At 58.4% G+C, this 56,504-nt stretch carries 55 protein-coding genes (1 of these 55 running past the window's edge); 27 read left to right on the top strand and 28 right to left on the bottom strand.

All coding sequences use genetic code 11. From position 1 onward, the window contains the following. Nucleotides 1–566 carry the 3' portion of a DMT family transporter gene (locus tag GOX66_RS18660; RefSeq protein WP_170764445.1) on the top strand. It extends 322 nt beyond the left edge of the window, so only the last 566 of its 888 coding nucleotides appear in the window; its start codon lies off the left edge, out of view; it ends in the stop codon at nt 564–566. A 9-nt stretch (nt 567–575) separates the two neighbouring features. Here GOX66_RS18660 and GOX66_RS18655 read toward each other — a convergent pair whose 3' ends face one another. From GOX66_RS18655 to GOX66_RS18645, 3 genes are all read right to left on the bottom strand, one after another. Beyond that, complete coding sequence (locus GOX66_RS18655) at nt 576–2,396, bottom strand: M3 family oligoendopeptidase (protein WP_170764443.1); 1,821 nt, start codon at nt 2,394–2,396, stop codon at nt 576–578. A gap of 65 nt (nt 2,397–2,461) precedes the next feature. Then, nucleotides 2,462–3,439 (bottom strand): alpha/beta fold hydrolase, encoded by a 978-nt coding sequence (locus tag GOX66_RS18650; RefSeq protein ID WP_170764441.1) that lies wholly within the window; start codon nt 3,437–3,439, stop codon nt 2,462–2,464. Beyond that, nucleotides 3,439–3,729, bottom strand: a complete 291-nt coding sequence (locus tag GOX66_RS18645; RefSeq protein ID WP_170764439.1) for an SCP2 sterol-binding domain-containing protein — start codon at nt 3,727–3,729, stop codon at nt 3,439–3,441. Before GOX66_RS18645 ends, GOX66_RS18650 begins: the two co-directional genes overlap by 1 nt. Before the next feature lie 70 nt (nt 3,730–3,799). On the opposite strand from GOX66_RS18645, the gene GOX66_RS18640 reads away from it, so the two are divergent. The 6 genes from GOX66_RS18640 to GOX66_RS18615 all read left to right on the top strand — a co-directional run bounded on the left by GOX66_RS18640 (nt 3,800) and on the right by GOX66_RS18615 (nt 9,657). Continuing rightward, on the top strand, nt 3,800–4,369 hold the full coding sequence (locus GOX66_RS18640; RefSeq protein ID WP_170764437.1) for a tetratricopeptide repeat protein: 570 nt from the start codon (nt 3,800–3,802) through the stop codon (nt 4,367–4,369). Nucleotides 4,370–4,390: 21 nt separating this feature from the next. Continuing rightward, nucleotides 4,391–7,198, top strand: a complete 2,808-nt coding sequence (locus tag GOX66_RS18635) for a helicase-related protein (RefSeq protein WP_170764435.1) — start codon at nt 4,391–4,393, stop codon at nt 7,196–7,198. A 6-nt stretch (nt 7,199–7,204) separates the two neighbouring features. Next, nucleotides 7,205–7,570, top strand: a complete 366-nt coding sequence (locus tag GOX66_RS18630; RefSeq protein WP_170764433.1) for an RNA-binding S4 domain-containing protein — start codon at nt 7,205–7,207, stop codon at nt 7,568–7,570. 66 nt (nt 7,571–7,636) lie between these two features. Further along, nucleotides 7,637–7,975, top strand: a complete 339-nt coding sequence (gene fdxA, locus GOX66_RS18625; RefSeq protein WP_170324594.1) for a ferredoxin FdxA — start codon at nt 7,637–7,639, stop codon at nt 7,973–7,975. A 281-nt stretch (nt 7,976–8,256) separates the two neighbouring features. Then, entirely contained in the window at nt 8,257–8,772 is a 516-nt protein-coding gene (locus tag GOX66_RS18620; protein ID WP_170348382.1) for a CarD family transcriptional regulator, read from the top strand. 114 nt (nt 8,773–8,886) lie between these two features. Continuing rightward, on the top strand, nt 8,887–9,657 hold the full coding sequence (locus GOX66_RS18615) for a potassium channel family protein (protein WP_170764430.1): 771 nt from the start codon (nt 8,887–8,889) through the stop codon (nt 9,655–9,657). Here GOX66_RS18615 and cobS read toward each other — a convergent pair. Then, the gene (cobS, locus tag GOX66_RS18610) at nt 9,654–10,418 is read right to left on the bottom strand and encodes an adenosylcobinamide-GDP ribazoletransferase (protein WP_336509502.1); all 765 of its coding nucleotides are present in this window, start codon (nt 10,416–10,418) and stop codon (nt 9,654–9,656) included. The two genes, GOX66_RS18615 and cobS, sit on opposite strands and share 4 nt — an antisense overlap. Nucleotides 10,419–10,497: 79 nt before the next feature. On the opposite strand from cobS, the gene cobT reads away from it, so the two are divergent. Beyond that, nucleotides 10,498–11,511 carry a nicotinate-nucleotide--dimethylbenzimidazole phosphoribosyltransferase gene (cobT, locus tag GOX66_RS18605; RefSeq protein WP_170764429.1) on the top strand — a complete coding sequence of 338 codons (1,014 nt, stop codon included), beginning with the start codon at nt 10,498–10,500 and terminating at the stop codon, nt 11,509–11,511. Between the two features lie 28 nt (nt 11,512–11,539). On the opposite strand, the gene GOX66_RS18600 is transcribed toward cobT, so the two are convergent. Next, complete coding sequence (locus GOX66_RS18600) at nt 11,540–13,420, bottom strand: monovalent cation:proton antiporter-2 (CPA2) family protein (RefSeq protein WP_170764427.1); 1,881 nt, start codon at nt 13,418–13,420, stop codon at nt 11,540–11,542. Nucleotides 13,421–13,439: 19 nt separating this feature from the next. Continuing rightward, a complete protein-coding gene (locus GOX66_RS18595; protein ID WP_170764424.1) occupies nt 13,440–13,895 on the bottom strand; it encodes an Lrp/AsnC family transcriptional regulator in 456 nt (151 codons plus the stop codon). Nucleotides 13,896–14,041: 146 nt separating this feature from the next. Here GOX66_RS18595 and hppD point away from each other — a divergent pair, with 146 nt between their 5' ends. Next, nucleotides 14,042–15,139 carry a 4-hydroxyphenylpyruvate dioxygenase gene (gene hppD, locus GOX66_RS18590; RefSeq protein ID WP_170764422.1) on the top strand — a complete coding sequence of 366 codons (1,098 nt, stop codon included), beginning with the start codon at nt 14,042–14,044 and terminating at the stop codon, nt 15,137–15,139. A 56-nt stretch (nt 15,140–15,195) separates the two neighbouring features. Here hppD and GOX66_RS18585 read toward each other — a convergent pair whose 3' ends face one another. Then, nucleotides 15,196–17,172, bottom strand: coding sequence for a hypothetical protein (locus tag GOX66_RS18585; protein WP_170764420.1), 1,977 nt, complete (start codon nt 17,170–17,172; stop codon nt 15,196–15,198). Nucleotides 17,173–17,336: 164 nt separating this feature from the next. Here GOX66_RS18585 and GOX66_RS18580 point away from each other — a divergent pair, with 164 nt between their 5' ends. Continuing rightward, nucleotides 17,337–18,032 (top strand): SIMPL domain-containing protein, encoded by a 696-nt coding sequence (locus tag GOX66_RS18580; protein WP_170764417.1) that lies wholly within the window; start codon nt 17,337–17,339, stop codon nt 18,030–18,032. On the opposite strand, the gene GOX66_RS18575 is transcribed toward GOX66_RS18580, so the two are convergent. From GOX66_RS18575 to GOX66_RS18565, 3 genes are all read right to left on the bottom strand, one after another. Then, nucleotides 17,988–18,746 (bottom strand): GNAT family N-acetyltransferase, encoded by a 759-nt coding sequence (locus GOX66_RS18575; protein WP_170764415.1) that lies wholly within the window; start codon nt 18,744–18,746, stop codon nt 17,988–17,990. The genes GOX66_RS18580 and GOX66_RS18575 overlap by 45 nt on opposite strands. A 3-nt stretch (nt 18,747–18,749) precedes the next feature. Continuing rightward, nucleotides 18,750–20,042, bottom strand: coding sequence for an O-acetylhomoserine aminocarboxypropyltransferase/cysteine synthase family protein (locus GOX66_RS18570; RefSeq protein WP_170764413.1), 1,293 nt, complete (start codon nt 20,040–20,042; stop codon nt 18,750–18,752). Between the two features lie 72 nt (nt 20,043–20,114). Beyond that, complete coding sequence (locus GOX66_RS18565; protein WP_170764411.1) at nt 20,115–21,110, bottom strand: hypothetical protein; 996 nt, start codon at nt 21,108–21,110, stop codon at nt 20,115–20,117. A 172-nt stretch (nt 21,111–21,282) separates the two neighbouring features. Between GOX66_RS18565 and GOX66_RS18560 the strand changes: the two genes are divergently transcribed. The 4 genes from GOX66_RS18560 to preA all read left to right on the top strand — a co-directional run bounded on the left by GOX66_RS18560 (nt 21,283) and on the right by preA (nt 25,618). Continuing rightward, the gene (locus GOX66_RS18560) at nt 21,283–21,915 is read left to right on the top strand and encodes a cupin domain-containing protein (protein ID WP_170764409.1); all 633 of its coding nucleotides are present in this window, start codon (nt 21,283–21,285) and stop codon (nt 21,913–21,915) included. 162 nt (nt 21,916–22,077) lie between these two features. Then, nucleotides 22,078–23,412: an NAD(P)-dependent oxidoreductase gene (locus GOX66_RS18555; protein ID WP_170764407.1), complete on the top strand. Its 1,335-nt coding sequence runs from the start codon at nt 22,078–22,080 to the stop codon at nt 23,410–23,412. Nucleotides 23,413–23,458: 46 nt separating this feature from the next. Beyond that, on the top strand, nt 23,459–24,295 hold the full coding sequence (locus GOX66_RS18550) for a methyltransferase domain-containing protein (protein ID WP_170764405.1): 837 nt from the start codon (nt 23,459–23,461) through the stop codon (nt 24,293–24,295). A gap of 18 nt (nt 24,296–24,313) precedes the next feature. Beyond that, complete coding sequence (gene preA / locus GOX66_RS18545; RefSeq protein WP_170764403.1) at nt 24,314–25,618, top strand: NAD-dependent dihydropyrimidine dehydrogenase subunit PreA; 1,305 nt, start codon at nt 24,314–24,316, stop codon at nt 25,616–25,618. Nucleotides 25,619–25,663: 45 nt separating this feature from the next. Here preA and GOX66_RS18540 read toward each other — a convergent pair whose 3' ends face one another. After that, nucleotides 25,664–26,272, bottom strand: a complete 609-nt coding sequence (locus GOX66_RS18540; RefSeq protein ID WP_170764401.1) for a TetR family transcriptional regulator C-terminal domain-containing protein — start codon at nt 26,270–26,272, stop codon at nt 25,664–25,666. Between the two features lie 171 nt (nt 26,273–26,443). Between GOX66_RS18540 and GOX66_RS18535 the strand changes: the two genes are divergently transcribed. The 9 genes from GOX66_RS18535 to GOX66_RS18495 all read left to right on the top strand — a co-directional run bounded on the left by GOX66_RS18535 (nt 26,444) and on the right by GOX66_RS18495 (nt 35,320). Further along, complete coding sequence (locus tag GOX66_RS18535) at nt 26,444–27,694, top strand: Zn-dependent hydrolase (protein ID WP_170764400.1); 1,251 nt, start codon at nt 26,444–26,446, stop codon at nt 27,692–27,694. Nucleotides 27,695–27,768: 74 nt separating this feature from the next. Then, complete coding sequence (hydA, locus tag GOX66_RS18530) at nt 27,769–29,223, top strand: dihydropyrimidinase (protein WP_170764397.1); 1,455 nt, start codon at nt 27,769–27,771, stop codon at nt 29,221–29,223. Nucleotides 29,224–29,278: 55 nt separating this feature from the next. After that, on the top strand, nt 29,279–30,073 hold the full coding sequence (locus tag GOX66_RS18525; RefSeq protein ID WP_170764395.1) for an ABC transporter ATP-binding protein: 795 nt from the start codon (nt 29,279–29,281) through the stop codon (nt 30,071–30,073). Continuing rightward, the gene (locus GOX66_RS18520; protein WP_174822796.1) at nt 30,066–30,998 is read left to right on the top strand and encodes an ABC transporter permease; all 933 of its coding nucleotides are present in this window, start codon (nt 30,066–30,068) and stop codon (nt 30,996–30,998) included. The genes GOX66_RS18525 and GOX66_RS18520 overlap by 8 nt, the downstream gene beginning before the upstream one ends. After that, complete coding sequence (locus tag GOX66_RS18515) at nt 30,995–31,840, top strand: ABC transporter permease (RefSeq protein WP_170764393.1); 846 nt, start codon at nt 30,995–30,997, stop codon at nt 31,838–31,840. The genes GOX66_RS18520 and GOX66_RS18515 overlap by 4 nt, the downstream gene beginning before the upstream one ends. Before the next feature lie 59 nt (nt 31,841–31,899). Continuing rightward, entirely contained in the window at nt 31,900–32,889 is a 990-nt protein-coding gene (locus tag GOX66_RS18510) for an ABC transporter substrate-binding protein (RefSeq protein WP_170764391.1), read from the top strand. A 154-nt stretch (nt 32,890–33,043) separates the two neighbouring features. Continuing rightward, on the top strand, nt 33,044–33,757 hold the full coding sequence (locus GOX66_RS18505; protein ID WP_170764389.1) for an ABC transporter permease: 714 nt from the start codon (nt 33,044–33,046) through the stop codon (nt 33,755–33,757). Beyond that, nucleotides 33,750–34,484 (top strand): ATP-binding cassette domain-containing protein, encoded by a 735-nt coding sequence (locus GOX66_RS18500; RefSeq protein WP_170764387.1) that lies wholly within the window; start codon nt 33,750–33,752, stop codon nt 34,482–34,484. Before GOX66_RS18505 ends, GOX66_RS18500 begins: the two co-directional genes overlap by 8 nt. Nucleotides 34,485–34,504: 20 nt before the next feature. Continuing rightward, nucleotides 34,505–35,320: an ABC transporter substrate-binding protein gene (locus tag GOX66_RS18495; RefSeq protein ID WP_170764378.1), complete on the top strand. Its 816-nt coding sequence runs from the start codon at nt 34,505–34,507 to the stop codon at nt 35,318–35,320. 66 nt (nt 35,321–35,386) lie between these two features. Here the strand turns inward: GOX66_RS18495 and GOX66_RS18490 are convergent, their stop codons facing one another. The 10 genes from GOX66_RS18490 to GOX66_RS18450 all read right to left on the bottom strand — a co-directional run bounded on the left by GOX66_RS18490 (nt 35,387) and on the right by GOX66_RS18450 (nt 44,528). Continuing rightward, on the bottom strand, nt 35,387–36,259 hold the full coding sequence (locus GOX66_RS18490; protein ID WP_170764376.1) for a helix-turn-helix transcriptional regulator: 873 nt from the start codon (nt 36,257–36,259) through the stop codon (nt 35,387–35,389). Next, complete coding sequence (locus GOX66_RS26070; RefSeq protein WP_272871530.1) at nt 36,260–36,385, bottom strand: hypothetical protein; 126 nt, start codon at nt 36,383–36,385, stop codon at nt 36,260–36,262. Between the two features lie 13 nt (nt 36,386–36,398). Next, nucleotides 36,399–37,661, bottom strand: coding sequence for a c-type cytochrome (locus GOX66_RS18485; protein WP_170764374.1), 1,263 nt, complete (start codon nt 37,659–37,661; stop codon nt 36,399–36,401). Further along, nucleotides 37,662–38,864, bottom strand: a complete 1,203-nt coding sequence (locus tag GOX66_RS18480) for a formate dehydrogenase subunit gamma (RefSeq protein WP_170764372.1) — start codon at nt 38,862–38,864, stop codon at nt 37,662–37,664. Between the two features lie 74 nt (nt 38,865–38,938). Beyond that, nucleotides 38,939–39,532 (bottom strand): formate dehydrogenase FDH3 subunit beta, encoded by a 594-nt coding sequence (gene fdh3B, locus GOX66_RS18475; RefSeq protein WP_170742543.1) that lies wholly within the window; start codon nt 39,530–39,532, stop codon nt 38,939–38,941. A 12-nt stretch (nt 39,533–39,544) separates the two neighbouring features. Beyond that, on the bottom strand, nt 39,545–42,439 hold the full coding sequence (locus GOX66_RS18470; RefSeq protein WP_170764370.1) for a formate dehydrogenase subunit alpha: 2,895 nt from the start codon (nt 42,437–42,439) through the stop codon (nt 39,545–39,547). Nucleotides 42,440–42,544: 105 nt separating this feature from the next. Next, nucleotides 42,545–42,733: a ubiquinol-cytochrome c reductase iron-sulfur subunit N-terminal domain-containing protein gene (locus GOX66_RS18465; protein WP_170764368.1), complete on the bottom strand. Its 189-nt coding sequence runs from the start codon at nt 42,731–42,733 to the stop codon at nt 42,545–42,547. A 61-nt stretch (nt 42,734–42,794) separates the two neighbouring features. Next, nucleotides 42,795–43,406 carry a TorD/DmsD family molecular chaperone gene (locus GOX66_RS18460; protein WP_170764366.1) on the bottom strand — a complete coding sequence of 204 codons (612 nt, stop codon included), beginning with the start codon at nt 43,404–43,406 and terminating at the stop codon, nt 42,795–42,797. Nucleotides 43,407–43,410: 4 nt separating this feature from the next. After that, on the bottom strand, nt 43,411–43,977 hold the full coding sequence (locus tag GOX66_RS18455) for a DUF3306 domain-containing protein (protein WP_170764364.1): 567 nt from the start codon (nt 43,975–43,977) through the stop codon (nt 43,411–43,413). Continuing rightward, a complete protein-coding gene (locus GOX66_RS18450; RefSeq protein ID WP_170764362.1) occupies nt 43,974–44,528 on the bottom strand; it encodes a DUF3305 domain-containing protein in 555 nt (184 codons plus the stop codon). The genes GOX66_RS18455 and GOX66_RS18450 overlap by 4 nt, the downstream gene beginning before the upstream one ends. Before the next feature lie 256 nt (nt 44,529–44,784). Between GOX66_RS18450 and GOX66_RS18445 the strand changes: the two genes are divergently transcribed. After that, complete coding sequence (locus GOX66_RS18445; protein ID WP_170764360.1) at nt 44,785–46,737, top strand: 4Fe-4S binding protein; 1,953 nt, start codon at nt 44,785–44,787, stop codon at nt 46,735–46,737. Here GOX66_RS18445 and GOX66_RS18440 read toward each other — a convergent pair. Further along, nucleotides 46,731–47,459, bottom strand: coding sequence for a c-type cytochrome (locus tag GOX66_RS18440; RefSeq protein WP_170764358.1), 729 nt, complete (start codon nt 47,457–47,459; stop codon nt 46,731–46,733). The genes GOX66_RS18445 and GOX66_RS18440 overlap by 7 nt on opposite strands. A 132-nt stretch (nt 47,460–47,591) precedes the next feature. Here GOX66_RS18440 and GOX66_RS18435 point away from each other — a divergent pair, with 132 nt between their 5' ends. From GOX66_RS18435 to GOX66_RS18425, 3 genes are read left to right on the top strand one after another with little or no spacing between them, the layout of a single operon-like run. Then, a complete protein-coding gene (locus GOX66_RS18435) occupies nt 47,592–48,653 on the top strand; it encodes an Mrp/NBP35 family ATP-binding protein (protein WP_170764356.1) in 1,062 nt (353 codons plus the stop codon). Further along, nucleotides 48,650–49,345, top strand: a complete 696-nt coding sequence (locus tag GOX66_RS18430) for a biotin/lipoate--protein ligase family protein (protein WP_170764354.1) — start codon at nt 48,650–48,652, stop codon at nt 49,343–49,345. The genes GOX66_RS18435 and GOX66_RS18430 overlap by 4 nt, the downstream gene beginning before the upstream one ends. Then, nucleotides 49,345–49,824 (top strand): DUF6505 family protein, encoded by a 480-nt coding sequence (locus GOX66_RS18425; RefSeq protein WP_170764495.1) that lies wholly within the window; start codon nt 49,345–49,347, stop codon nt 49,822–49,824. The genes GOX66_RS18430 and GOX66_RS18425 overlap by 1 nt, the downstream gene beginning before the upstream one ends. A gap of 3 nt (nt 49,825–49,827) precedes the next feature. Here the strand turns inward: GOX66_RS18425 and GOX66_RS18420 are convergent, their stop codons facing one another. From GOX66_RS18420 to GOX66_RS18395, 6 genes are all read right to left on the bottom strand, one after another. Further along, on the bottom strand, nt 49,828–50,328 hold the full coding sequence (locus GOX66_RS18420) for a flavin reductase family protein (protein WP_170764352.1): 501 nt from the start codon (nt 50,326–50,328) through the stop codon (nt 49,828–49,830). A gap of 89 nt (nt 50,329–50,417) precedes the next feature. Beyond that, complete coding sequence (locus GOX66_RS18415; RefSeq protein ID WP_170764350.1) at nt 50,418–51,830, bottom strand: 3'-5' exonuclease; 1,413 nt, start codon at nt 51,828–51,830, stop codon at nt 50,418–50,420. Between the two features lies 1 nt (nt 51,831). Continuing rightward, nucleotides 51,832–52,350: a hypothetical protein gene (locus tag GOX66_RS18410; protein WP_170764348.1), complete on the bottom strand. Its 519-nt coding sequence runs from the start codon at nt 52,348–52,350 to the stop codon at nt 51,832–51,834. 29 nt (nt 52,351–52,379) lie between these two features. Next, complete coding sequence (locus GOX66_RS18405) at nt 52,380–54,203, bottom strand: DUF294 nucleotidyltransferase-like domain-containing protein (protein ID WP_170764346.1); 1,824 nt, start codon at nt 54,201–54,203, stop codon at nt 52,380–52,382. Nucleotides 54,204–54,313: 110 nt separating this feature from the next. After that, the gene (locus tag GOX66_RS18400) at nt 54,314–56,098 is read right to left on the bottom strand and encodes a sodium:solute symporter family protein (protein WP_170764344.1); all 1,785 of its coding nucleotides are present in this window, start codon (nt 56,096–56,098) and stop codon (nt 54,314–54,316) included. A gap of 5 nt (nt 56,099–56,103) precedes the next feature. Further along, a complete protein-coding gene (locus GOX66_RS18395) occupies nt 56,104–56,388 on the bottom strand; it encodes a DUF4212 domain-containing protein (protein ID WP_170764342.1) in 285 nt (94 codons plus the stop codon). Between the last annotated feature and the right edge of the window lie 116 nt (nt 56,389–56,504).

Genomic DNA, 56,504 nt, shown 5'->3' with positions numbered 1-56,504 from the left:
CTGCGCCGTTCTTTGTTTTGGTGTTCCTGTATTTCTTTGCCGATACACCCGTCACCCGCACCGACGTGTTGGCGACGGCGCTGGCGATTCTGGGTGTATTCCTGACCGTTTACCGGGATTTTCAGGGGGGCGGGGAACCCCTGTTTGGGGACCTGCTTGAGATCGGCGCCGGTCTCAGCTGGGCGGTGTTTCTGATCTCCAGCAGCCGGGCGATGCGCAATTCGGAAACGACGGGGGAGCGGCTGAATTTCCTGTTTGGTATCTTCCTGTGCTCGGGCGTTCTGTTGGTGCCCTTGGCAGCGTTTTCACTGCAAATTCCAACAATTAACGACGTGGCGTTCCTGATCTTGCTGGGGGTGCTACCGACCGCCTTGGCCTATTATTTATGGTATGAAGCCGCCGCGCGGGTATCTACTTTGACAGCCACGTTGATGTTCGCCGCCTCCGTGGTGTTCACGTTCATCAATTCAGCGCTGTTCTTGGGGGCCGCAATCACTCCGGTCGCGGCCCTTGGCGCTTTGTTGATTGTGGTCGCCGTGTTCCTGACGACCAAAAGCCAGAAGTGACCGCCTGGGTCAGTCCTCCATCGCTTCCAACTCGTCGATAAAGCCTGAGATCATCGACAGGCCTTTATCCCAGAACTTTGGGTCGCTCGCGTCCAGCCCAAAGGGGGCCAGCAGTTCCTTATGGTGCTTCGAGCCTCCGGCGCGCAGCATCTCGAAATACTTGTCCTCGAACCCGTCCGAGCCGCCTTCGTAGACAGAGTAAAGCGCGTTTACCAGACCATCGCCGAACGCATAGGCGTAGACGTAGAATGGCGAGTGGACGAAGTGTGGGATATAGGCCCAGAAGGTCTCATACCCTTCCATGAATTCGAATGCCGGGCCAAGGCTTTCGGCCTGAACGCTCATCCACAGGGCGTTGATGTCGTCCGGGGTCAGCTCGCCTTCACGACGGGCGTCGTGAAGTTTGCATTCAAAGTCGTAGAAAGCGATCTGGCGGACCACCGTGTTGATCATGTCTTCGACCTTACCGGCCAGCAACACCTTTCGCTGTTCGGGCGTCTCGGCTTGATCCAGCATTTTGCGGAAGGTCAGCATTTCGCCAAACACCGATGCGGTTTCGGCCAGCGTCAGCGGGGTCGAAGACAGCATTTCACCCTGATCGGCCGCCAGAACCTGATGCACTCCGTGGCCAAGCTCGTGCGCAAGGGTCATCACGTCGCGTGGTTTGCCCAGATAGTTGAGCATCACGTAGGGGTGCACTTCGGTTACGGTTGGGTGTGCGAAAGCACCCGGTGCCTTACCGGGCTTCACAGCCGCGTCGATCCAGCCTTTTGAGAAGAATGGGGCCGCGATTTCACCCATGCGCGGATCGAAGGCGTTGTAAGCCTCCATCACTGTATTCTCGGCCTCTTCCCAGCCGACAATACGGCTGTCTTCCATTGGCAGAGGTGCGTTGCGGTCCCAGACCTGCATCACGTCCAGACCCAGCCATTTGCGCTTTAGCTCGTAATAGCGGTGGCTGAGCTTGGGGTAGGCGGCGACAACAGCTTCGCGCAGTGCCTCAACAACCTCGGGTTCCACGTCGTTCGACAGGTGGCGGCCGGTCTGCGCGGTCGGCATCTTGCGCCAGCGGTCGACGATTTCCTTTTCCTTGGCCTGTGTGTTGTGCACGCGAGCAAAGGTTTTGATGTTGTCCTGAAATACCGACGCCAGTTCGCGCGAAGCGGCCTCGCGTTTGGCACGGTCCTGTTCCGTCAGCAGGTTCAGAGTGCCTTCTATGTTCAATTCTTCACCGTCGACGGTAAAGGTCAGCCCGGCGATAGTTTCGTCGAACAGGCGCTCCCACGCGTCGCCGACGACGCCCAGGTCGTGCAGGAACTTCTCAAGCTCATCGGACAGTTGGTATGGCTTCATCGCACGGATGCGGCGGAAGACAGGCTCATACCGGGCCAGATCAGAATTCGCCTCGAAATGCGCTTTCAGCAGGTTGTCGTCGATCCGGTTGATCTCGAGCGTGAAGAACACCAGAGGTGTGGTGAAGATCGTGATCTTTTCCTGCATGTCCGACAGGAACTTGGCGCGTTCGGCATCGGTGGTCAGCTGGTAATAGCGCAGACCGGCAAAGGACATGACGCGGCCTGCGACAGTATTGATCTTTTCGTTGCGCTGCACGCAGGTGAGCAGACCCCCGGCGTCCAGATCAGCCAGCTTGCCCTCGTAATCGGCGGCGAATGAGGCGCACTCGCCTTCCAGCCACTTTAGATCGCGGTCCAGCTCTGGTGCGTCTTCCGAACTGTACAGATCGCTCAGATCCCATTCCGGCAAGTTGCCAAGATTGTCGGTTCCTCCGACAGCGTTTGCGTCACGGACGGGAAAGGGAAGGTCGCGCATGGATCACCTCGAAAATCTGCATTGGCAAACATCTAGGCGCGCAGGCGCGGGATCACAAGCGGGTGTTAGGTCGACAAAGCTGGTTCCGGGGTTGGGTGCGATTGCGTAGCTTTGAAGTGCGCGGCCAGTTGGTCGAAGACCGGCCCGCGCACGTCGGGCGCTTCCATCATAACTTCGTGTTCACCATTCGGGATTTCGACCAGAGTGCCGCTCGGCCAGTTGTCCACTCGGGCGCGGATGGCCTTGCGGTCCACGATCTGTTCATGGCTGCCCAGAAATGTCAGGCATGGCGTCGCGGGCGCGGTCTGCTCGGTCAGCCATGCGCATTCGTCCAATGCCTCGCGCAGCCAGATTGTCGAAGGCGCGCCAAGCGCCAGTTCAGGATACGCGATCAACTGGTCCTGCATCATCCTGTACATCTCAGGATCCCGGGTCAGCACATTGCCCTCGAACGGTTGCGACAGCACATAGCTTTCAAGAGAAGTGGTCGGAGGAGTTCTTTCCCCTAAACCGATTCTCGGGCCCCAATAAGCTGTCAGACGGCTGAGCGGTTTCATCAGGGGCGTGAAGAAAATCCCCCACATTGGCCCGGTGAAAGCACTGGCCGCAAAGCAATCCCGCTCCAGAACCGCCCGCAGGCCGATCGCGCCACCCATGGAGTGCCCGATCACGTACCAGGGCTGCGGCAGATCCAGCACGGTTGCCAGGTCCAGCGTTGCCTGTACGTCTTTCTGATAGTCCGTAAACTGGTCCACATGACCTACACGCGGGTCGTCAAGCAAACGATCCGCCAAACCCTGACCGCGCCAGTCGACAGATAAAAAGGCAAAACCCCTACCGACAAACTCGGTCGCGGCGTCACCGTATTTTTCGATGTATTCCGTGCGGCCGGGGAACATCATCACCGTACCGCACGCGTCACCTTCGGGTCGCCAATGGGCCACGCGAATGCGAACATTATCCGAGGTGTTCAGCCAATGGGCCTGACCACCGGCAGGGGCGCCGGCCACGTCTTCGAACAAGGGGGCCGGCGACAGTTCCATCAGGCCAGTGCCGACGCCAGTTGCATGGCGACACCCATATCGCCGTCCACGGTCAGCTTGCCGGACATGAACGCACCGGTCGGGTTCAGTTCACCGCTGAGGATTTGCTCGAACGTGTCGGCATCTGCGCTCATGGTGACATCTGCTTCGTCGTCGCTGACGCGCGCGCCGTCCGCATCCAGAACGATCGAGCCCAGATCGGCGATGGCAAATTTGGCCGATGCGCTAAAATCGCCGCCCGACAGTTTTTCGTTCAGCGCCGCTGCGGCTTTTTCCAGAGTATCGCTCATGGTTCTCCTCACTTTGAATTGAGCGCCAGGAATGGACTTCCCCTGACGCCACGCTACACTGAACGTTGTTATGGGCATTGCAAGCAACAATCTCAAAGGTATCGTCGCGGCAACGGTGTTGCTAGTCACGTTTTCCACCAGTTGTCTTGCGCAACAGGCGGATTCGCGGGACGAGTCACAACTATTGGAGCAACTGGCGCAATCAACCCCGGATCAAGCGATTGGCATTGATCGTCAGCTCAAGGCGCTATGGTCCCTGTCAGGTTCGGCTTCGGCAGATTTGCTTTTGGAACGTGGTCGCGACGCGCTGGATGACGGCGACGCCATGGCCGCCATTGAACATCTGACGGCTCTTACAGATCACGCGCCTGGTTTTGCGGAAGGGTGGCATCTGCGGGCCTCGGCGTTTTTCGGCATGGAACGCTTTGGCATGGCCGCCGCCGATTTGGAACATGCTTTGACGCTGAACCCCAACAATTATGAGGCCATCTACGGCCTTGGCCTGATTTTTGAGATCGTCGGTCAGCCTGACAAAGCATTTGAGGCATACCAGCGCGCGCTGGCTATACATCCTCATCATGAAGAAGTAACCAATGCCGTGAATCGACTGAAGCCTCAGGTCGAGGGTTCGGCCCTCTAAGAACCGGGGCAGGGGGCAAAGGTGAGCGGGTCATCCCGAATCGTGGCCGTTCTGGGCCCGACCAACACAGGTAAAACCCATTACGCGATCGAGCGGATGCTGGGGTATCGGACCGGTGTGATCGGTCTGCCGCTGCGTCTGCTGGCGCGCGAGGTTTATGACAAGATCGTTGCCATCCGGGGACCGTCCGTTGTGGCGCTGGTCACGGGCGAAGAACGGATCGTTCCGCCGCGTGCTCAGTACTGGGTCTGCACGGTCGAAGCGATGCCCGAGGGCATGGGTGCCGATATTGTCGCCATTGACGAAATCCAACTGTGCGCTGATCCCGAACGCGGCCATGTTTTTACCGACCGTTTGCTGCGTTCTCGTGGCACCAATGAAACGCTGTTCCTGGGCTCCGATACCATGCGCGGTTCCATCTCGGCCCTTGTCCCCGAAGCGCAGTTTGTGCGCCGCGAGAGAATGTCGCAGCTGGTCTATTCCGGCTCGAAAAAGATCAGCCGGATGCCCGCGCGCAGCGCCATCGTCGGGTTCTCGGTCGATAACGTCTATGCCATTGCCGAGTTGCTGCGCCGTCAAAAGGGTGGGGCGGCGGTGGTCATGGGCGCGCTTAGCCCGCGAACCCGGAACGCACAAGTCGACCTCTATCAGAACGGAGAGGTCGACTATCTGGTGGCCACGGATGCCATCGGGATGGGGTTGAACCTTGATGTGAACCACGTCGCATTCTCTTCCCTGACCAAATTCGACGGCCGGAGGATGCGTCCGCTTGCACCAAACGAGTTGGCCCAGATCGCCGGTCGGGCAGGGCGTGGCATGTCGGACGGCACCTTCGGCGTGACCGGAGAAGCGCCACCATTGGACGAAGGTGTCGCGCAGGCGATCATGGACAGCCGGTTCACGCCGATGAAGAAACTGAATTGGCGGAATGCCGCTTTGCGGTTCGGTTCGGTTGAAGCCCTGATCGACTCGCTGGAGGTCAGCCCTGACAGCGAACACCTGATCAAGGCGCGTCCGGCTGACGACCTGAATGTGCTTAAATCGCTCTCGCAAGTGACCGAGGTTGCCGCCCGGGCCAGCGACGGCCCTTCCATCCGTTTGCTGTGGGATGTGTGCCGAATCCCCGATTTTCGTGGTATCAGCCATGCCGAACACGCCAGTCTGCTTGAAGTGATTTATGGCCACCTCCACGAACGCAGCTCGATTCCGGACGACTTCATGGCGCGGCAAATCCGCCGCATTGATCGAACGGATGGGGATATAGATGCACTGTCTAAAAGATTGGCATATATTCGCACTTGGACATATGTTGCGCAGCGAAATGGCTGGGTGCGTGACGAATCACATTGGCGCGCCGAAACCCGCGCTGTAGAAGACAGATTGTCGGACGCGTTGCATGACCGTTTGACTCAGAGATTTGTGGACCGGCGCACATCCGTTTTGTTGCGCCGGCTCAAACAGAAGGAGGCCCTTTTGGCCGAAGTAAATGACAAGGGTGAAGTGACCGTCGAAGGCGAATTCGTCGGTCGTCTGGAAGGGTTCCGGTTTATCCCGGACAAGAGCGCACAAGGAACCGAGGCGAAAGCTTTGAAGTCGGCTTCCCTGCAGGCACTCGCACCGCAATTCCATCTGCGTGCAGACCGCTTCTACAATGCACCCGATACCGAAATTGATTTTACCGATCAGGGTGGCCTGATGTGGGGAGAATATGCCGTTGGCAAACTGGTTGCAGGGGCAGAGCCTCTCAAGCCGATGGTCGAGGTGTTTGTGGATGAGGCCGCAGGCCCGGATGTTGAGCAGAAGGTTCAGCGTCGCCTGCAGCACTTTATCGACCGCAAGGTTGCCGCGCTGTTCGAACCGCTGCTGAACCTGTCGCGGGACGAGGAACTGTCCGGTCTGGCCAAGGGCTTTGCCTTTCGAATGGTCGAGGCGCTGGGCGTGCTGCCGCGCGCCGGTGTCGCGCAGGAAGTCAAGGATCTGGATCAGGACGCCCGTGGCGCGCTGCGTAAGCACGGCATCCGTTTCGGTCAGTTCACCATCTTCATGCCATTGCTGCTCAAACCCGCTCCAACGCGGCTGCGTTTGGTGCTGTGGGCTCTGGCCGGTGGTCTTCAGGAATTCCCCGAGGCTCCGCCTCCGGGCCTGGTCACCGTGCCCATCGCCAAGGATGCGCCCGAAGGCTACGACACCATGTGCGGCTACCGCGATGCAGGCGAACGGTCGATCCGCATCGACATGCTTGAGCGTCTGGCGGATATGCTGCGCGCCGAAGACAGTCGCGGCGGTTTTGAGGCCAAGCCCGACATGTTGTCGATCACCGGCATGACGCTGGATCAGTTCGCCGACCTGATGCAGGGCCTGGGTTACAAGGCCGAGCGGGGCGAGCGCGAAAAGGTCAAACCGGCGCCTGTCGAGACCTCTGTCACCGAAGCGGCGGAGCAACCTGTCGCCGAAGAGACTGCGGCACCCGAAGTAGAACCCGCAGAGGTCGCCACACCCGCCGAGGCGCCGACCGAGGCCACAGACAGCATCGAGGCGGCAACCGAGGCTCCTGCGTCAGACGAGCCAGAGGTCGAGGTGTTCTATACCTTCACCTGGGGTCGTCAGCGTCAGGCCAACCGCGGTCCGCGCCGTGAGCAGCGACAGGGGCAGGGCAAAGGAAAACCACGCGGCAAGCCCCAGGACGGGCGCGGTAAGCCGCAGGGTAAGAAGGGTGGCAAGCCTCAGGGCTCCAAGAGCTTCTCGTCGCGGCCTCCGAAAAAGGAAAAGGCGATCGATCCGGATAACCCGTTTGCAGCAGCGCTGATGGGTTTGAAAGACGGTAACTAAACGCCGATGGCCGAGGCCAAACTGCGGATCGACAAATGGTTGTGGCAGGCGCGGTTCTTCAAGACCCGCAGCCTGGCCGCCAAACAGGTCAGCGGCGGCCATGTCCGGCTGAACGGAAACCGGGTCCTGAAACCGGCGCAAGCCGTCGGGCCCGGGGACATTCTGACTTTCCCTCAGGGGCGCATTGTACGGGTTGTCCGCATCGAAAAGCTTGGCGAACGGCGTGGACCTGCGCCCGAGGCGCAAACATTATACTCGGACCTGATTGAAAAGCAGGATACGCTGCCACGAAACCCGGGATTTGAGGGAAAAGGTCGCCCGACCAAGAAAGATCGGCGCGCGCTTGATCTTTCTCGCACCCCCAAGGGCTGATCCTCCCTTGAAGACAGGGCAATACTGGATTAGCTAGTCGCCCAAAGCGTAAACGGGAATTCCACCATGACCTATGTCGTCACCGAAAACTGCATCGCCTGCAAATACACCGACTGCGTCGAGGTGTGTCCGGTCGATTGTTTCTATGAAGGTGAGAACACGCTGGTCATTCATCCCGATGAATGCATCGACTGTGGCGTGTGCGAGCCGGAATGCCCCGCTGACGCCATCCGCCCTGACACAGAGCCGGGCATGGATCAGTGGGTCGAGTTCAACCGGAAATACTCTGAGCAGTGGCCGGTGATTGTGACCAAGAAGGATCCGCTGCCCGAGGCAGAAGAGCGCGATGGCGAAGAAGGCAAGATGGAGAAGTATTTCTCTGAGGCGCCCGGCGAAGGCGGTTAAGCGATTCGGTCTCTGAACCAGGCGGTTCAGGTGCAAAAACACATGGCATCGCCCTGAAAAACATGGAGTTTTCCAGTTCGTCAGGGGCGTTGCCTTTCGTGCACCGCATTTTTGTGGTATACTCTGTAGCTGAATGTTGAATGAGATGGGGATGTGCTCCGTAAGTATGATTGCTTTGGAGTTCTGATTTAGTGACAAACCAACCGCCTGACGGGGTCAAATGGCTCCGCCGTGGTTGTTTTGCTGTCCGCGTTTTGTTCTGTAACCAAGGATGAACCTGTATGTCTAAGTCGAAAAAGCTTGAGTTCCGCCCGAATGACTATGTTGTCTATCCCGCGCATGGTGTGGGTCAGATCATCTCGATCGAAGAGCAGGAAGTCGCGGGATATTCTCTTGAGCTGTTCGTTATCTCTTTTGAAAAAGACAAGATGACCCTGCGGGTACCGACGAACAAAGTTACCGAATCCGGTCTGCGGTCGCTCAGCTCACCTGATGTCATCAGCCAGGCGATGAAAACCCTGAAGGGTAAGGCCAAGGTAAAGCGCGCCATGTGGTCGCGCCGGGCGCAGGAATACGAACAGAAGATCAACTCTGGCGATCTGATCTCGATTGCCGAAGTGGTTCGCGATCTGCACCGCACCGATGACCAGCGCGAGCAGAGCTATTCCGAGCGTCAGCTGTACGAAGCCGCGCTTGAGCGTCTGACCCGCGAAGTGGCCGCTGTTTCCGGCGCTGGTGAGGTCTCGGCTGCCAAGCAAGTTGATGAGGTTCTGACCTCGCGCGCTGCCGCAGCCTGATCGTCGGCACACTCAATTTTAAGGCCGCTCCTGCACGGGGCGGCTTTTTTCGTGTCTGGCCGCTTGGTGAAACTCGCATTTGCCGTTAATTTTTCAACAGGCAGAGGCGGATACATGGCCAACATAAAGCAAACAGTTAAGTTTCTGTATATCGCACATGAGCCGATCTCGGTCTGGTTTCGGTACGGCTTGATCTTGTTCGATGCTGTTTCGATTGTATTTTTCGTCTCCACCGCGAACATGCCGCAAAGTCCGGGAATAATTATCGCCAGCCTGTGCATTGGGCTTCTGATCCTGTTGGATTTTCTGGCACGGCTATGGATTGCGAAAGACCGCTGGAAGCTGTTGCGCAAGATTTACACGCTGGCGGACATCGTCGTAATTGCCTCGTTGTTGCTGGAGCCTTTTTTGCCCGGAAATCTGGCGTTCGTGCGTATTTTGCGGGCTCTGCGCCTGATTCACTCCTATCATTTACTAAGAGACCTGCGCCGGGACAGCCATTTTTTCCGTACGCATGAAGATGCCGTGATCGCCGCGATCAACCTCATGGTTTTTGTGTTCGCAACGTCCACTGCCGTTCTGGTCTTCTTCGTTCCAGGCGACAGTGAGAACGCCTATATTGATGCGCTTTATTTCACCATGGCGACGCTGACCACGACCGGATTCGGCGATATCACTCTGGCGACCCCGGGCGGCAAGTTGTTTTCAGTGTTTATCATGGTGGTAGGCGTGGCTTTGTTTGTACGTTTGGCGCAGGCGATATTCATGCCACAAAAAGTGCGTCACAAATGCCCCAGCTGCGGATTGTACCGCCATGACCCGGACGCAGTCCATTGCAAGCACTGCGGCGAGACCCTGAGAATCGAGACTGGTGGTACGGCTTAAAGCGCTGCCACTGCTGCCGTCAGAAAAGCGAGCTCGGACACTTGTTGGGTAGCGCCCAGAATGTCACCGGTCTGGCCGTTGATCTTGGCTTTGGCCAGGCCGGCCAGTGCGGCCACGATCAGCGCGGCGATCGAAACGGGGACGACTACCCCCGCGTGCAACAAAAGCGCTGAACAAGCGATAGCCAGCCCCAATCCCATAAAGGTGGTTCTGGCAGTTGGCCCTCCAACCGAATGGCTCAGGCCACTGTTTCGGGCATTTGGAAGGGCGGACATCACAACGGGCATGAACGCGCGCGAAACGATGCAGGCGGCGAGTATGGCCCAGAAGTTTCCGGCGGAAAGCAAGGCCGCGACAAGTGCGACACGCAGCAATTGCGTGAAGATCAGGGCGAGAACGCCATAGGCCCCGATATGGCTGTCCTTCATGATCTCCAGCCGGCGTTCGGGGGTAAAACCGCCCCAAAAACCATCGACGGTGTCAGCCAGCCCGTCCTCATGCATGGCACCGGTTGTTGTGATCAAAGCCGCGACCAACAAAACGGCGCTTGCTGTGGCGGGAAGGCCAAGGGCCATCGCTGCCCAACCAACAGCGCAAGCCAACAAGCCAACAACAACCCCGACCACGGGAAACGCCCAGACTGCACCGGCTTGCCGTGCGAACACGTTTTTCGGCAACCGCGGCAACGGCAGGCGCGTCAGCAGAACAAGCGCCAGCGGAATATCCCACATGGAAAAGAGGTTGGTGTCGTTTTTGTGCACTCCCGCGCCTTTCGGGGTCTTGTTGGATCGGACGCTTCGGTTAAACACACAGGACCACTCTGATGCAACGAGGCTTTAGATGCTGCCCGAACTTAATGACCTGAAAACCTTCCGCGATGCCCTGAACCAGGCACCGGGTCCAGACGATGCCGCGCTACTCGGGGCGGCCGACCGCAATGGGCAGTTGACCAAACCACCCGGAGCCCTTGGACGGCTTGAGGATCTGGCGATCTGGTACGCTGGCTGGCGGGGGGATGCCCGCCCGCAGATCACTGCTCCGCAGGTAATCGTTTTCGCCGGAAACCACGGCGTGACGGCGCAGGGCGTATCGGCGTTTCCACCAGAAGTGACCGTCCAGATGGTCATGAATTTTGAACATGGCGGCGCGGCGATCAACCAGTTGGCTAAGGCCGCTGGCGCGACGATGAATGTGCACGCTCTGGATCTGGATCGACCCACGGCGGATTTCACCAGCGGTCCGGCGATGTCCGAGGATGAACTGCTTGAGGCTCTGCGCGTCGGTTGGACTGCAGTGGACCCTACGGCGGACCTTTTGGTGGTCGGAGAGATGGGTATCGGCAACACCACTCCGGCTGCGGCAATCGCCTGCGTATTGTTCGGCGGCGAGGCGTCGGACTGGACGGGGCGCGGAACCGGTGTCGACGACGCCGGGCTGGCCAACAAGACCCGTGTCGTGGCCGAAGGCGTGGCCCTGCATGCAGGGTCAGGCGATGGGGTTGAGGTGTTGCGCCGTCTTGGCGGGCGAGAGATTGCGGCCATGGCCGGAGCCATCGCCGCCGCCCGTGTCCTGCGCATACCGGTTATTCTGGACGGCTTTATTTGCTCGGCCGCAGCGGCCTGTCTGGCGGATGTCTCTGCAGAGGCGCTTGATCATGCCATAGCAGGACATCAAAGCGCCGAAGGCGCGCATGCCGCAGTGCTGGCCAAACTCGGAAAGGAACCTCTGCTGAACCTCGGGCTGCGATTGGGCGAAGGCTCGGGCGGAGCTTTGGCCATAAATATCCTCAAAAGCGCTGTTGCCTGCCATTCTGGCATGGCGACTTTTGCCGAGGCAGGCGTTTCAGACGGCTGACCCAATTTGCCTGATCCGCGTGTGCGGGTCAGGCCGACTTTTTGGCGTGCTTTTCGGCTAATTCCAGAAGCTCGGTTTCCAGCTCTTTTTCAAGCTGCCGCGCGCGGTCGATATATCTCTTGTTATCCGCAGTAGGCATTCCGGGAATCCACAGTTCGGCCAGCTCCCGAACCGAGGACCGATCGTGGTGATAAAAGGTCTGTTCGGCCTGGGCGGCCTCGTATTCGCTGAGGCCTATATTCTCGAGGACATACCGTCCGGCACGAAGTGAGCCGTCAAACATCTCGCGCACGATGTCGTCCGCACCGGCCTGATACAGCTGGTATACATGGGTCCGGTCATGGGCGCGGGCCACGATGTGCAGATCAGGGCGTTGCCGCCGCGCAAAGCTTACCAACCGTGTCACCTGCTTAGGGTCATCCATTGCAGCGACGAGAACGGCGGCTTTTTCAAGCCCGGCTGCGCGCAGCAACTCCGGACGGGTTGGGTCACCCAGAAACCCTTTGACGCCAAACCGGCGCATCAATTGAACGGTTTCGATGTCATGATCCAGAACGACGGTTTTGAACCCGCTGGCACGTACCAGCCGGTTCACGATCTGCCCAAAGCGCCCGATACCCGCGATGATCACAGGTCCTTTCTCATCAATTTCGTCCGGTTCGGGCAGCGGTGCGCCTTCGCCGATATGCCGGGACAGCAGGTCGTAGATGATGAACAGTAAGGGCGTGATCAGCATGGTCAGCGCGATAATCATCAGCAGTTTCTGAGACAGATCAGGTGGAATGACGTTTTGCTGAGTTGAAAAGGCCAGCAGGACAAAACCGAACTCACCTGCCTGCGCCAGACCCAAGGTGAACAGCCAATGATCGCGTCCGCGCAGTTTAAAGGCGCGCCCGACCAGGTACAGGATGATCCCCTTGGTCAGAATAACAAGAAGGGCCAGCCCGAACAGTTCCAGAGGATCATTGAAGAAATAGGCGACATCAATTCCGGCACCGACCGTGATGAAGAAAAGGCCCAGGAACAAACCTTTGAACGGTTCAAGGTCGCTCTCCATTTCATGCCGGAATTCTGAACTGGCCAGAACAACTCCGGCGAGAAACGCGCCCAGGGCAGGGGACAAGCCAACGAGTGTCATCAGGAACGAAATTCCGACAACGATCATCAGCGCCAGCGCCGTGTACATCTCGCGCAGGCGGGTGGCGTGGATGAAGCGGAACAGGGGGCGCGTCAGGTAGACGCCGGCAAGGATGACAAACGCAATTGCGCCGATGGTGACAAGCGTGACCGCCCAGCCCGGCAGACCTTCGACCAAGGACAGGCTGTGATGGCCTGCGTCGTGCAGGTCTGTCGCGCCGCGGTCAATCGATCCGTCGCTTTCGATATGCGGCATTGCGGGCAACGCCAGCAGTGGCAGCAGCGCCAGGATCGGAATAACCGCGATATCCTGCGTAAGAAGCACCGAAAACGTAGAGCGACCTCCATTGGTCTGCATCAACCCTTTTTCCGAAAGCGTTTGCAGCACAATCGCAGTAGAAGACAGCGACAGGGTCAAACCGACAGCCAGAGCAACCGACCAGGGATGGTTCGCATACATGGCAACGCAGGCAATGGCGATGGTCGACAGGCCGACCTGAAGACCCCCCAGACCCAAAAGCCTGTCCCGCATGTCCCACAACGCGCGCGGTTCAAGCTCGAGCCCGATCAGGAACAGCATCATGACCACACCGAATTCGGCAACATGCTGCAGACTTTCGGTTTCGGCCCCAACAAGGCCGAAGACGGGGCCGATGATTATGCCGGCGGCCAGATAACCCAAAACAGACCCCAACCCCAGACGTGCCGACAACGGCACGGCGATCACGGCAGCTGCCAGATAGATCGAAGCCTGGTAGAGGAAATCGTCCATGTTTGTCCTTTCGGTCGGGCTACGTGGGTAAAGGCGCGTCGCGCTTAAGCTGGTCCATAACGATCTGGCTTTGAACCCGTGCCACGGCAGGATGCGGCAGTATCACCTGGTGAAGCAAGCGGTTGAGCGCGGATAGATCGTCGCAATAGACATGCAGCAGGTAATCCGCCTCTCCGGTCATTGTCCATGCGCTGGTGATCTCTGGGCGGGTATCCACCATCTGGGCAAAACTCCTGGATTGCTCGGGGCCGTGGGTGCCCAGATGAACCTGGATGAACCCTTGAACTTGCAACCCGAGTTTCAGCGGGTCCAGCCGGGCGGCATAGCCTGTGATATAACCTTCTGCCTCAAGCCTCTGCCGTCGTCGTCCGGCCTGACTGGGCGAAAGGTTGAGCATTTCCCCCAACTGGTGCGCGGTCAGGTGGGCATCCTTCTGCAATGCGGATAACAGGCGCGTGTCGGTGGAATCCAGCATATGCGGAAATTCTCCAAATTTTATCAATTAGGTGCGGGATTTACGCGCCCTTACTTAGTTTACACAAAAACAATGCGCAGAAACAGCGCTTGATAAAGCGTATTTTGGAATCAGCAAAGAAATTCCTGTTTTTGAGGAGACGCGCCATGGGTCCTTTCCCCCACAACGCCCCGAAATCTGTCATCAGCAAAGAAAATCCCGCCGGAACCGACGGGTTTGAGTTCGTCGAATTTGCGCATCCAGAACCGCAGGAGTTGCGTGATCTGTTTGCCAGGATGGGCTTTGAACTGGTCGGTCATCACAAAGACAAGCCTGCTGTCGAGCTTTGGCAGCAGGGTGACGTGACCTACATTCTTAATTCGGACCCCAAGAGCTTTGCCGCCCGGTTCGTCGAAGAGCACGGCCCCTGTGCCCCGGCAATGGGCTGGCGTGTCGTTGACGCCCAGAAGGCCTATGAGCATGCTGTCGCCAAAGGGGCTGAACCCTATGACGCGGCGGACAAGACGATGGACGTCCCGGCCATCAAGGGCATCGGCGGGTCGCTGATCTATTTCATCGACCAGTATCATGACACCTCGCCTTATAATGAGGAATTCAACTGGACCAAGCAGTCCAAACCGCGCGGGGACGGGTTCTATTACCTCGATCACCTGACGCACAATGTCTACAAGGGCAACATGGACAAGTGGTTCAAGTTCTACGAAGACCTGTTCAACTTCCGTGAAATCCGGTTTTTCGACATTCAGGGCAAATTCACAGGGCTTTTCAGCCGTGCCCTGACATCGCCTTGCGGACGTATCCGCATCCCGATCAACGAAGACCGCGGTGAAACCGGGCAGATCGTGTCGTACCTCAACAAGTACAAAGGTGAGGGGATTCAGCATATCGCGGTGGGCAGCGATGATATCTATGACTCGACCGATGCGATTGCCGCGAAGGGTCTGAAGTTCATGCCGGGTCCAAACAAGGCCTATTACGATATGTCCACGGATCGGGTTGCCGACCACGAAGAGCCGCTGGACCGGATGATGAAGCACGGCATCCTGATCGACGGCGAAGGCGTTCTGGACGGTGGCGAGACCAGAATTCTGCTGCAAATTTTCTCGAAAACCGTGATCGGCCCAATCTTTTTCGAGTTCATCCAGCGCAAAGGCGATGATGGGTTCGGTGAGGGTAATTTTCAGGCTCTGTTCGAATCGATTGAACGCGAACAGATCGAAAGCGGAGAAATTTCAGCCGCTTAATAGCGTGACCTAATGTGTGGGCGGGGTATCTGTTTCAACTTCGCCCTCACACATTATTAGCCACGTGGCATTTTCAATGTCAGGTTCTTACCACGTTTTTGATAGCGCAATTCGCTGTCGCTGATTGCTATGACGTTGCCGCCGTCCAGCCTATCCCCGACTTTCAGTTTTTTATACCGACCGCTGGGCAATCTAACCAATGCACGGCGATTGGCTGGCGTACCGTAAACCCCGATCAGGTTCAGTTTTCGAAGGTTCAGCGCGTTGTCGATAGTTGCCTGCCGCGCCACCGAGGCAGATGAAGGTATCTTGGGTGCGACAGCTTTCGGCTGGAAAGACCCGGCCTCGGCGCTTGCCTGACCAATCGCTGCCGTCGAGCCCAGATTTGCGGTCTGGGTACCGGAAGGCCGGGAAAGTCCGGCAGGGCGGGGTTTCGGGCGCGGCACGCGCACGACTGCCAAGGCGGTTGGGGTTTCGTCAACCTGCGGCTGCTGTTGCAGTGACTCCGGACGCAGCTTGGGGCGCAGCACCGCCAGTTCCTCACGTGTGCGACCGCCGAGTTGCTGGCGTTCGAACCGTTCAATCAGATCGCCGGGGCGGGGTTTTGGACGCAGACCAGCCAGCCGGTCACTCGTCTCTTCCTGAATCGGTTCCTGTTCGAACCGAACAGGCGCCTCTGGCGGTACTTTGGACGGTTGCCCCAGATATACGACAATCCCGTCCGGATTCAGAGTTCCTTCGGCGGTGGGTGTGACCAGCCCACGCTCGTCGAGTTCAAACGGGGTTTCGGCAGTGTTTGGCAATACGACCTGTTCGAAGGGCGCGTCAGTGTCAAAGCTTTGCACCGGAGGCAAAGCAACGGCGTCATTCGAAAGATTGGAATTGTCGACAGAGGCCAGATACGTCTCTTCGGCCAGTACAGGCATCGGAGCTTCCAACGGTTCAGGCACATTGATTTCAATGCCAGGCTGCGTTGGTATCTGCTGAGTTTCCGGAGCTCGCGCAACCTCCTCAACCACAGTCGGCGCGACGTTCAGGGCCTCCAGGATCGCGTTGTCTGTGGCAGACAGATCCTGCTGGGGGTTGCCGGATGAATCAGGTTGGCTTTCCTCTGACGCTATGACCTCAGGCTCGGGTGCGATCTCTTCTGGTTCGGGTTCAGCCTCGGCTGTTTGGGGTGCTGGTTCCTCAGTTGCGCTCGGAACATTCTGCGGGCTGGCTTCGACCATCGGTTTGGGCGCGGGAGACGTCTCTTCGGCCAAAGCCGTTTCAGCATCCGGCATGTCGCGGTTTTCAGACCCGATCAATGCCCAGGTTCCAAAAGCCACCCCGGCAATCAGGACTGCAGCTGCCGCCGGAACGGTATAGCGCTTTACAATCGCCTCAGGGGCGGCTTCGGGCGTTTTATCCGATCCGGTGACAGGTGCAGACCGGAACGTATCCGGAGCTGTCGTGTCGGCTATGGCGTGAACGGTTGGCGCGTCTTGTGCGGAAGGATCCGCATTTTCTAACGCATTCTGATCGTCTTCAACAGTCGCGGTCGCGGTAGCAGATGCGTCCGGAGCCGACGCGTCAAACAGCGGGTCCGTCGGGAAATCCTGCCCATCTTTAACCGTGCCGAACTGAACTGGAATAAATCCGTGTTCGACCGCAAAATCGCGCGCTTCGTCCAGTGTTTGCCGCGTGACGGCAGCAACAAAAGTCATGTTGCCGACGATTGCGGTGTCGAATGCCAGTTCTTCAGCGGCATATGGTGTGGCATCGGCCAATGTGGCCATGGCTTTCCGTGCGCTGTCTTCGGTATCCATGCCATCGGTCGCGGTTGACATAAACCGAACTTGATCCTGCGGAATAATAACCCTGCAGCTCAGATCGTTTTCTAAGGCAAAACCTTTGTCCCGCAAGGCGCGTATCTGGGTCTTCAGGTCAGGCGCGTCCAATGCGATTTCGCCAACACAGAACCAGTCTTCATCCGAGTGGTGGTGCAGAGAAATTCCGGTAGCAGAAAAAGACAGCGCAAAGGCAGGTTTCATAATCCGGAAGAACCATAGTTGTCAGCATCAATGCAAACGACATTTCGTCCGCAGCGCGACATTAAAGCAGGATCCCGCCGAGGGAAAGAAAAAGCCGGAGGTTCCCCTTGTCCGACGGGCCTTGGCCACCCCATGTAGGAGCGAACGAATTTGGAGGGAAGACCTTGAAGAAAATAGCTTTTCTGGCCACGATTTTGGCCATCACCGCTGCGGGGATGACCCATGCGGAAGAACGTCGCATTACGGTGGATGCAGCCGGTGTTGTGCAGGCCGCGCCCGATATGGCGACCATTACTTTGGGCGTGACCAACGAGGATACGCAGGCGTCAAAGGCGATGCAGGCGACATCGGAAGCGGTGGTGCAGATTCTGAAGCGTCTGGATGAAATGGGGATCGAAACCCGCGATGTACAAACCCGTGATCTGTCGCTGTCGCCGGTCTGGTCTGGCCGGAACAACCTCAATAACGACCGGCCCGAGATTTCCGGGTTTGTCGCGTCCAACAGGGTTCTGGTCCGTGTTCGCGATCTGACGCAGCTTGGAACCATCATGGATGCGGTCATTCAGGACGGCGCCAATGATTTCGGCGGGCTCAGCTTTGGTGTTCAGGACCCGGCGCCGCTTCAGGCACAGGCCCGCGCCAAGGCCGTTGCCGAAGCCACCGCAAAGGCTGAACAGCTGGCGCAGGCGGCCAATGTGACGCTTGGGCCGGTGCAACAAATCAGCGAGCAGGTCGGTGGTGTTCGCCCTGTGGCGCAGATGCGCGCCATGGACCTGTCGGAGGCCGGTAGCGTGCCGGTCGCAGGGGGTGAAATCTCAGTCTCGGTCAATGTGATGATGGAATTCGGGATTACCGACTGACCCTGTGGTTTGGCGGCGGGTCAACAGCGGTTGTCGTTGTTGGCCCGTCTGGTCAAAATTGTCGGGCGACAACCAAGCCTCGAACGCAGAACGGATGCGCGGCCATTCGGTGTCGAGAATGGAATACCACGCCGTGTCCCGGTTGCGGCCCTTGTAATGGGTCGCTTGCCGGAAAATACCTTCAAAGGTAAAGCCCAGCCGCTCAGCTGCGCGGCACGACGGAGCGTTCAGTGCGTCGCATTTCCATTCGTAGCGGCGATACCCCAGCTCATCGAAAACACGGCGCATCATCAGGAACATGGTCTCGGTCGATTGCGGTTTACGCTGCAGCAGGGGTGAGAAATGGATATGCCCCACCTCGATCACACCCGCAGCGGGTTCGATTCTCAGGAAAGAGGCCATACCCACGGGAGTCTCATTGCTATCGAGCACTGTGTGGAACATCGGGTCGGCGTCCATGCAAGTGGAACGCGCCCACTCGACGAAGCCCTGCTCGCTCTCGAACGGTCCATAGGGCAGGTAAGTCCAGTTGTGACCGTCCGTATCGTTGGCAAACGCCCGGTACAGTCCGGGCGCGTGCCTGTTCACATCCAAAGGCACGACGGAACAATATCGCCCCTCCATCGGCGTGTAGGGCGGGGCCGGGCGCGGAAACTCGCCCGATACCGGCAGGCCGATGGGTTGCCCCAGTTCGTTTGTGTCGTGCTTGCTCATCGGTCAGGCGCTCGCTTTGGCCAATGCCTGATCCAGATCGGCGATCAGGTCCTCGGCGTCCTCGATGCCAATGGACAGACGCACCACATTCGGGCTTGCGCCCGCCGCTTCCTGCTGCTCGGGCGTCAGCTGACGGTGGGTGGTCGAAGCCGAGTGGATAATCAGCGATCGCGCGTCGCCCAGGTTGGCGACGTGGCTGAAGATTTCCAGCGCATTGACCAGTTTGATACAGGAATCGTAACCGCCCTTGACGGCAAAGGTGAACAGAGCCCCGGCGCCTTTGGGATACTGCGCCTTGACCCGCTCATGATAGGGCGAGGACGGCAGGCCGGCATAGGTGACGTATTCCACACGGTCGTCTGCCTCGAGCCAGGCGGCGATCTTCTGGGCGTTCTCGACATGGCGCTCCATCCGAAGGGACAGGGTTTCGATACCCAGCAGCGTATAATGCGCCGCCTGCGGATTCATCGTCATGCCCAGATCCCGCAGGCCGATGGCAATGCCATGGAAGGTAAAGGCCAGAGGGCCGAAGGTCTCGTGGAATTTCAGCCCGTGATAGGCCTGTTCCGGTTCGCTGAGCGAGGGGAACTTGTCATTCGCCGACCAGTCGAACTTGCCCGAATCCACGATGCAGCCGCCGGTGACGGTGCCGTTGCCGGTCAGGTACTTGGTGGTCGAATGAACCACCAGCGTTGCGCCCTGTTCGATAGGACGGCACAGATACGGCGTGGCAGAGGTGTTGTCGACGATCAGCGGAATGCCCGCTGCGTCCGACAGGTCCGCCAGCGCGCGAATGTCGGTGACATAGCCGCCTGGGTTGGCGATGGATTCACAGAAAACCGCGCGGGTGTTTTCGTCGATGGCGTCCTTCACGGCGTCCAGATCATCAGTGTCGACAAACTTGGCCGACCAGCCGAAACGCTTAATGGTCTGACTGAATTGCGTGACCGTACCGCCATACAGACGGGTCGATGCCACCACGTTGCAGCCCGGCCCCATCAGCGGGAACAGCGCCATGATCTGCGCCGCGTGTCCCGAGGAACAACAAACCGCACCGACGCCGCCTTCCAGTGTTGCGATACGTTCCTGTAGCACGGCCACGGTGGGATTGGTCAGGCGGGAATAAATGAACCCGACTTCTTGCAGATTGAACAGCGCCGCCGCGTGATCGGCGTCGCGGAACACGTAAGCTGTTGTTTGATAAATAGGTGTCTGACGTGCACCTGTAGCGGGATCGGGCCGTGCGCCCGCGTGAATTTGCAATGTGTCGAAACCGTAAGTCGGGCCGTCAGACATCGTCGAAATCTCCTGTTGGAATGTGCGTTGCAGAATCTCTAGGCGATCCGGCGCGCGCACACAACAATCCTGTCAGCGCATCCAAAGGCCGTTGTTGCGGATCGTGTTGCGAATAGCCTGCTCACGCTGTGGCAGGTTATCCCGGTCGAACAAATCCCGGATTTTGTGACCCTTGCCCTGAATCACCAGCTTTTTGATAGGGTCGTAGCCTTTAAGGACTTTCTTGACGCGGTTCGGCGTCGCCACAGTCTCCAATACTTCGATCACGTGGTCGCTTTCGCGCGCATAGAGGAGTGGAAACAGGCGATAGTGGCAGGTAACAGCCCCGTCCAGCAGGCCGGAGGGCAGGGCGTCCCTGCCTCCACCGAACGAGTGAATGACCAGTGGCAGCGCAACCTGATCAAGCCACGGGTCCAGATTCTGACCTGCCAGTTCCGGGATGTCTTCGTCCCGGATTGTGTGCGCATAATCCAGAAACCGTTCCCCGAACTTACGCGGGCAGGAATAGAAGAAATACCCGGCGTTAAAATACAGATAGCGTCGCCAGTAATCCTTTGGATGGCTGGTATCCAGCGAGCTTTCGAAATCCAGCCCGAACCGGCGATACAGGGCGCTCCAGATGCCATCGAAACCCGGACCGTAGAGTGTCGGCTTGGGCCATGTCCCCTCGACCTTCAGCGAGGCACCGGGGCGGTCGAAATCGAACGGCACGCTGTTCAGGTCGCCGGTGATCAGAGTGTCAGTGTCGAAGAACACAAACGGTTCGCCCTCGGGCAGAGCCTGCAGCGCCTCGATCTTGTTGCCATAGGGATAGCTGCTGCCGAAGTCGTGATTGTCGAAGGGCAGGATTTCAGCGTCCAGTTGCCGCAGGGCTTTCAGCACGGGTTCGTTCTGGATGCTGGGGTCCTGATGCCATTTCGGTCCGGGCTGAGGCACTGCTACAAAAAGTCGGCCAGCGAAATTCGGTGAGCTGTGGCGCAGAGAGGCCGCGAACAATAGCGCCTCGTATTGAAGCCGGTTGTTTTGCCCGATGACGACGATGTTGAATTTCGGTGGGCTGACCTGCATCAGATGACTTTCGGGTATTTGGCCGTTGTCCGGCGCTGCTCGGATTCTGTCCGGGCTACAGTACGCAGCAGATGCCGCTAAAACCAGATGTGAACAGGGGTAGTACGGCATAATTTGAAAACGCCGATTTCGCGCCCATGTAATGCTGAGGTGGCGAAACAGGAGAATCCTCATGAGGGTCAACGCAGATTTCACCAAACGCGTCGCGGTTCATTTCGATCAGAACGAGTGGGTCGCTTCACCATCAGCCGGGGTCGAGCGCAAGATGCTGGACCGTATCGGAGAGGAAGTGGCCCGGGCAACAACCATCGTCCGCTTTGCGCCGGGCAGCGCCTTTGCCGCGCATACCCATGACGGGGGAGAAGAGTATCTGGTGCTGGACGGCGTGTTTCAGGATGAAACCGGCGATTTCCCTATCGGCAGCTACGTACGCAACCCGCCGACCTCATCCCATACGCCATCCGCCAAAGAGGGGGCGACGATCCTGGTCAAGCTGCACCAGTTCGACCCCGAAGACCGGACTCAGTTGCGTCGGTCGATCATCGGCAAGGGCAATACTCAGCTTTTCAAAGACACGCATGAAGAGGTGCGCGTGCTGAGTTTAGCCTCGGGCGAGACGCTTGATCTGGATGCGACACAGGGGTTGGAGCTGTTCGTGATCGACGGATCGCTTCGGGAATCTGATGAGGAATTCGCGACCTGGGACTGGCTGCGATTGCCGCCCGGAACGCAGTCCAGTGCCACCGCAGGGGCGTCTGGTGCGCATTTTTGGATGAAAACCGGACATTTGGCTCAGATGGTCTGAAACTGTCATCTGTAAGAAAAAACAGGCAGATTTTACGAAAAAACCGGGTCCATGAGCCCGGTTTTTGCTTTTTCTGATCATTTTGTAAATTTTACCATTTGATAAAAAATCAGATTGTGGCAAGCTGAAGTCATAACGAACATATCTACAGGGAGTAGAGTGATGGCACAGGGCCAGATCGCCCCCGGCATTGTCTCCGGGCGGCTTTCCAGCGATGAGCTGACCTCGAATTTCACGGATCTGCATCCGCCACTGGCCCCGCATGAGGCCGCCGTGGCAGCGGATCGGTGTTATTTTTGTTACGACGCGCCGTGCGTGACGGCTTGTCCAACTGACATCGACATTCCGTTGTTCATGCGGCAGATTCAGGCTGGTCAGCCCGAAGCGGCGGGCGAGACCATTCTGGCGCAGAACATTCTGGGTGGCATGTGCGCCCGCGTCTGTCCCACCGAGACATTGTGTGAAGAAGCCTGTGTGCGTGAGACTGCCGAAGGCTCTCCGGTCGAGATCGGGCGTTTGCAGCGCTACGCAACAGACAGTGTCATGGTTGCCGGGGATCATCCGTTTGAACGCGCTGCGCCGTCCGGAAAGTCGGTCGCCGTAATCGGGGCAGGGCCAGCTGGTCTGGCCTGCGCGCATCGGCTGGCGATGCTGGGCCACGACGTGGTGATCCATGAAAGCCGCCCAAAACCCGGCGGGCTGAACGAATATGGGATCGCCGCTTATAAATCGACCAACGATTTCGCTCAGGCCGAAGTTGACTGGCTGTTGCAAATCGGCGGGATCACTATCGAGACCGGCTCGGTTCTGGGTGAGAGCATCTCGCTGGACGGTTTGGTCGAGAATTACGATGCGGTTTTCCTGTCCATTGGTCTGGCCGGGGTGAACGCATTGCGCGCCCAAGGGGCTGATCTGGACGGTGTTCGCCACGCTGTTGATTTCATCTCGGATGTCCGTCAGGCCTCGGATCTGGTGGACCTGCCGGTAGGTCGCAATGTGGTTGTTATCGGTGGCGGCATGACTGCGGTGGACGCGGCTGTGAAGTCGAAACTTCTGGGGGCCGAGCATGTCACCATCGCCTATCGGCGCGGCCGCGACGCAATGGGCGCCAGCCGGTATGAACAGGATCTTGCGGCCTCGCACGGCGTCAAGATCATGACCAACGTCCAACCCGTGGCCGTCCATGGAAACGGGGCAGCGGCAGAGATCGAACTGGAATATACCTCCAGCCACGACGGCACGCTTTCCGGAACCGGAGAGTTGATCCGTGTGCCCGCCGATCAGGTCCTCAAGGCGATTGGTCAGACGCTGGAAGGCGCACCCGAGGGATTAACTCTGGACGGCAACAAGATCGCCGTGAATGAGGTCGGGCGCACGTCCGTGGCCGGTGTCTGGGCCGGGGGCGACTGCGCGTCAGGTGGCGAAGACCTGACCGTGACTGCCGTCGCCGAGGGTCGGGATGCGGCGATGGACATCCACGCAACGCTCGTTTCGTGATAGGATGGGGCATTCACCCCATCCCATTCGCTGCTGAGGTATTCTCATGTCCCAGATCGAACAAGCTGTAGCGCAACACTATACAACCGGTGCTCTTACGGAACGCATGCGTGAGGCGCTCAAGGCCAGTGGCATAGATCCTAATGCGGCAACGGTCGCCGACCTCAAGGCAGGCGATGAGTTCCACACCGGCGGTGTTCTTGCAACGGACAACCTGTTTGCCCAGCTTTCGCCAACTCACGCGACCCGTGTGCTGGATGTCGGTTGCGGTATCGGCGGGACGTCGCGGTACATCGTGGATCGCTATGACTCGACAGTGACTGGGGTCGACCTGACGCCAGAATTTGTCGAAACGGCCACTGCTTTGAGTGAACTCGTCGGGCATTCCGAAAAGGCGAGTTTTCTGGTGGGCAGTGCGCTGGATATGCCTGTGCCGGACGCGGGTTTCGATCTTGCCGTCATGATGCATGTCGGGATGAACATCGAAGACAAGACCGGCCTATTCGCGGAAGTCTCGCGTGCGCTTGCCTGGCATGGAACCTTTGCCCTGTTTGATGTGATGGGTGGGGAAGTGGATGAGGCGCTAGCCTTTCCTCTGCCGTGGTCAACTGTCGCCGAGACGTCCTTTGTCGATGCGCCGGAGGTCTATAAGAAAGCCGCTACCGCGGCGGGCCTCGAACTGGTCGCAGAGGCGGATCGGACCGAGTTCGCGCTTGCCTTTTTCGAGGAAGTATTCGCGCGCATCGCCGAAAGCGGTCCACCCCCCTTGGGCATCCACCTGATGATGGGCGAGACGGCGCCTGAAAAGTTTCAAAACTACGTCGCAAACCTCAAGGCCGGGCGCATTCGCCCGACCGAAATGATATTCAAGAAATCCGGCTGAGCCGGGAAGGGAGAAGCCATGGCCGATCTGACAACAAACTTTTTGGGTATTGCCAGCCCGAACCCTTACTGGCTGGCCTCAGCGCCGCCGACGGACAAGGAATACAACGTCCGCCGCGCGTTTGAGGCCGGTTGGGGCGGCGTCGTTTGGAAAACGCTGGGTGCCGAGGGGCCTCCGGTCGTGAACGTCAACGGTCCGCGCTATGGTGCGATCTACGGTGCAGATCGTCGTCTGTTGGGCTTGAACAATATCGAACTGATCACCGACCGTCCGCTTGAGGTGAATCTTGAAGAGATGGCACGGGTCAAGGCCGACTACCCGGACCGGGCACTGATCGCCTCGATCATGGTGCCCTGCGAGGAAGAGGCGTGGAAAGCTATTCTGCCCCGAGTTGCCGAAACCGGCGCTGACGGAATCGAACTGAACTTCGGCTGCCCGCATGGGATGAGCGAGCGTGGTATGGGTTCCGCCGTTGGGCAGGTCCCAGAATATATCGAGATGGTCACCCGCTGGTGCAAGAAATACTATGACCGCCCGGTCATCGTGAAGCTGACACCGAACATCACAGATGTACGTAAACCGGCCGAGGCGGCGAAGAATGGTGGTGCGGATGCGGTGTCTCTGATCAACACGATCAACTCGATCACCAGCGTCAATCTGGATACGTTCAGCCCCGAGCCTTCGATTGACGGCAAAGGCAGCCATGGCGGTTATTGCGGTCCGGCGGTTAAGCCAATCGCGCTGTCCATGGTGTCCGAGATATCGCGCGCTCAAGCCACGCATGGCCTGCCGATATCGGGTATCGGTGGCGTGACTACGTGGCGCGACGCGGCGGAGTTCATGGCGCTAGGTTGCGGCAACGTACAGGTCTGCACCGCGGCGATGACCTACGGGTTCAAGATCATTGATGAACTGACCGCTGGTCTGTCCAAATGGATGGACGAGAAGGGGTATAAGGATGTTTCGGAAATCGTCGGTCTTGCCGTTCCGAACGTAACCGATTGGCAGTATCTGAACCTGAACTACGTGGCCAAGGCCAAGATCGATCAGGACGAGTGCATAAAATGCGGCCGCTGCTATGCCGCGTGTGAAGACACCAGCCACCAGGCGATTTCAATGTCAGAGGACCGCGTGTTCGAAGTCATGGATGACGAATGCGTCGCCTGTAACCTTTGTGTCGATGTCTGCCCGGTCGAAGGCTGTATCTCGATGGTACCCATGGCAGCTGGAGAGGTCGATCCGCGAACCGGTCTCGAGGTTCAGCCCGACTATGCGAACTGGACGACCCATCCAAACAATCCAATGGCAAAAGCCGCCGAGTAAATCGGCCGGTGGAAACTGGAAGGGGCCGGTAAACGGCCCCTTTTTTTACGGCGTCAGCAATTTTCGGTAGAGCGTGTCGATAAAGGGTTCCGCCCCTTCGAACGGATCCTCTTCCCCCAAAATCGCCCGGACCTGAACGTCGAAATCTGCGTAATGCTGCGTCAGCGCCCAGATCGAAAAGATCAGATGATACGGGTGCAGACGTGCGATTTTCCCCTGATCCATCCAATTCGTCAGGACCGCTGTCTTTTCATCCACCAACGCCTTGAGGTCATTCGAAAGTGCGTCGTGAATGCGGGGCGCACCCTGGACCAATTCGTTGGCAAACAGGCGGCTTTCGCGCGGCAGTTCCTGACTCATGTGAAGCTTGCGCCGGATATAGGCCAGAATCTCTTCCATCGGGTCACCGGCCTCGTCGAGATCATGCAGAGGAGCCAGCCATGTCTCCAGCAAGCCGGACAACAGTGCAGTGTGTATCGCCTCTTTCGACGGGAAATAATACAAAAGGTTCGGCTTGCTCAGCCCGGCTTCGATCGCGATCTGATCTACGGTTGCGCCCCGAAACCCATGAGCGGAAAACACGTTCAGAGCAGCCTCGAGGATCGCGGCACGGTTCTTTTTCTGAATTCTTGTTGGTTCGCGATCTTTGGGCATGTTTTCAGGCTGTCTCTTTTTGCGGCAAGCGGACGCCGAATAGGTCAAAAATACCGACGACGTCTCGCAATTTCTTGACTGATCTCGAACCCGTGATAGCGTGAGTTTGACCAGATGGTCAAATCAAGACACCAAAAGCGAGCCAAATCGCAAGCAACAGGGAAAAACAAGATGGCAGCTCCGGCGCAAAACCTCAGGATCAATGGCGACAGACTTTGGGACAGCCTGATGGAGATGGCCAAGATTGGCCCCGGAGTTGCGGGCGGAAACAACCGTCAGACACTGACGGATGAGGATGCCCAAGGCCGCGCGCTGTTCCAGAAGTGGTGTGAAGATGCGGGTTGCACCATGGGGCTGGATCAGATGGGCAACATGTTTGCCCGCCGTGAAGGCACCGATCCCGAGGCGCTGCCGGTCTATGTCGGATCGCATCTGGATACGCAGCCCACAGGTGGCAAGTATGACGGAGTTCTGGGTGTTCTGGGTGGGTTGGAGATCATTCGGACGCTCAACGATCTGGACATCAAGACCAAACACCCGATTGTTGCGACCAATTGGACAAACGAAGAGGGCACGCGTTATGCCCCGGCGATGCTGTCTTCCGGCGTATTCGCAGGGATGCACACGCAGGATTGGGCCTACGATCGCGAAGATGCTGAAGGCAAGAAGTTTGGCGATGAGCTTGAGCGTATAGGTTGGCGGGGCGACGAAGAAGTCGGCGCGCGCAAGATGCACGCGTTCTTTGAGTTACATATCGAACAGGGGCCGATCCTTGAGGCTGAGGACAAGGATATCGGCGTGGTCACCCATGGGCAGGGGCTGAGTTGGACACAAATCACCGTGACCGGCAAGGACGCCCATACTGGGTCGACCCCGATGCCGATGCGTAAGAACGCCGGTTTGGCAATGGCGCGTATTCTTGAAAAAGTGGATGAAATCGCATGGTCCCACGCGCCTCACGCCGTTGGCGCGGCGGGGCATATCGATGTGTATCCGAACTCGCGCAATGTGATCCCCGGCAAGGTGGTGTTCACGGTTGATTTCCGCTCACCCGAATTGTCCGTCATCACCGATATGGAAAACCGTCTGCGTGTCGCAGCCGAGGATATCGTCAATGAGATGGGTTTGCAGATCGAATTCGAAAAGGTTGGCGGGTTTGACCCGGTGAAGTTCGATGACGGATGCGTTGCGGCGGTCCGGGATGCGGCCGAGCGACTGGGGTACTCGCATACGGATATCATCTCGGGTGCGGGGCATGATGCATGCTGGATCAACCGCGTGGCGCCCACCGCAATGGTCATGTGTCCGTGCGTGGACGGGCTGAGCCACAACGAGGCCGAGGAAATCAGCAAGGAATGGGCAGCCGCCGGGGCGGATGTTCTGTTCCACGCCGTCGTCGAGACAGCAGAAATCGTTGAATAAATTGGGTTCGGGATAACTGCCTGAAACCTAGATGAAAACAACATGAGGCGCAAAGCGCCCGCAGGGAGAAAAACATGTCAACTGTGATCAAGAACGGAACCGTCGTAACTGCCGATTTGTCCTATAAGGCGGATGTTAAAGTCGAGGGCGGCGTCATCACCGAGATCGGGTTGGGTCTGAAAGGGGACAAAGCGCTGGACGCGACCGGCTGTTACGTCATGCCGGGTGGGATCGATCCACACACACACCTCGAGATGCCATTCATGGGCACCTATTCCAGCGACGACTTCGAAAGCGGGACGCGGGCGGCCTTGGCTGGTGGCACCACCATGGTGGTGGACTTCGCATTGCCGAACCCCGGAGAGAGCTTGCTGGATGCGTTGAAGCGCTGGGACAACAAATCGACCCGCGCAAACTGCGATTATTCCTTCCACATGGCCGTAACCTGGTGGGGCGAGCAGGTATTCGACGACATCAAAACTGTCATTGAGACACGCGGGATCAATACGTTCAAGCACTTCATGGCCTACAAGGGCGCGCTGATGGTCAATGACGATGAATTGTACGCCTCATTCAAGCGCTTGGCAGAGTTGGGCGGTATCGCGATGGTGCATGCCGAGAATGGCGATGTTGTCGCCGAGCTGCAGGCCAAACTGATGGCCGAGGGCAATACTGGACCCGAGGCGCATGCTTATTCCCGCCCGCCGCAGGTGGAAGGCGAGGCAACCAACCGCGCGATCATGATTGCGGACATGGCGGGCGTGCCGCTTTATGTGGTGCATACCTCGTGTGAAGAGGCGCATGAGGCCATTCGTCGGGCCAAGATGCAGGGCAAGCGGGTGTGGGGCGAGCCTCTGATCCAGCACCTGACTCTGGATGAAAGTGAATACTTCCACCAGGATTGGGACCACGCCGCGCGCCGGGTCATGAGCCCTCCGTTCCGGAACAAACAGCATCAGGACAGCCTGTGGAACGGGCTGCATTCCGGCACGCTGAGTGTTGTCGCCACGGACCATTGCGCCTTTACCACCGAGCAGAAACGCTCTGGCGTTGGTGACTTTACCAAGATCCCGAACGGGACCGGCGGGTTGGAAGACCGGATGCCGATGCTGTGGACGCATGGCGTGAACACAGGGCGCCTGACACCGCAGGAGTTTGTGGCGGTCACATCAACAAACATTGCCAAGATATTGAATTGCTATCCGAAAAAGGGTGCAATCCTTGTTGGGGCGGATGCGGATATCGTTGTTTGGGACCCTGAGAAAACCAAGACGATCAGCGCCGATACGCAACAATCGTCTATCGATTACAATGTGTTTGAGGGCAAAGAGGTCAAAGGCCTGCCGCGCTTTACACTGACACGCGGTCACGTGGCCGTGCATGACGGGGAAATCCGGACTAAGGAAGGTCATGGCGAGTTTGTCGCGCGCGAGCCGAATGGTCACGTCAACAAAGCCCTGAGCACCTGGAAAGAGCTGACCGCGCCGCGGCCGGTTGATCGGACGGGCATCCCAGCGACGGGTGTTTGACGTGCAAGGGTCGCATTTTCAACGGCCAAAAGCCGAACCTTTTCAAGGCAATGGAATGAATATTGACAGCACTACCCAGCCCGTAATCGAGGCAAGGCAGCTGGACCTGACCTTCCAGACCAATGATGGGCCGATTCATGCGTTAAAAGATGTGAGCTTGACCGTCAACAAAGGCGATTTCGTTAGTTTCATCGGGCCTTCGGGTTGTGGAAAAACCACCTTTCTTCGCTGTATAGCGGCGCTTGAAACCCCGACCGGGGGAACTCTGACGGTCAATGGCATGACACCGGATGAGGCGCGGCGGAACCGAGCCTATGGGTACGTGTTTCAAGCGGCGGGTTTGTATCCCTGGCGCACCATCGCCAAGAACATCAAGCTGCCGCTTGAGATCATGGGGTACTCGAGTAAAGAGCAAGAAGATCGGGTCAGGAATGTTCTCGAACTTGTTGATCTGGAAGGGTTTGGAGGAAAGTTTCCGTGGCAATTGTCCGGGGGAATGCAGCAGCGGGCGAGTATCGCCCGAGCGCTGGCATTTGACGCGGATATCCTGTTGATGGATGAGCCTTTCGGGGCGCTGGACGAGATCGTGCGCGATCACCTGAACGAGCAGCTTCTGGCTCTGTGGGCGCGCACGGAAAAAACCATAGGCTTCGTGACGCATTCAATCCCCGAGGCGGTTTATCTCAGTACCAAGATCGTGGTGATGAGCCCGCGGCCCGGGCGGATTACGGATGTGATCGACAGCCCTTTGCCGAAGGAACGGCCATTGGATATCCGGGATACCCCGGAGTTCATTGAAGTTGCCCATCGCGTACGCGAGGGCCTCAGGGCGGGGCATACGGATGACTAGTGCACGGATCAGAGCAGTCTGGGCAGTCCTGACTGTTGTGGGGGTCATTGTTCTGTTTTGGTACGCCGCCAGTGTGCCAATGAACATCAAGGGCGTTCTGACCGAGTTTGAACGGGCAGGCGAACAGGTCGATCCTCCCAAGGCGGTCGACCGGCGCAACATGAGCGAGTTTGAGCTGATAGTCGACAACCCCTACGCCATTGACGAAACCTGGGAACAGGATCGGCCACGTCTCCCGGCTCCGCATCAGGTGGCCGAAGAGTTGTGGGATACTACGGTCGAGAAGAAGATCACCTCGAAAAGGTCATTGATCTATCATTCCTGGGTGACACTCAGCGCCACTTTGCTGGGGTTTGCGATTGGCACCGGACTGGGTATTTTGCTGGCCGTGGGGATTGTTCATAGCCGCGTGATGGACCTTTCGGTCATGCCATGGGCCATCGTCAGCCAGACCATTCCGATCATCGCACTGGCACCCATGATCATCGTGGTGCTGTATTCAGTTGGCATTCAGGGGATCATCCCCAAAGCCATCATCTCGGCTTATCTGAGTTTCTTCCCCGTCGTTGTCGGCATGGTTAAAGGGCTGCGCAGCCCCGATGCAATGCAACTGGACTTGCTGCGCACCTACAATGCCAGCCGCTCGCAGGGGTTCTGGAAACTGCGGCTACCGGCGTCGATGCCGTACCTGTTTACCTCGCTGAAAATCGGTATTGCAGCATCGCTGGTGGGCGCCATTGTTGGTGAATTGCCGACAGGGGCGGTTGCTGGTCTCGGTGCGCGTCTGCTGGCCGGCAGCTATTACGGGCAGACGGTGCAAATCTGGTCGGCCCTGTTTGCCGCGGCCATTCTGGCGGCCTGTCTCGTCGGGCTGCTGGGGCTGATTGAACGGTCGGTCCTGAAACGGATGGGGATAGCGCAATGATACCTGTTCTTGGCGCAATCGGTGTCTGGCTGTTGGGCTGGTGGTTGAACGGCCGTCTGGCCAGCGGGCCCTATTCCGACACACGAATGGTCCGGTTTCTGGCACCGCTGATCTTTGGATTGACGGTTATTTGCATCTGGGAACTGGTTGTACGCGGCCTCGAGGTGCCTCTGGTCATCCTGCCAGCTCCGTCTGTCATCTGGGACCGCTTCTGGGACAGCCTGCCAACGCTCTGGTTGGATTTTGTACAGACGATTATCAAGGGCGCTCTGAGCGGCTATGTCATCGGTTGCGGTTCGGCTTTCCTGATGGCTATTGCCGTAGATCGATGGGATTTCCTGCGCCTCGGGTTGCTGCCAGTTGGGAATTTCGTGGCGGCTCTGCCCATTGTGGGGACCGCACCCATTCTGGTGATGTGGTTCGGGTTCGACTGGCACTCCAAGGCGGCCGTAGTCGTGGTGATGGTGTTCTTTCCGATGCTGGTGAACACCGTGGCTGGTCTGCGCGAGGCGACGGCCATGCAACGTGACCTGATGGAAACCTATGCGGCAACCTATTGGCAGAGCTTCCTGAAGCTGCGCCTGCCTGCCGCGATGCCCTTCATTTTCAACGGGCTAAAGATTTCTACCACTCTGGCGCTGATCGGCGCTATCGTGGCCGAGTTCTTTGGCTCACCAACCCTGGGCATGGGCTTTCGAATCTCGACCAGTGTCGGACAATTGTCGCTGGATATGGTCTGGGCCGAGATCGTCGTGGCCGCTCTGGCCGGAACGGCGTTTTACGGGCTGGTGGCCATGATCGAAAAAGCGGTGACCTTCTGGCACCCGTCGCAACGCGGATAAGTAATGAATTCAACAGACCCCGAAAAAAGGGGCACTAACAGCAACTAGGAGACATGAAGATGAATAAGCTACTCAGCGGGGCGGTCGCCGCCTTTGGCCTGGCAGCCAGCGCGGCCCTTGCGGCGGATGAAGTGACATTGCAGTTGAAGTGGGTCACGCAGGCGCAGTTTGCGGGCTATTATGTTGCCAAGGAAAAAGGGTTCTATGAAGAAGAAGGGCTGGATGTCACCATTCTGCCCGGCGGCCCTGATATTGCCCCGACGCAGGTGATCGCGGGCGGTGGTGCTGACGTGACGGTGGAATGGATGCCGGCGGCGCTGGCTGCGCGGGAAAAGGGGCTGCCGCTGGTCAATATTGCGCAGCCGTTCAAAAGCTCAGGCATGATGCTGACCTGCTGGAAGGACGCGGGAATTACTTCGCCCGAGGACCTCAAGAACCGCACTCTGGGCGTCTGGTTCTTCGGTAACGAATTCCCGTTCATGAGTTGGATGAGCCAGTTGGGCATCGACACCGGAGGCAAAAGTGACAACGGAGTCGAAGTGTTGAAGCAAGGCTTTAACGTTGATCCGCTGCTGCAACGTCAGGCTGATTGCATCAGCACCATGACCTACAATGAGTATTGGCAGGTTATCGATGCAGGCGTCAGCCCGGATGAGCTGGTGACGTTCAAATACGAAGATCAGGGCGTCGCCACGCTGGAAGACGGCCTGTACGTACTGGAAGAAAACCTCAGCGATGCAGCGTTCACCGACAAGATGGAGCGGTTCGTCCGCGCTTCGATGAAAGGCTGGAAATACGCCGAAGAACACCCGGATGAGGCGGCCGATATCGTGCTTGAGAACGATGCGACCGGTGCCCAGACCGAAGAGCACCAAAAGCGCATGATGGGCGAGATCGCCAAGCTCACGGCCGGTTCGAACGGCGCGCTGGACCCGGCGGATTTCGATCGCACTGTGGGCACTCTGCTGGCAGGTGGTTCTGATCCGGTAATCACCAAACAGCCCGAGGGCGCCTGGACCCATCAAATCACCGATGCGGCCCTGAATTAAACCGTTTCAATCGATGCGAAGCTGCGCGGTCCCAACCGGGGCCGCGTTTCTCATTTCATATGTCGGAAACGTGTCTGTACTTGACGGTGGAATGGGCTAGTATTCCTTTGAAAATGAGCGCATTTCCTACGAATTATTGGGTGTTTGGAAGAATATGCAGGGATTTGCAGCAGAATTCCACTCCGCAATTTCTTTGATCCTGAACGGGGATGCAGAGCTGTGGGCGATTGTGCTGTTGTCACTGAAGGTTTCTGTTTTTGCGGTGATGATTGCTGCACTTATTGGCATGCCTGTCGGAGCCGCCCTGGCGGTTGCACGTTTTCCCGGACGGCGGGTGATGATCGTTCTGATGAACGCATTGATGGGGCTTCCTCCGGTTGTCGTTGGTCTTCTGGTCTATCTGATGCTGTCACGGTCTGGGCCTTTGGGCGTTCTTGAGCTGCTCTATACGCCAACCGCGATGATCATTGCGCAGGTGGTGCTGGTAACTCCGATTGTGTCGGCTTTGACCCGGCAAGTGGTCGAGATGCTGGCCGAGGAGTATTCGGAACAGCTCCGGTCGTTGGGAGTTTCCCGGCTGGCCTCGGTCCCGGTGCTATTGTGGGATGCGCGGCTGGCGCTGGTGACCGCGCTTCTGGCCGGGTTTGGCCGTGCCATTGCCGAGGTCGGGGCGGTCATCATCGTCGGTGGCAATATCAACCATGTGACGCGGGTGATGACGACAACTATCGCTTTGGAAACGTCCAAGGGCAATCTGGCGATGGCTCTGGCGCTGGGGGCGATCTTGATCGGGATCGCGGTGGCCGTGAACGCCATGGTCAGTACGCTCAGCCTGCGGGCCGAGCGGGAAGGGCTGCGTCATGCGTGATCTGGTTCCAGACATGGCGAGTTGTCTGTCGGTTGACGGAATTCAGATTTCGCGCAACGGCAAGTTGCTGTTGGATGTATCGCATCTGTGTTTGGACGGGCCGGGCCCGACCCTGATCCTGGGACCAAATGGTTCGGGCAAGAGCATGCTTCTGCGCTGTCTGCACGGCCTGATCGTGCCAGACAGGGGTCTGGTCAGGCAGGGCAGCGCGATCCTGAATGCCGACCACAAGGCGCGGCAGGCGATGGTGTTTCAGCAGCCCGTATTGCTGCGCCGGTCGGTTGCGGCCAATCTGGACTTTGTACTCAAACGGCAAGGCGTTCACCGAAGTGCTCGCCGGACACGGATCGAGGAACTTCTGTCCGAAGGCGGTCTGGAAGGCAAAGCCCGGCAATCGGCACGGTCTCTATCAGGTGGTGAGGCGCAGCGGCTGGCCATTCTTCGCGCTTTGGCGCTGAACCCGGAGACATTGTTTCTGGACGAACCGACCAGCGCATTGGACCCCAGTGCAACGCAGATTATCGAGCGAATGATCCTACGTGCTTCAACCCGGGGCGTGCGGATTGTCATGGTGACACATGACATCGGTCAGGCCCGGCGGTTGGCCGCCGATATCGTCATGATGCAGGGTGGCCAGGTGGTGGAACATGGGGCCGCTATGCAGGTACTGGAAGCCCCCGAAAACGAAGCTTCGCGCCGCTATCTGGCGGGTGGACTGGTAACATAATAATAAGAATGGAGATCTGAATGATCCGGAATTTCATTCGGGCAGCATTGGTTTCACTTGGCTTTTTTGCGGGTCCTTTATCTGCTGAATCACCTTTTATCGTTGTGCAATCCACGACGTCGACTCAGAATTCGGGCCTGTTGGATTACATACTTCCGGGATTTGAAGCCGAAACCGGGATCGACGTACGTGTGGTTGCTGTGGGCACCGGGCAGGCGATCCGGAACGCGATCAATGGCGATGGTGATGTGCTGCTGGTTCACGCCAAACCCGCCGAGGAACAGTTCGTCGCCGATGGTTGGGGCGTCGAGCGGTTGGACGTTATGTACAACGATTTCATCCTTGTCGGGCCGAAATCGGATCCGGCCAATGTGAAAGGCGAAATGGACATCGTGGCCGCCCTGACGGCTGTGTCCGAGGCCGAAGCCCCTTTTGCTTCGCGCGGGGATGACAGCGGAACGCACAAGGCCGAGATGCGGCACTGGGATGCATCGGGTGTTGATCCAACCGATGCGTCGGGCAAGTGGTATCGTGAAACCGGCTCGGGCATGGGGGCGACGCTGAATGTAGCCAGTGGGATGGAGGCTTATGCACTGACGGATCGGGGGACGTGGCAGTCCTTTGGCAACAAGGGAAACCTTGAGGTTCTGGTTGAGGGAGATCCGCGCTTGTACAATCAGTATGGGGTGATCCTTGTGAACCCGGCTAAACATCCACGCGTGCGGGCGGCTGCTGGCCAGCGATTCATCGAATGGCTGACCGGACCGGACGGACAGGCCGCAATTGCGTCCTACAAACTGGATGGCGAGCAGCTTTTTTTTCCGAACGCGGATTGAATTGGCCTGCGGCCAATGCCTTCGGCGAGAGTATTTTTGAAAAGATGAAGGGGTTTCGGGCCAAAGTTAGCCGCTGGCACCGTTATAGTGGATGGTACCAAGACCGGACAGATCATAGCCGCCAAACTCAGCGGCGCGGGTGGTAAAGCGCCCGGATTGCAGGAAACCGAGCAGTTTGAGCATCGGATCATCGAAATAGGCACGCCGCCATATGGCCAGATCCAGCCGCTCGGAATGGGTCGGGGCAAAACCCAAATTGTAAAGCCCGGCCAGAGCGCCCAGTCCGAACCCTGCTTCGGCTTTGCTGTCATGCAGAGAGATGGCCAGCTCTTCTTCGGTACGGGCACAGGCGGGCAGGGCGTCCAGATCGTTGCGCGTCAGACCATGGGCCTCGAGTTGAGTGTCGAATAGCCGTTGGCTGGCGGCACTGTCCTGGCGCAGGATAACCCGCCGCCCTTTCAGGTCTGCAAAGCCGGTAATTCCGGAGGTCCCGGGTGCCAACAAAAGTCCACGCTGCCTTTGCGCGATTTCATAGAGAACAACTGGGGCTTCGCCTAAAGTGTCGCGAAGGGTCTGGACGTTAAAACCCTTGTCTTCGTGGATATGCAGCGCGGCGGCCTGCGCACTGCGATCTTTGAACCGCTTCAGCCCGTCAAACGAGCCATCGTAATAAGTCGCCAGACCCGACCCGCTTTCACGTAGCGCCCAGTCCAGCAGCGGATCGTGGCTGCCCGCCACGATCGGGGGCAGAGGCGGTTCGGCGACATGTGGGCCAGAGCGAGAATCATTGAGCCAGGCGATGACCTCGGCCCGCGGAAACAGCAGTTTGCCCATGGCACGCACGCAGGGCACCTCGCCCGAGGAGGCCAGGTCATAGGCCTTCCGCTCGCCAATGCGCAGCAGGTCGGCCAGCTCTTTGGTGGTCAGGAATTCGGACATTCAGTCGAGACGCACAGCCGAACCGGCGCCTGCCTCGGCGGCGCTGAAACCGATCTGCTCCAACGTATACGGCGCGGCGACCGTGATCACGACCATTGCGGCAACAGCGGCAAGAAAAGCTTTCATATTCTCCTCCGGCTCAGTTTTCCGGTATCGTGGCGCGGCGCAGGAAGGTGATCAGGTCGTCACGGTCCCGGGCCTGCGTGATCCGCTGCATTGGCATCTTTGTCCCCGGAATGTAGTGGTCCGGGCCTTCGTCGAAAAGAGCATTTATCGTCTCATCATTCCAAATGATATCAGAGTCTTGCAGCGTGTCCGAGTAGAAATATCCAGGCAATGTTCCTGCTTTGCGCCCAAACACTCCGTACAGGGTTGGACCTGCGCGCCGTTTCCCGTCAGGTGTAAGGCTGTGACAGATCGAGCATTTGCGGGCGAATTGGCGCTCTCCGTTGCTCATTTCTTCTGGGTTTTTCAGGAAGCTAGGCTCCGCTGCGGCCATCTGTTCGGGGTCATGCAAGGCAGATATGGGCCAGCTGTACATGGCCTCGTCGATACCCCCAGCGTGGATGTTCTGGCCATCTGTGGAAAATGCTAGCGCCCAGACCGGGCCACGCAAGGTCGCACGGAAGTCATGCGCGACGTGCCAATTCTGCGTATCGATCACCATGATGTAGCCTTCACCATCGCCGACTGCCAGCATGCTGCGATCCGGGCTGAGCGCCAGCGCAAGGATCGGTCGACGGTCGAGGGTAAAATCGTGTTCTTCCCCCGTGGAGAGGTCGCGAATGCGGGTGACACCGTCAACTGTGCCGTAGGCGATCCAGTTGTCCTGCGCGTTCAGAACCAACTCGTTGATGCCAAACCCGTGTTCGATCAGGCGCAATTTCTCCTGACCTCTGGCCACGTCCCAGAGGCGCAGCACGCCATCGATCCCGGCGGAATAGAGTTCCTTTCCGTCTAGTGAGAACACCACCGCGTTCACACCGCTGCCCGTGGGGCCAAGCACCTTGGGTTCTGAACCGTCTTCCGGCCAGAGTCCAATCGTGCCGTCCCAACTGGCCGTGGCGACATGAGTCTTGGAAGCCGCGATATCGACGATCTTGCCCTTGTGCCGTCCAACGATTTCACCACCCGGCCAACGGCGCAAGGTGAAATCATCACCGGCGGAATAGATCGCTGTGCCATTGAACGCGACGCTGTTGACGGCGGCCTCATGCCCTTCAAGCCATTGCGGTTTCTGGTCGGACCACAGGCCGACGGAATTGTCGAAGCTGGCTGTGGCGATCCGCCCGTCCGGCGCCGTGGCGATCCCCATGATCGGCCCGCCGTGGCCTTTGAGCGTAAAGAACTCGGCCAGGGCGGGGAGGGGGATCAGGACCAGAGCAAAAGCCAGCCCGCGCATCTATTCAGCAGGTGAGGCTGTTGCTTTTTCGGCCTCTTTTCCCTGTACTTCTTCAAGCCACAGCGAGTGATGCTCGCGCGCCCACTGCTCTTCGACTTCACCGCTTCCCATGGCGTCAAAGGCGCCTTCCATGCCGACAGAGCCCAGATAAATATGGGCCAGGATGATTGCGATAAACACATAAGCGACCATCACGTGCCAGACCTGCGCGTATTGCATTTCTTCCTGCGGGGACATTTGCACCGGCAGGTTCAGGCCAAGCATTTGCGGAATGCCGGTCGAATTCGCGATTGAGAACGTCTTGGCGAACAGTGGCATTTCAAACGGGAACAGCAGCGACAGACCGGACAGGCTGATCGAAACGCCCAACAAAATGCAGAGCCAGAAGATGATCTTTTGGCCCGCGTTGAATTTTTTGGCTGGCGGGTGGCTGTTTTTGGTGAACAGCCCGCCCCCGGCAACGAGCCATTTCAGATCGGTTCGGTTGGGGATGTTATGGGTGATCCAGTTCACGGTAACGATGATCAGGCCCAGCATGAAAGCCCAGGCCAGATTGTTGTGCAGCCATTTGCAACCTTGGGCGATGGTCGCAAACCCCTCCTTTCCGAAGATTGGAATCAGGAAGTCGCGGCCATAGAGCGTCAGCAGACCTGTCAGTCCGAGAATCAGAAAGGATCCGGCGAACAGCCAGTGGCCGAAGCGTTCGAAGCCGTTGAAGCGGGTGACCGTGCGACCTGTCTTTTCGCCGTCAATCCTGGTCTTTCCGCGGATCAGGAAGAACAGCAGCAGGACAACAAGCATCCCGCCCAGAATATACGTGCCGTACTCGCGCAAGGGACCTGTGCGGAAGTTCAGCCACCACATGCCGCTGTCTTGAATGAGGACGCTTGCAGCAGGCCCCTTGGACGAAACGGTCACATCTGCCGACCCGTATCGCAACGCGCGATAAACGTCGCTGTCAGACGCCACACCGCGTGTTCCCAATTGGCCCAGCAGCCCTTCGGCGTTGCTTTGGCCGGTGTTTTCCGAGCGATAGCTGTTATCAACCTTCTCTCCCCTCTGTCGGGCGAGAATGTCTTCGAGAGTCGTCGCGCCGCCGGTCTCAGCGCGTTCCGGCGCGGCAGAGCCGTTATCCGTTGTTTGTGCGATGGCGACTTGCGCGACACCAATTGCGAACAGAAATGCGATGAATAAACGGAACATCTGAACCTCGGTCAAATCCCTGTTCAGACGACCCGCGAAAGCGGGTCGTCTGTTTGGTTCATGAAGACGGTTTGCTAGCCGTCTTTCTGGTCGTAGGCCGTGCCCCAACCCCAGGCGCCTGAGCCAAACCCGCGTGCCACGACGCGTTCACGGTAGATGGCCGAGACCACATCGCCGTCACCGGCGAGCAGGGCCTTGGTGGAACACATTTCGGCGCAGATGGGCAGTTTGCCTTCGGCGATCCGGTTGCGACCGTATTTGGCGAACTCTGCGGTCGAGTGGTTCTCTTCGGGGCCGCCGGCGCAGAAGGTGCATTTGTCCATCTTGCCGCGCGATCCGAAGTTGCCTGCCTGCGGGTATTGCGGCGCACCGAAGGGGCACGCGTAGAAGCAATAGCCGCAGCCAATGCACAGGTCCTTGGAGTGCAGGACGACGCCTTCTTCGTTTTGATAGAAGCAGTCGACCGGGCATACCGCCATACAGGGCGCGTCTGAGCAGTGCATGCAGGCCACCGAGATCGAGCGTTCGCCCGGGTTGCCGTCATTGATCGTCACCACCCTGCGGCGGTTGATGCCCCAAGGGACCTCGTGCTCGTTCTTGCACGCGGTGACGCAGGCGTTGCACTCAATGCAGCGTTCAGCGTCGCAGAGAAACTTTGCTCTAGCCATTAATCGTCCTCCTTACGCTGCCGAGATTTTGCAGAGAGTACACTTGGTCTCCTGCATCTGGGTCACTGAGTCATAGCCATAGGTCTGAGCGGTGTTGGAACTTTCGCCCAACACATATGGATCGGCGCCTGCGGGGTATTTATGCCGAAGGTCTTCACCCTGGAAATGGCCGCCAAAGTGGAATGGCATGAAGGCCACGCCAGCACCAACCCTGTTGGTCAGCATCGCCATCACCTTGACCTTTCCGCCCTCGGGCCCTTCGACCCAAACCTGAGATCCGTCGCGAATACCAAGGTTGTTGGCATCGCGCGGATTGATCTCGACGAACATGTCCTGCTGAAGCTCGGCGAGCCACGGGTTCGACCTGCTTTCTTCGCCGCCGCCTTCATATTCGACCAATCGACCTGACGTGAGGATTATCGGGTAATCCTTTGAAAAGTCGTTTTTTTGGATCGAAGCGTATAGGGTGGGCAGACGATAGGCCTGACGATCCTCGTAGGTCGGATAGTCCGCCACCAGATCGCGGCGCGGGGTATAAAGCGGCTCGCGGTGCAGTGGGATCGGATCCGGGAATGTCCAGACAACCGCGCGGGCTTTGGCGTTCCCGAAGGGCGCACAGCCATGCTCGATCGCGACCCGCTGGATACCGCCCGAAAGGTCGGTTTTCCAGTTGGTCTCTGGTCCCGCGACGGCGTCGATAGCCGCGCGTTCCTCAGCCGTGAGGTCGCCATCCCAGCCAAGGTCCATCAGCATCTGCATCGTAAATTCGGGATAGCCATCCTGAATTTCCGACCCAACGCTATATACCCCTTCGGCCAGCAGGTTGTCACCATCGCGTTCCACACCAAAACGGGCGCGGAAGGTCAGGCCGCCTTCGGCCACCGGCTTGGACATGTCATAGAGGTTCGGTGTCCCCGTATGACCCATCTCTGCCGTTCCCCAGCAAGGCCAGGGCAGGCCGTAGTATTCGCCGTCGTTTGGTCCGCCAATGGCTTGCAGCGTGGTTCTGTCGAACGTGTGCTGGTTGGCCATATGATTTTTGAGACGTTCCGGCGACTGACCGGTATAGCCGATGGTCCAGAGGCCACTGTTGAACTCACGCGTGATGCTTTCAACATTCGGGGTTTCCGGGTCTTCCATCTCGATATTGCGGAAAAGCCTGTCCGCCCAGCCGAACTTGTTGGCGAACTTGGCCATGATGACCTCGTCCGGCAGGCTTTCGAACAGCGGATCAACCACCTTGTCACGCCACTGCAGCGAGCGGTTCGAGGCCGTGACTGAGCCACGGGTTTCGAACTGCGTACATGCCGGTAACAGATAGACGCCATCGGTGCGGTCATGCAGAACGGCAGAAACGGTGGGATACGGGTCGACTACGACCAGCATGTCCAGCTTTTCCATCGCCGTCTTCATTTCCGGCCCGCGTGTTTGCGAGTTCGGCGCGTGACCCCACAGAACCATGGCGCGGACATTGTTGTCCTGATCCATGTTGGCCGGGTCTTCCAGAACGCCGTCGATCCAGCGGGAAACAGGGATGCCGCGTTCATTCATCAGCGGCTTGTCTTTGCCTTCCTTGTCCTTGATCGTGGCGAACTGACCTTTCAACCAATCGACATCTTCACCCCAGACGCGGCTCCAATGCGCCCAAGCTCCATTGGACAGCCCATAATAGCCGGGCAGGGTGTGGGACAGAACGCCGAGGTCCGTCGCGCCCTGCACGTTGTCATGGCCGCGGAAGATGTTGGTGCCACCACCCGAGGTGCCCATGTTGCCAAGTGCAAGCTGAAGCACGCAGTAGGCGCGGGTGTTGTTGTTGCCATTGGTGTGCTGTGTGCCGCCCATGCACCAGATCACCGTGCCGGGACGGTTGTTGGCCATGGTGCGCGCCACGCGGCGCAGTTGGCTGCTGGGGGTGCCGGTCACCCGTTCGACCTCATTGGGGTTCCACTTGCGAACCTCGTCACGGATCTGGTCCATGCCCCAGACACGGGTGCGGATGAACTCTTTGTCCTCCCAGCCGTTGTCGAAGATGTGCCACAGGATACCCCAGATCAGTGCCACGTCCGTACCGGGACGGAAGCGGACATATTCATCGGCATGGGCTGCGGTGCGCGTAAAGCGCGGATCGCAAACGATCAGCGGGGCGTTGTTCTGCTCTTTCGCGCGCAGAACGTGCAGCAGCGAGACGGGGTGCGCCTCGGCCGGGTTGCCGCCGATGATGAAGATGGCCCGCGAGTTGTGGATGTCGTTGTACGAATTGGTCATGGCGCCGTAGCCCCAAGTATTCGCAACACCCGCAACCGTGGTCGAGTGACAGATACGGGCCTGATGGTCCACGTTGTTCGTGCCCCAGTAGGCGGCGAACTTGCGGAACAGGTAGGCCTGTTCGTTGTTATGTTTGGCCGAGCCCAGCCAGTACACGCTGTCCGGCCCTGATTCCTCGCGGATGCTCATCATGCCGTCGCCGATCTCGTTGATCGCCTCTTCCCAGCTGATGCGCTTCCACTCGCCACCTTCCTTTTTCATCGGATACTTGAGGCGGCGTTCACCATGGGCGTGCTCGCGGACCGAGGCACCCTTGGCACAGTGTGCACCCAGGTTGAACGGGCTATCCCAGCCGGGTTCCTGCCCGATCCAGACGCCGTTCTGAACTTCGGCAACGACAGTACAGCCGACCGAACAATGGGTGCATACGGATTTGATGTTTTCAACGGCGGCGTTCGCCGCTGTCTGGGCGCTGGCGGGCGTCACGGTTCCACCTGTGGCGCTGATCGCGGCCAATCCGCCGATCGTCAGGCCCGAGCCACGCAGGAATGCGCGGCGATCGACGGTTTTCTCGCCAATCCGGGACAGGATACTTGTCCGCTGGGGGCGTCTCGCAACCCCGTTGGTCTTTTTCCTAAGCATTTCTTTCCTCCCTTGCGCGCCGTGTCAGCCACGGCTGGCTTGGTACTGCTGGTGCCGACGTCAGGGCCAATCGCAACCGTCAGTCGGAGGCGACGTCGTCCGGTTTCAGAACCGGGCGCTGTCGAGATATGCGCGGGTATGCGCTGTATCCTGAATGCGGGTTTCGTCCGCGGGCAGTTCGGCTGCCTCAGCTTTTCCGCTCAGGGTGGCTGCGGCGACGGCAGCGGGCGCTGCGGTTCCGGCCAGTTTCAGGAAATCGCGGCGCGTGGCGCCGTCTTCCTTGGTCTTGCTCATGGGCTCCTCCTTTCCCATTTGCGAGGTAGCGCCGATCAGGGCGCTGGCGAGTGGCAGCGGATCACACTGCCGTCATTCGGAACGCCTCCCGCTCGATCTCCATGAAAATCCGACCGGCGGTGCCGATCGAGGCATAGAGAACCGAGTTTTCTGCAGCTTCCAAATCCGAATAAAAATGTGTGGCCCAGGGGCCGATATGTTTGTTCCAGAACGCCTTTTGGTCCTCCAGCTCCGCGGGGGTGCCAAAGCGGCCTACGATCATGCCCGCCATCATCTCCATCAGCGATGCAATGTTGTCTTCGGGTTCGAACACATTCTGTGCCCGGGTGATCCCGCGCACGGCCATGTCGTTACGCAACTGTGCCAAAGGTTTTTCGTTAAGGAACCCGGTCAGATAATAGCTGGCATAGGGTAGTAATTCACCACGCCCCAGCCCGATAAACAGCGCGTTGAATTCCCGTTCCGCTGCTGCGGGTTTGGTGACTTTGGCTACGCGTGCCATGGTCTGCATTGCCTGACCCAGATCTGTATCGTCACCCGTCAGACCTGCGACCTGATCCAGCAGCATCTGATTCGGTGGGGCCGCCAACAGCAGTCCGAGAAAATTGTAGAAATCCGCGCGCAGACGATCCTCGGCCGAGACATCAAGATATTGCGCATTGCGTGCGGTCATTGGGTCATCCTTCAAACTCGAATTTCATGCGTCGTGGGGTAGGGGGGCTGTCTTCTTCTTCCGGCTCTTCAACCTCAGCAATCTGTACCGGCGCCGGTTCTTCCCTCACCTCCGGTTCCACTTCAGGTTCCGGAGTTTCGGGTTCCGAATTTTTTTCAGGTTCTTCTTGGTCAGCGGCCAATGCTTCGACATGGGCCAGCATTCCTTTGCCTACCTGATACGCGGTCGGGATGTTTTCGATAACACAATTCGCGTCGGTATAGTCCTCGCCGTAGTCGACCAGCCCATCCACATTGGCCAAAACCGGGTTCAGTCGCCATAAGCGCCGCAAGGCACGGCGGCGCAGCCGGTCGGGCACTGCCTTGGCCATGAAACCAGAGACATCGTCACCAGCTCGCAACTGATCGGGATCGGGCAGGTTGAACTCGGCCAGAATCTCGGCATCCGACTTTTCTTCCAACTCGGCACGCTGTTCGGCAACGGCCTGTTCCTCGACAGCGATTACCTCGGCCTCAGCTTCGGCCTGAACGGCGGCCTTGCGGCGGGACCAGAAGTCGCGGAATTCGGTCACTGCACGATCCTCCGCGGCGCGCGGTAAACATCCGAAGCCTGACGGATACGTGCATCCCCTTTGCCGTCTTCGACAAGATCCGTCCGCTTTTTGTCGCGGCGGCGTTTTACAAAGACCTCTTCACGGTGATGCTCCAGTGCAAAGTCCCGAACCCAGGCAATCAGCCCTTCGGTCATTGGAATCTTTTCGACAATCTCTTCGCCGGTATCCGCATAGTCCTGCCCTTCGAACGGCGATGCCGTCACCAGAACTGCATCCATTGGCCGCGCGCCATCCAGCTCATTCCGCAACACAAGGTAGATCGAGGGCTGCCCGTCGGACAGGTTGACCATGTAAGCTTCGCTCTCATCTGACCAAAGCGTCAGGGGCAGGGTGGCGGCGTGGTACTCAACGGCCTCACCCTCTCGGCGCATTTCCTGCCAGTCCGCCGGACCGGCGCCCGGCAGCACCGCGACGGCGCGCCAGTTCCATTTCGCCCAGCGGGTGACACCGGGTGTTTTGCGCACGACAACGCCGATTGACATTTCAATCTGATTGGCGGCCTTGGCCACGTAGTCCTCCCCGAAAGGCTCTCCCCTGCCTTCCTTGAAGTCTACTATGGTACACAATTTGGCCATGTGCCAAGCGTCTATTGACGCTCTCAGGTGGGATTCACCAATTGTTGATTGGTTGAGAATTTGGTTCAGTTTCGTAAAACCAACCGAATTCCACGCTGAATTGGAAGGGAAGCGGCTACGAGGGCATTGCCACTTATTTCGCGCACCCTAGTCTGAAGGTTGTGACCGGGAAGAAGTTTGTGAGGAGGCTATGGGCACAAAACTCTTACTCTGCAACTGCGCGGGGACACAGGAACTGGATGCCGAAATAATCGCGTCCGCTTGCGGAACCGCGTGTTCCAGAGTTCACACCGCACTTTGCACGGGTGAGTTGGAAGCTGCTGCATCCTTGATGCAGGAAGGCGACACCGTGATCGCCTGTGGGCAGGAGAGGAACGTTTTTCAGGCTCTCGCGGACGAGTTGAGTATCGACACTCCGGGTTTCGTGGACCTTCGCGACCGCGCCGGTTGGTCCGAACAGAGCAACGATGCCGCGCCCAAGATGGCTGCTTTAGTTGCCGAAGCGTTGTTGCCACGGCCTATCACACCCAGTGTTGATGTCTTCAGCGAAGGCACGTGCTTCATAATAGGACCAGGAAATGTCACCTTTGATGTGGCTGACCGTTTGGCGAACACGCTGGCAGTGACGGTTCTGGTGACCGACGATACCGAGCCCAACTCTCGCGCCTTTGACGTGGTGCGCGGACGGATTCGTTCGCTGAATGGAGCATTGGGAGGATTCTCGTTAAGGCTGGATGCCTTGCAGCAGCTTGAACCCGGTGGCCGGGGAACGTTCGGGTGGACTGAGCCGCGAGATGGGGCAAAGTCGTCTTGTGACATCGTTCTCGACCTGACAGGCGGTACGCCCTTTGTGCAGGCCCCCGCCAAGCGCGAAGGGTACTTGCGCGCCGACCCTAAGGATATTGTGGCTGTAGAACGTCTGGCGTTCGAAGCGGTGCAGTTGGTTGGAACCTTCGAAAAACCCCTCTACGTTCGGATGGAAGAAACGCTCTGCGCCCATTCCCGCGCGGAACAAGTCGCCTGCACAAATTGTCTGGATATCTGCCCGACAGGCGCGATCACTTCGGCAGGGGAACACGTGTCCATTGATCCGATGATCTGCGCCGGGTGCGGAGAATGCGCAGCCGTGTGCCCGTCGACCGCGATTACCTATGAAGACCCACCTGTGTCGGCGCTGCTGTCGCGGATGCATATTCTGGCGCGTACCTACAGGCGGGCGGGAGGCTCAGCGCCAAGGTTGTTGGTCCACGATGCCCATGGGGATGAGATGATCCGGCTTTCCGCACGGTTTGGACGTGGCCTGCCCGCCGATGTCATCCCGATGGAACTGGGCGTGATTTCTGGATTTGGACATGCCGAGATGCTGGCGGCGCTGGCGCATGGGTTTGCACGGGTTGATATCCTCCTGGCACCAACGACAGAACGCGACGCACTGGAACGAGAGCTGGTCCTCGCGCAGGCGATTGCGGGCTCCGATGGGCTGGGTCTGATAGATGAGGCCGACCCGGATGCCATGTCCGACCTTCTTTACGCGCAAGAGATACCCGCACCTTTGGCCGACCCGGTCCTGCCACTAGGCAACCGGAGGCAAATCGCGCGCTTGTCAGCACAGGCACTGAATCCGGAAGCTGAGGCTCCGCTGCCGTTGCCTGAGAACGCACCTTATGGGGCGGTTGAGGTGAATACGGAGGCCTGCACGTTGTGTCTAAGCTGTGTGTCGCTATGTCCGTCCGGGGCATTGGTTGATAATCCCGACAAGCCACAGTTGAACTTTCAGCAAGACGCATGCCTGCAATGTGGATTGTGCAAAGGAATCTGTCCAGAGGATGCCATCGCCCTTGTGCCGCAGCTTGATCTCAGTGCCGTGGCCTTGTCGCAGCAGGTGCTGAATGAGGAAGAACCCTTTGCCTGCGTCGAATGCGGTGCCTTGTTTGGTGTGAAGTCCACAGTCGAACGGATCATGGAAAAGCTGTCAGGTACGCACCCGATGTTTGCCACGTCGGAAAAGGCCCGGATGATCCAGATGTGTGACAATTGCCGGGTGAACGCGCAGTTCCAGCAGCAGGACAACCCGTTCCAGTCGAACCCGAAACCCAAGGTCATCACGACCGAGGACTATTTTTCAAAAAGAAAGGATCACTGAAGTTGCAGCGGCGCGCCTAGATCGGCGGCGCTGATCGCAGAGACAAAAGCCAGAATTGCCTCAAGCTCCTCCTGCGTCATTTCGACAGGATAAATGGGGGACGGGCGCTGCGGGTCGAATGGAGGGGTTATACCCTCAATCTGTGTGAACGCGGGATGGGGGTTGAGAGCAAAGAAAGCCTCGAACCGTTCGGACCAGTCAGGCATGGCGCGCAGCACGGCGAAAGAGGGCGTCGAACCCAGTCCGTTCATACGGTTCTGCGGGCCGATCACGTGACACCTTCCACAATGAGTCATCGACAGTTCCTCGCCACGGGCTGTGTCACCGTCGATCACTGTTTCCTCTAGAGTGGCGGTGACTTCGAAACTGGCCGAAAAGGGCTCGCCCTGATCGGGGGCATAGCTTTCGACGGTGCGCTTGCCGATATCCGACAGCAGCCAGTCGCGGAACCGTTCATGCCTTGCATTATCCTCAATCCGCAGGTGATAGATCACACCATCGCGGACAAACACCGGATCACCCGGCGGCTCGACTTCAAGGACCAGAACGCCTCCTTTGTCTGCAATAACGCGTATCCCGGTCTTGAGAGAGAAGCGTGGAAGAATATGTTGCAGCAGACCAGAGTCTGTAACCTCTGCCGGAGCGGCGAGGCCAATTGCCTCCTGCGACCAAGAGGGACTGGCAGAGAGCGTCAGGCTCAGGCACAAAAGGGCAAAGCGCATGCCGCAGCCTAATGGGCCGGCACCAAATGCGTCAATTAAACTGAATGAGACGGAGACACATGCAATGAGCGGCGACCAGAGATTGTCGATACGCGCGGCCCTGACGGCAGGGCGCATCAAGGAGAATAAGGCATGAGTGTTCGTGATGCGGTACTTGCGAACCTGAAAAAGATCACCGACCCCGTATCCGGCCAGGATATTGTCAGTGCAGGTGTCGTCCGCGCACTAAACGTCGAGGGCGATACGGTCCGATTTGTGCTTGAGATTGACCCGAAACAGGCCCAGCGCATGGAACCGGTGCGCGCCGCAGCTGAGCAGGCAGCCCAGTTGGTTGACGGAGTCGCAAAGGTTTCGGCCATGTTGACTGCGCATTCCGACAAGGCTCCGCCGGATCTGAAGCCCAAACCGAAACCCTCGCAAACCGGCCCGCAAGCAGTGCCGGGCGTAGATCGGATTATAGCGGTCGCTTCCGGTAAAGGCGGCGTTGGCAAATCCACCGTTTCCGCCAACCTCGCCTGTGCGCTGGCAGCCGAAGGCCGTCGCGTGGGCCTGCTGGACGCTGACGTCTATGGCCCATCGCAGCCCCGGATGCTGGGAGTGTCGGGTCGCCCGGCCAGCCCTGACGGCAAGACGATCCTGCCGCTGCGCAATCACGGCGTCACCATGATGTCGATGGGTCTGATGACCAACGAAGGGCAGGCGGTTGTCTGGCGCGGCCCGATGCTGATGGGCGCGCTGCAACAGATGATGAGTCAGGTGCAATGGGGCGTACTGGACGTACTGATCGTCGACCTGCCGCCCGGCACCGGCGACGTGCAACTGACGCTGAGCCAGAAGTTCAAGGTGGACGGGGCAATTGTTGTTTCGACCCCACAGGACGTGGCTTTGATCGACGCCCGCAAAGGGATCGATATGTTTAATCAGCTCAAAACGCCGATCGTCGGAATGATCGAGAACATGTCCACCCATATCTGTTCCAACTGCGGGCATGAGGAGCATGTCTTTGGTCATGGTGGTGTTACGTCCGAGGCCGAGGCGCTGGGCGTTCCGCTGTTGGGTGAAATCCCGTTGCATCTGGACATTCGTGTGGCGGCGGACGGTGGCGCGCCCATCGTGGTCAGCAAACCCGACAGTGCGCAAGCCGAGGCATTCCGCAAGATTGCCCGCGACATGATCGCCAAGGGCTACGCATGAGCCAGCCGGTCTTCCCCCCCTTGCTGACTGGCCAGCCGGTTCAGGGTGGGGAAGACCCGTTCGAGCGCGCTCAGGCTATGGCCGCTCTGGGCTGTGATTCCGGGTCGGTGGTCTACAACAATCAGGCGGATCGCCTGCGAGTGGCCATCGTCTTCGCGCCCGAAGTGCCGCTACAGGACGCAATGGCCATGCTGCCGCTTTGCGCCGTTGGGTTCCAGAACGCGCTGGGCGCGCTGGCTCCACCCGAGGTTGCCGTGCATCTGGGCTGGGATGGGCTGATCTGTGTGAACGGTGCGAAATGCGGGATGTTTCGCGTCGCGGCTTCCACTGCATCTCCGGATGAAGAACCTGACTGGCTGGTCGTCGGTTGGGAACTGGCGCTGCTTCAAACAAGCGACGCACCGGGTGAAAATCCCGAAATCACAGCGCTTTACGACGAAGGCTGTGCCGAGGTCTCACCGGTTCAACTTGTCGAAAGCTGGTCACGGCACATGCTGACCTGGCTTAATCGATGGCAGGAGGACGGCAACGCTCCTTTGCATAGCGAATGGATGGGGCTGCTGCGCGGCGTGGGTGAGGCATACGAGGAAACGGGTGTGTTTCTGGGCACGGATGAGAGGTTTGGAATGCTGATCCGGGACGGCTCGAATACTAGGCTGCGCCCGTTGACGGAACTGTTGGAGAACGGATGATGAAACTGGCCCGCGCGATCCATTTTGACGAAAGCGACATGAACGTCTTTCATGTGCCAGCCCGGACGGGGGAATGGTGCATCTCGGGTGGGTTTGAATTCTCGAACTGGGGCGAAGGCGATCTGGAAGGCAAAGCGCGGCAGGCTTTTTCAAATGGCTGGTTGGGAGTTGAAACCTTTGGACGCGTGACATTTGTCGCGGTCACACAGGTTGAGCAGGCCGAGATTGATGAGATCGCCAGGAACCTGGCAGAACACTTCGTGCAAGTTTACGGAGCGCCATCGGTCGAGGCCGCGCTGGGGGTCGCACAGGCCGAAATCGCGCATATGACTGAATTATGCGAAGAACACGCGCCCAACACCTTGTTGACGGTTGCCCGTGAATTGTCCGAGACAGGTGTGCACGAGGTGTTTCGCATCATCACACCGCAAGAGACGCAGTTGGAAGCACTGGCTGTTCACGGCTCGCTGGACGACTGAGGGTTACAGCAGGTCTGCAAAACCACCGAACTGACCGCGTTTGAAGATCAGACCTTTCCCGGTGCGGTACATTACCTTTTCGACTTCTCCCACAAGAATGAGATGATCCCCGGCTTCGTGTTTGGCATGAAGCTGGCAGTCGAACCGTGCCAGACAGTTGGCCAGCTGCGGGCGTCCTTTGTGATCCGTGCCCCATTCCGCATGATCGAAATCCAACCCGTCGCGCGCGAATCGCAGCGCCTGATCCTGTTGTTCCTCTGCCATCACGTGAATCGAGTAGTGTTCGCACGCGTTAAAGGATGCGAACCGGAAGGAATCTTTGGCAAGACACCACAAAACCAGAGGTGGATCCAGGGACACCGAGGAAAACGAGTTAACGGTTATCGCACGCGGCCCACGGGCCGTGTTAGTGGTAATGACAGTGACGCCGGTCCCAAAACACCCCAGCGCTTCGCGGAATGCGATGCTTTGATCCGGGGTAGGGGTAAAGGTCTTTTCCGTCATTACGCGCTCGTTCGTTGGCCGCGCATCAGGTGCCACGGCCCGCCGGGATTGTCCATGAAAAGCTGAGTCTGCCCCAAATATTTCGCAGTTCAGTTCAGATCTTCCAACAACCGTCCGTGCTGCCGGGTCGCCTCAATGACCTGACCAAAGGTGTTCATGCCGCGTGACCGCAGCATCGGCAGCATCTTAACCAACGCCTGAGCGGTCGCAACGGCATCACCAAGTGCTGTGTGTCGCAACTCTTCCGGAATGGTGACCTCTAACCTGTCACAAAGGGCGTCCAGAGTGTGCGTTTCACTTGCCCCGAACAGAACGGCGGACAACAGTACGGTGTCCAGAATCGGATGATCCCATGCGACATTCATGCGCTTGGCGTGCCGCCGCAGAAACGCCATGTCGAATGGCGCGTTGTGAGCAACAATTACCGCGTTATGAGCGAACTGATGAAAGACGCGACCAGCCTGTCCGATGTCCGGTGCCCCCCGAACCATTCGGTCACTGATCTTATGAACCTTGGTCGAGGCGACAGGGATCGGAATTCCGGGGTCTACCAGCATATCCAGCTGTTCGCCCTGAACAATCCGTCCATTCACCACCCGCACCGCGCCAATCTGAACGACTTCGTCCTTGTGCGGCAGCAATCCGGTGGTTTCGGTGTCGAACACGACAAAGCACAGCCCCTGCAAAGCACGAGATTCGAACTCCTCTTCGGTCGCGCTGTGTAGCAGGTCGAAATCATAGACCAGCGGGCGGGCGGCTTCTGGCGGGATATTTGCGGCGGCGTCATCGAAAATGAGCAAGTAGCCGGGGGCGTCACCCAGCGGTTTCATCCTCGCAGTATAGGTTTGCGCACCGTCGATGCTGTGCAGGGTGCATTCGATCTCAAGTCCGGACTTCGTCAGTTTGGCATGGGCTTGCTCCAGCGGGCCGGGCAATAAATATTCGAACAGCGAGGCGTTCAGGCGGGGATGTGAGATTTGCGCCAGCACATTTGCGGCCTGACCATCATAAAGAACGATTTTATGTGTCGGGCTGGCCAATACCATTGCCACAGGTATTTCTGTCAGCAACGCGGTTAGCCGCTGCTTTTCGGCGGCAAGATGTGCCGTTTCGACCGCCACGGCTTCGGCGACATCCATTGTTTTCCCTGAAAGCTGATCTGCCAATCCGGCTGCTGCGGGGGCAAGGTCACCCAGATAGCGCGCGGCTTGCATGTCGACATCCGTGCTGACCCCGGCATGAGCGCGCGCACGCAATTGGGCCGACAACCGCTCGATCGGCTTGGCGACATTGTCGTCAAAAAGCAGCCAGACTGCGATGATCATGGAGATGAAACCAAAACCCATGAGAATTTCGGCCAGGATGAAGGCATTCGCCAGTGCAGGATCAGCGACACGCAGGTAGCTAACCCACAGCGCGATGGAGCTTACGGCCAGTCCCCCCAATGCCAGCAGGCAGAAAAACAGGAAAATACGCAGGCGCAAGCTCAACCGGGTCAGCATGTTACACTCCGCAAGTAGCCTCGACGATCGGATCATTGGCGCTGACTTTGAGCCAGTCAGCGTTCAGTACACGGCCGTCATCGCCGAACTCGGCACCATCAGCCAGATTGGCACGGCTGTATTCCTCGCAGTTGACGGCCACCGGAAGTTTCGAAACCGGTGCCCAGCGGCCAAATAAATACAGATCCACGAGGCGCTGCTCGGGAACCTGTTCGTTGGTGCGCACGGATACGGTGTCGATGGCGGCAAAGCGATCCACGAAGGGTACGGCATAGGTCCAGGGGCGGTAGAAGGCGCGGCTTTCGACCTCCTGAATAATCGTCAGTCCCTCGGGCAGTGTTTCGCGTGTGCGATCATACCAGGAATATTCGCTGGTGATCGTCATTCCGATCATCCCCAGACCTGCCGCAACCGGAGCCGCCCAGCGGGGCAGGCGACCGCCCGTCAGTTTATTCACCACCATCACCACGCCCGCAAAAGCGATGCCTGCAAAGATGGTGCCGATCAGTTCCAGAAACATATTGTCTCTCCGAATTGAGGTCGCCGGGATTAGCCGAGCATACCTTTGCCATGACCCACTGCCGATTGCATTGTTTTTACAACAACAAACGCGTCCCGCAGATGACTTCGCTCAAAGTCCGACAAAGCTGACGGTGGAAGATAGTTGTCCGGCGTTTCGCCCGATTTGACCAGCCTGACCTGATGCTCCAACCGAGTTTCCGCGATCAGGTCATAAGCGTCCAACAAGTCCCGCGCTCCTGAGGCGCTGAGCACTCCGGTTGCTGCCGCGGCTTGGAGACGGGCGCGGGTGTTGGCCTCGGTCAGCTTTCCCTGCAAACTGTAAATTCGTGCAAGATCCACCACTGGGACGACGCCATTGTGTTTTAAATCCAGCGTGTTGCGATGTTCACCTGATCTGATGGTCGCAAAGCCGCGCAGCAATCCCAGCGGGGGCGTGTGCTTGAGCGAATTTGAGATCATATGGGCGACAAAAATTGAATTCGCGTTGGCTGCTGCCAGCGTGTCGGATTGCAAATCGTCGAACAGGTGAAACGCGCCGCCGATCGGACGCAGATCGAACATGACCGAGGCCAGCATCTGCGCCTCGGGGTTGGGTTTGGCGATCCAGCCCTTGAAATAGTCACGCCAGACGCGCACCGGCTGACACCAGCGAGGGTTGGTCGCCATCATGTCGCCGGGGCAATAGAAATACCCGCAAGTATCCAGCCCATCCGAGACATATTTCGCAAGGTCCGCGAAGTAGGTCATGTCGTCTTCGGATACGCTGTCGTCCAGCATCAGGCAGTTGTCCTGATCCGAGACACCGGTCTGTTCCTGTCGACCTTGCGAACCACAAGCCAGCCACAGATAGGGCACGGGCGGTGGTCCCAATTTATCTTCCGCCAGCGCCAGCAACCGGCGCGTGGCGGTATCGGCAATATCAGTGATCAGGCGCGTGACGATTTCGTGCCGGTTGCCGCCGGCAACCAGTTGCACCAGCAGTTGCGGAATTTCCACCGTGACATGCGCCATGTCTTCAGCGGATTGGGCTTTTGCGATCCGGCGGACCAGTTCGGCGGAATTGACGGCCTGATAATGGGTCAGATCTGTTTGTGTGACGACGCCTACCAGTTTGCCGCCTTCGGAAATGGGAATATGACCGATCCCACGTTCCATCATCACGTGAAGGACATCCGAGCCAATATCTGTCGGCGACAAGGTGATCGGATCAGCGGTCATGATCTCGGAAACCGTTGTGGCCTTCAGCATGCTGTCGGCCACGAACTTTCCCGATATGTCTCTCAGGGTCGCGATCCCCAGCAGTTTGTCACCTTCGGTCACGCAAAGCGATGATATGTGCCGGTCCCGCATCATCTGCGCGGCTTGCTGAACCGGTGTGCTTGGGGGGCAGGTGGCCGGGTTTTTAGCCATCAGTACGTCGATGGAACTGGTCGCCAAACTTTGCGGACCAGTCCGGTCGCCGCGTGAGCGGTTGAAGAACTTGGACACAACATCGTGCCCGTCGATCAGCGAGCGCACCAGATCGGGCGGTAGCACAATCAATACCGACGGTGTATGCGCGCGTGCCTTGGTGGCAGCTTTGCCATCCCGCAAAAGGCCGCGCTCACCGAAAGAGTTGCGCAGACCGAGATGAGACACAACGGCGTCGTTCTCATCAGTAATTTCCACCTGTCCTTCATAGATCACAAAGACACCGGGCAGAGTCGTGCCTAGCTCATAGACTGACGCGTCTTCCTCGACCTCCCATACTTCGATCTGCTGGACCAGGTTGTCCAACACGTCCGCGGGCAGGGCGTCATAGGGGTGCACGGATTTCAGAAACCGGGTGATCTCATCATGGGACAGTGGCATGGAATAATCCTGGGCTTCTGGTTGAAAAATCCCGCCCGGTGGAGTGCCGGGCGGGAACAGTCAGTCGAAAGACGCGGCCATTTGCAAGTTGACCAACAGCCGCATCATGCTCATTTATTCTGAGCTGCACCCGCGCCACGGGGAACGCGCACGCTTTCGACCAGTTCCTTGATTTCCTGCGGCGTCTCCTTTGTCATACCAGCGACAACGTAGGCGACGGCAAAGTTGATCATCGCACCGATGGCGCCGAACGAGGTCGACTTGATCGGACCCAGAAGCGGGTCAGCATCGGTGAACGAGTTGGTGCCCGGAATGAACAGCCAGCCCTTGTGCAGGAAGATGTAGACCAGGGTCACAGTCAGACCGGCCAACATACCCGCGACCGCGCCGGTGTTGTTGATGCGGGTCGAGAAGATCCCCATCATCAGCGCCGGGAAGATCGAAGCTGCCGCCAGTCCGAACGCCAGAGCAACCGTTTGTGCTGCGAAGCCCGGTGGGTTCAGACCCAGATAGGTTGCGACGACGATGGCCACGGCCATTGCGATCCGTGCAGCCAACAGTTCACCCTTTTCCGAGATCTGCGGGTTGATCGCACCTTTGACAAGGTCGTGGGACACAGCTGACGAGATCGCCAGCAACAGGCCCGCAGCGGTCGACAGGGCAGCCGCAAGACCGCCGGCAGCGACCAGACCGATCACCCAACCCGGCAGGTTGGCGATTTCGGGGTTGGCCAGAACCAGGATGTCGCGGTTGAACTTGGTCAGCTCGTTACCGACCCAGCCTTTTTCTTCCGCAAGAGCCTGCATGTCTGCATTCTTGTCGTTGTAGTACTGGATCTTGCCGTCGCCGTTCTTGTCTTCCCAGTCCAGCAGTCCGGTTTTCTTCCAGGTCGCCATCCAGTCATAGCGCGGGTCGTTGTCGATCTCTTCGACCGAAACAGCGCCACCTTCGATGCCCCCATTGGGCCACATCATGTCGGTGATGTTCAGGCGGGCCATTGCGCCAACCGCAGGGGCGGTCAGGTACAGCAGCGCGATGAACACCAGCGCCCAGCCGGCGGACCAGCGTGCGTCAGCCACTTTCGGCACGGTGAAGAAGCGCATGATCACGTGCGGCAGACCGGCGGTACCGATCATCAGCGACAGTGTGAACAGCACCATGTTCAGCGTGTTCGAGTGGTGGGCCGTATAGTCGTTGAACCCCAGTTCGGTCACGATCGCATCCAGCTTGGTCAGCAGGGGTTCACCGCTGGCGGTGTCACCAAACAGACCCAGTGCCGGGACAGGTGTGCCGGTCAGCTGAAGCGAGATGAAGATGGCCGGGATGGTGTAGGCAGTGATCAGCACGCAGTACTGAGCAACCTGTGTATAGGTCACGCCCTTCATCCCGCCGAACACCGCATAGGCAAACACCACGGCTGCACCGATCAGCAGACCGGATGTATTCGACACTTCGAGAAAGCGGCCAAAGGCCACGCCCACGCCGGTCATCTGACCGATCACGTAAGTCACCGATGCCACGATCAGACAGATCACCGCAACGATACGTGCAGTTTGACTGTAGAAGCGGTCGCCGATGAACTCCGACACGGTGTACTTGCCGAACTTGCGCAGATAAGGCGCCAGCAGCAGCGCCAGAAGCACGTACCCGCCGGTCCAGCCCATCAGGAACGAGCTGTTGTCATAACCGGTAAAGGCGATCAGGCCCGCCATCGAAATGAACGAGGCCGCGGACATCCAGTCCGCCGCTGTCGCCATGCCGTTGGTGACCGGGTGAATGCCGCGACCCGCGGCGTAGAATTCAGATGTGGACCCCGCTCGGGCCCAGATCGCGATGCCGATGTAAAGCGCAAAGGACGCGCCTACAAACAGCAGGTTGATGGTAAACTGGTCCATGGGGTTTACTCCTCATCCACGCCGTATTCGGCGTCCAGCTTGTTCATGCGCCAGGCGTAGTTGAAGATCAGCACCAGAAAGACCAGGATCGATCCCTGCTGAGCAAACCAAAAGCCCAGATCAGTGCCGCCAACGGCGATACCTGACAGCATCGGACGCAGCAGAATGCCGAATCCAAAAGACACCAGCGCCCAGATCGCGAGGCTGATGTAGATGAGACGCAGGTTGGCCTGCCAATAGCCTTTGTCGGCTTTGGCAGCCTGCGCGGAGTTTGTTGATTGATCCGCCATTGCGGGTTCCTCCTTCGCTTCCTCCATTGACGGCCCTTTGTACAAATCCTCCAGCGCGCGGGACCGCTTTTCGTTTGTGCCTGTTGCTGTTGTGGCATCAGGCAAGGCTTCTCTGG

Origin of the sequence: Ruegeria lacuscaerulensis, assembly GCF_013031245.1 — a bacterium.
GTDB classification, from domain to species: Bacteria; Pseudomonadota; Alphaproteobacteria; order Rhodobacterales; family Rhodobacteraceae; genus Ruegeria; species Ruegeria lacuscaerulensis_C.
This window is presented reverse-complemented; position numbering and strand designations above follow the sequence as displayed.

Coding starts and splice junctions, on each gene's coding strand:
- GOX66_RS18645 (WP_170764439.1), bottom strand. CDS start 3,729: ATGAGCGATACTCTGGAAAAAGCCGCAGCGGCGCTGAACGAAAAACTG.
- GOX66_RS18640 (WP_170764437.1), top strand. CDS start 3,800: ATGGGCATTGCAAGCAACAATCTCAAAGGTATCGTCGCGGCAACGGTG.
- GOX66_RS18490 (WP_170764376.1), bottom strand. CDS start 36,259: ATGTCCGAATTCCTGACCACCAAAGAGCTGGCCGACCTGCTGCGCATT.
- fdh3B (WP_170742543.1), bottom strand. CDS start 39,532: ATGGCTAGAGCAAAGTTTCTCTGCGACGCTGAACGCTGCATTGAGTGC.
- GOX66_RS18480 (WP_170764372.1), bottom strand. CDS start 38,864: ATGTTCCGTTTATTCATCGCATTTCTGTTCGCAATTGGTGTCGCGCAA.
- GOX66_RS18405 (WP_170764346.1), bottom strand. CDS start 54,203: ATGCCACTGTCCCATGATGAGATCACCCGGTTTCTGAAATCCGTGCAC.
- GOX66_RS18395 (WP_170764342.1), bottom strand. CDS start 56,388: ATGGCGGATCAATCAACAAACTCCGCGCAGGCTGCCAAAGCCGACAAA.
- GOX66_RS18410 (WP_170764348.1), bottom strand. CDS start 52,350: ATGTTTCTGGAACTGATCGGCACCATCTTTGCAGGCATCGCTTTTGCG.
- fdxA (WP_170324594.1), top strand. CDS start 7,637: ATGACCTATGTCGTCACCGAAAACTGCATCGCCTGCAAATACACCGAC.
- GOX66_RS18510 (WP_170764391.1), top strand. CDS start 31,900: ATGAATAAGCTACTCAGCGGGGCGGTCGCCGCCTTTGGCCTGGCAGCC.
- preA (WP_170764403.1), top strand. CDS start 24,314: ATGGCCGATCTGACAACAAACTTTTTGGGTATTGCCAGCCCGAACCCT.
- hppD (WP_170764422.1), top strand. CDS start 14,042: ATGGGTCCTTTCCCCCACAACGCCCCGAAATCTGTCATCAGCAAAGAA.
- GOX66_RS18505 (WP_170764389.1), top strand. CDS start 33,044: ATGCAGGGATTTGCAGCAGAATTCCACTCCGCAATTTCTTTGATCCTG.
- GOX66_RS18485 (WP_170764374.1), bottom strand. CDS start 37,661: ATGCGCGGGCTGGCTTTTGCTCTGGTCCTGATCCCCCTCCCCGCCCTG.
- GOX66_RS18655 (WP_170764443.1), bottom strand. CDS start 2,396: ATGCGCGACCTTCCCTTTCCCGTCCGTGACGCAAACGCTGTCGGAGGA.
- GOX66_RS18535 (WP_170764400.1), top strand. CDS start 26,444: ATGGCAGCTCCGGCGCAAAACCTCAGGATCAATGGCGACAGACTTTGG.
- GOX66_RS18495 (WP_170764378.1), top strand. CDS start 34,505: ATGATCCGGAATTTCATTCGGGCAGCATTGGTTTCACTTGGCTTTTTT.
- GOX66_RS18420 (WP_170764352.1), bottom strand. CDS start 50,328: ATGACGGAAAAGACCTTTACCCCTACCCCGGATCAAAGCATCGCATTC.
- GOX66_RS18400 (WP_170764344.1), bottom strand. CDS start 56,098: ATGGACCAGTTTACCATCAACCTGCTGTTTGTAGGCGCGTCCTTTGCG.
- GOX66_RS18430 (WP_170764354.1), top strand. CDS start 48,650: ATGAGCCAGCCGGTCTTCCCCCCCTTGCTGACTGGCCAGCCGGTTCAG.
- GOX66_RS26070 (WP_272871530.1), bottom strand. CDS start 36,385: ATGAAAGCTTTTCTTGCCGCTGTTGCCGCAATGGTCGTGATCACGGTC.
- GOX66_RS18600 (WP_170764427.1), bottom strand. CDS start 13,420: ATGGACGATTTCCTCTACCAGGCTTCGATCTATCTGGCAGCTGCCGTG.
- GOX66_RS18575 (WP_170764415.1), bottom strand. CDS start 18,746: ATGAGCAAGCACGACACAAACGAACTGGGGCAACCCATCGGCCTGCCG.
- GOX66_RS18425 (WP_170764495.1), top strand. CDS start 49,345: ATGAAACTGGCCCGCGCGATCCATTTTGACGAAAGCGACATGAACGTC.
- GOX66_RS18470 (WP_170764370.1), bottom strand. CDS start 42,439: ATGCTTAGGAAAAAGACCAACGGGGTTGCGAGACGCCCCCAGCGGACA.
- GOX66_RS18565 (WP_170764411.1), bottom strand. CDS start 21,110: ATGCAGGTCAGCCCACCGAAATTCAACATCGTCGTCATCGGGCAAAAC.
- GOX66_RS18555 (WP_170764407.1), top strand. CDS start 22,078: ATGGCACAGGGCCAGATCGCCCCCGGCATTGTCTCCGGGCGGCTTTCC.
- GOX66_RS18500 (WP_170764387.1), top strand. CDS start 33,750: ATGCGTGATCTGGTTCCAGACATGGCGAGTTGTCTGTCGGTTGACGGA.
- GOX66_RS18570 (WP_170764413.1), bottom strand. CDS start 20,042: ATGTCTGACGGCCCGACTTACGGTTTCGACACATTGCAAATTCACGCG.
- GOX66_RS18585 (WP_170764420.1), bottom strand. CDS start 17,172: ATGAAACCTGCCTTTGCGCTGTCTTTTTCTGCTACCGGAATTTCTCTG.
- GOX66_RS18525 (WP_170764395.1), top strand. CDS start 29,279: ATGAATATTGACAGCACTACCCAGCCCGTAATCGAGGCAAGGCAGCTG.
- GOX66_RS18595 (WP_170764424.1), bottom strand. CDS start 13,895: ATGCTGGATTCCACCGACACGCGCCTGTTATCCGCATTGCAGAAGGAT.
- GOX66_RS18650 (WP_170764441.1), bottom strand. CDS start 3,439: ATGGAACTGTCGCCGGCCCCCTTGTTCGAAGACGTGGCCGGCGCCCCT.
- GOX66_RS18415 (WP_170764350.1), bottom strand. CDS start 51,830: ATGCTGACCCGGTTGAGCTTGCGCCTGCGTATTTTCCTGTTTTTCTGC.
- GOX66_RS18540 (WP_170764401.1), bottom strand. CDS start 26,272: ATGCCCAAAGATCGCGAACCAACAAGAATTCAGAAAAAGAACCGTGCC.
- cobT (WP_170764429.1), top strand. CDS start 10,498: ATGCTGCCCGAACTTAATGACCTGAAAACCTTCCGCGATGCCCTGAAC.
- hydA (WP_170764397.1), top strand. CDS start 27,769: ATGTCAACTGTGATCAAGAACGGAACCGTCGTAACTGCCGATTTGTCC.
- GOX66_RS18615 (WP_170764430.1), top strand. CDS start 8,887: ATGGCCAACATAAAGCAAACAGTTAAGTTTCTGTATATCGCACATGAG.
- GOX66_RS18515 (WP_170764393.1), top strand. CDS start 30,995: ATGATACCTGTTCTTGGCGCAATCGGTGTCTGGCTGTTGGGCTGGTGG.
- GOX66_RS18445 (WP_170764360.1), top strand. CDS start 44,785: ATGGGCACAAAACTCTTACTCTGCAACTGCGCGGGGACACAGGAACTG.
- GOX66_RS18440 (WP_170764358.1), bottom strand. CDS start 47,459: ATGCGCTTTGCCCTTTTGTGCCTGAGCCTGACGCTCTCTGCCAGTCCC.
- GOX66_RS18460 (WP_170764366.1), bottom strand. CDS start 43,406: ATGACCGCACGCAATGCGCAATATCTTGATGTCTCGGCCGAGGATCGT.
- GOX66_RS18550 (WP_170764405.1), top strand. CDS start 23,459: ATGTCCCAGATCGAACAAGCTGTAGCGCAACACTATACAACCGGTGCT.
- GOX66_RS18560 (WP_170764409.1), top strand. CDS start 21,283: ATGAGGGTCAACGCAGATTTCACCAAACGCGTCGCGGTTCATTTCGAT.
- GOX66_RS18620 (WP_170348382.1), top strand. CDS start 8,257: ATGTCTAAGTCGAAAAAGCTTGAGTTCCGCCCGAATGACTATGTTGTC.
- GOX66_RS18435 (WP_170764356.1), top strand. CDS start 47,592: ATGAGTGTTCGTGATGCGGTACTTGCGAACCTGAAAAAGATCACCGAC.
- GOX66_RS18465 (WP_170764368.1), bottom strand. CDS start 42,733: ATGAGCAAGACCAAGGAAGACGGCGCCACGCGCCGCGATTTCCTGAAA.
- GOX66_RS18630 (WP_170764433.1), top strand. CDS start 7,205: ATGGCCGAGGCCAAACTGCGGATCGACAAATGGTTGTGGCAGGCGCGG.
- GOX66_RS18520 (WP_174822796.1), top strand. CDS start 30,066: ATGACTAGTGCACGGATCAGAGCAGTCTGGGCAGTCCTGACTGTTGTG.